At 62.7% G+C, this 57,346-nt stretch carries 53 protein-coding genes and 1 riboswitch (2 of these 54 cut by a window edge); of the genes, 13 read left to right on the top strand and 40 right to left on the bottom strand.

Annotated features, from left to right (window positions below; genetic code table 11):
• The 4 genes in view from mutL to PST29_RS02810 are tightly spaced (at most 3 nt apart) and all read right to left on the bottom strand, a layout consistent with a single transcriptional unit that may run on beyond the window.
• A protein-coding gene (mutL, locus tag PST29_RS02825) for a DNA mismatch repair endonuclease MutL (RefSeq protein WP_060842325.1) crosses the window boundary here: on the bottom strand, nt 1–448 show its 5' portion. It extends 1,463 nt beyond the left edge of the window; only the first 448 of its 1,911 coding nucleotides appear in the window; its start codon is at nt 446–448; its stop codon lies beyond the left edge, outside the window.
• On the bottom strand, nt 445–1,872 hold the full coding sequence (locus PST29_RS02820) for an N-acetylmuramoyl-L-alanine amidase (RefSeq protein WP_197662855.1): 1,428 nt from the start codon (nt 1,870–1,872) through the stop codon (nt 445–447). The genes mutL and PST29_RS02820 overlap by 4 nt, the downstream gene beginning before the upstream one ends.
• Before the next feature lie 3 nt (nt 1,873–1,875).
• Complete coding sequence (gene tsaE / locus PST29_RS02815; RefSeq protein ID WP_060837261.1) at nt 1,876–2,346, bottom strand: tRNA (adenosine(37)-N6)-threonylcarbamoyltransferase complex ATPase subunit type 1 TsaE; 471 nt, start codon at nt 2,344–2,346, stop codon at nt 1,876–1,878.
• Nucleotides 2,334–3,194 carry an NAD(P)H-hydrate dehydratase gene (locus PST29_RS02810; RefSeq protein ID WP_060842324.1) on the bottom strand — a complete coding sequence of 287 codons (861 nt, stop codon included), beginning with the start codon at nt 3,192–3,194 and terminating at the stop codon, nt 2,334–2,336. The genes tsaE and PST29_RS02810 overlap by 13 nt, the downstream gene beginning before the upstream one ends.
• Nucleotides 3,195–3,257: 63 nt before the next feature.
• On the opposite strand from PST29_RS02810, the gene queG reads away from it, so the two are divergent.
• Entirely contained in the window at nt 3,258–4,337 is a 1,080-nt protein-coding gene (queG, locus tag PST29_RS02805; RefSeq protein ID WP_060837259.1) for a tRNA epoxyqueuosine(34) reductase QueG, read from the top strand.
• Here the strand turns inward: queG and PST29_RS02800 are convergent.
• Together PST29_RS02800 and orn are read right to left on the bottom strand one after the other, a co-directional pair.
• Nucleotides 4,319–4,933, bottom strand: coding sequence for a trimeric intracellular cation channel family protein (locus PST29_RS02800; RefSeq protein WP_173655924.1), 615 nt, complete (start codon nt 4,931–4,933; stop codon nt 4,319–4,321). The genes queG and PST29_RS02800 overlap by 19 nt on opposite strands.
• 117 nt (nt 4,934–5,050) lie before the next feature.
• Entirely contained in the window at nt 5,051–5,593 is a 543-nt protein-coding gene (orn, locus tag PST29_RS02795; RefSeq protein ID WP_011058931.1) for an oligoribonuclease, read from the bottom strand.
• 108 nt (nt 5,594–5,701) lie between these two features.
• Between orn and rsgA the strand changes: the two genes are divergently transcribed.
• Nucleotides 5,702–6,733 (top strand): small ribosomal subunit biogenesis GTPase RsgA, encoded by a 1,032-nt coding sequence (gene rsgA / locus PST29_RS02790; protein ID WP_016965247.1) that lies wholly within the window; start codon nt 5,702–5,704, stop codon nt 6,731–6,733.
• A 52-nt stretch (nt 6,734–6,785) separates the two neighbouring features.
• Here the strand turns inward: rsgA and motB are convergent, their stop codons facing one another.
• Nucleotides 6,786–7,883 (bottom strand): flagellar motor protein MotB, encoded by a 1,098-nt coding sequence (motB, locus tag PST29_RS02785; RefSeq protein WP_060837258.1) that lies wholly within the window; start codon nt 7,881–7,883, stop codon nt 6,786–6,788.
• Between the two features lie 3 nt (nt 7,884–7,886).
• The gene (gene motA, locus PST29_RS02780) at nt 7,887–8,738 is read right to left on the bottom strand and encodes a flagellar motor stator protein MotA (RefSeq protein WP_060837257.1); all 852 of its coding nucleotides are present in this window, start codon (nt 8,736–8,738) and stop codon (nt 7,887–7,889) included.
• A 166-nt stretch (nt 8,739–8,904) separates the two neighbouring features.
• Between motA and PST29_RS02775 the strand changes: the two genes are divergently transcribed.
• The 3 genes from PST29_RS02775 to asd are packed head-to-tail and all read left to right on the top strand — an operon-like array spanning nt 8,905 to nt 12,181.
• Complete coding sequence (locus PST29_RS02775; protein WP_060842323.1) at nt 8,905–10,443, top strand: HDOD domain-containing protein; 1,539 nt, start codon at nt 8,905–8,907, stop codon at nt 10,441–10,443.
• A 43-nt stretch (nt 10,444–10,486) separates the two neighbouring features.
• Nucleotides 10,487–11,302 carry a thiosulfate sulfurtransferase gene (gene rhdA / locus PST29_RS02770; protein ID WP_060842322.1) on the top strand — a complete coding sequence of 272 codons (816 nt, stop codon included), beginning with the start codon at nt 10,487–10,489 and terminating at the stop codon, nt 11,300–11,302.
• A gap of 18 nt (nt 11,303–11,320) precedes the next feature.
• The gene (gene asd, locus PST29_RS02765) at nt 11,321–12,181 is read left to right on the top strand and encodes an archaetidylserine decarboxylase (protein ID WP_060837254.1); all 861 of its coding nucleotides are present in this window, start codon (nt 11,321–11,323) and stop codon (nt 12,179–12,181) included.
• Between the two features lie 72 nt (nt 12,182–12,253).
• On the opposite strand, the gene serB is transcribed toward asd, so the two are convergent.
• A complete protein-coding gene (gene serB / locus PST29_RS02760; RefSeq protein ID WP_016964907.1) occupies nt 12,254–13,468 on the bottom strand; it encodes a phosphoserine phosphatase SerB in 1,215 nt (404 codons plus the stop codon).
• Between the two features lie 133 nt (nt 13,469–13,601).
• Between serB and PST29_RS02755 the strand changes: the two genes are divergently transcribed.
• Complete coding sequence (locus tag PST29_RS02755; RefSeq protein ID WP_060842321.1) at nt 13,602–15,128, top strand: AhpA/YtjB family protein; 1,527 nt, start codon at nt 13,602–13,604, stop codon at nt 15,126–15,128.
• Between the two features lie 220 nt (nt 15,129–15,348).
• Here PST29_RS02755 and PST29_RS02750 read toward each other — a convergent pair whose 3' ends face one another.
• The 9 genes from PST29_RS02750 to PST29_RS02710 form a co-directional block, all read right to left on the bottom strand.
• Nucleotides 15,349–16,059 (bottom strand): PqiC family protein, encoded by a 711-nt coding sequence (locus PST29_RS02750; protein ID WP_060837252.1) that lies wholly within the window; start codon nt 16,057–16,059, stop codon nt 15,349–15,351.
• A gap of 178 nt (nt 16,060–16,237) precedes the next feature.
• A complete protein-coding gene (parC, locus tag PST29_RS02745) occupies nt 16,238–18,496 on the bottom strand; it encodes a DNA topoisomerase IV subunit A (RefSeq protein ID WP_060842320.1) in 2,259 nt (752 codons plus the stop codon).
• A 7-nt stretch (nt 18,497–18,503) separates the two neighbouring features.
• Nucleotides 18,504–19,025: a retropepsin-like aspartic protease family protein gene (locus tag PST29_RS02740; protein WP_060842319.1), complete on the bottom strand. Its 522-nt coding sequence runs from the start codon at nt 19,023–19,025 to the stop codon at nt 18,504–18,506.
• On the bottom strand, nt 19,022–20,005 hold the full coding sequence (locus PST29_RS02735; RefSeq protein WP_060842318.1) for an esterase-like activity of phytase family protein: 984 nt from the start codon (nt 20,003–20,005) through the stop codon (nt 19,022–19,024). Before PST29_RS02735 ends, PST29_RS02740 begins: the two co-directional genes overlap by 4 nt.
• Nucleotides 20,005–21,909: a DNA topoisomerase IV subunit B gene (parE, locus tag PST29_RS02730; RefSeq protein ID WP_060842317.1), complete on the bottom strand. Its 1,905-nt coding sequence runs from the start codon at nt 21,907–21,909 to the stop codon at nt 20,005–20,007. Before parE ends, PST29_RS02735 begins: the two co-directional genes overlap by 1 nt.
• A gap of 42 nt (nt 21,910–21,951) precedes the next feature.
• A complete protein-coding gene (locus PST29_RS02725; protein ID WP_060842316.1) occupies nt 21,952–22,560 on the bottom strand; it encodes a YqiA/YcfP family alpha/beta fold hydrolase in 609 nt (202 codons plus the stop codon).
• Between the two features lie 67 nt (nt 22,561–22,627).
• Complete coding sequence (gene cpdA / locus PST29_RS02720) at nt 22,628–23,443, bottom strand: 3',5'-cyclic-AMP phosphodiesterase (RefSeq protein WP_060842315.1); 816 nt, start codon at nt 23,441–23,443, stop codon at nt 22,628–22,630.
• Between the two features lie 99 nt (nt 23,444–23,542).
• Entirely contained in the window at nt 23,543–23,995 is a 453-nt protein-coding gene (locus PST29_RS02715; protein ID WP_060837245.1) for a DUF1249 domain-containing protein, read from the bottom strand.
• Nucleotides 23,986–24,603, bottom strand: coding sequence for an NUDIX domain-containing protein (locus PST29_RS02710; RefSeq protein ID WP_060842314.1), 618 nt, complete (start codon nt 24,601–24,603; stop codon nt 23,986–23,988). The genes PST29_RS02715 and PST29_RS02710 overlap by 10 nt, the downstream gene beginning before the upstream one ends.
• 224 nt (nt 24,604–24,827) lie before the next feature.
• Between PST29_RS02710 and PST29_RS02705 the strand changes: the two genes are divergently transcribed.
• Nucleotides 24,828–25,571: an RsiV family protein gene (locus tag PST29_RS02705; protein WP_060837243.1), complete on the top strand. Its 744-nt coding sequence runs from the start codon at nt 24,828–24,830 to the stop codon at nt 25,569–25,571.
• On the opposite strand, the gene cytX is transcribed toward PST29_RS02705, so the two are convergent.
• Entirely contained in the window at nt 25,543–26,829 is a 1,287-nt protein-coding gene (gene cytX, locus PST29_RS02700) for a putative hydroxymethylpyrimidine transporter CytX (protein ID WP_060842313.1), read from the bottom strand. The two genes, PST29_RS02705 and cytX, sit on opposite strands and share 29 nt — an antisense overlap.
• A gap of 100 nt (nt 26,830–26,929) precedes the next feature.
• Nucleotides 26,930–28,819 (bottom strand): phosphomethylpyrimidine synthase ThiC, encoded by a 1,890-nt coding sequence (gene thiC / locus PST29_RS02695; protein ID WP_060842312.1) that lies wholly within the window; start codon nt 28,817–28,819, stop codon nt 26,930–26,932.
• Between the two features lie 163 nt (nt 28,820–28,982).
• Nucleotides 28,983–29,087: riboswitch (TPP riboswitch) on the bottom strand.
• A gap of 196 nt (nt 29,088–29,283) precedes the next feature.
• Between thiC and PST29_RS02690 the strand changes: the two genes are divergently transcribed.
• Entirely contained in the window at nt 29,284–30,714 is a 1,431-nt protein-coding gene (locus PST29_RS02690; protein ID WP_060842311.1) for a TolC family outer membrane protein, read from the top strand.
• 98 nt (nt 30,715–30,812) lie between these two features.
• Here PST29_RS02690 and waaA read toward each other — a convergent pair whose 3' ends face one another.
• Nucleotides 30,813–32,093, bottom strand: a complete 1,281-nt coding sequence (gene waaA / locus PST29_RS02685; protein WP_060842310.1) for a lipid IV(A) 3-deoxy-D-manno-octulosonic acid transferase — start codon at nt 32,091–32,093, stop codon at nt 30,813–30,815.
• A gap of 22 nt (nt 32,094–32,115) precedes the next feature.
• A complete protein-coding gene (locus PST29_RS02680) occupies nt 32,116–33,000 on the bottom strand; it encodes a LysR family transcriptional regulator (RefSeq protein ID WP_162492853.1) in 885 nt (294 codons plus the stop codon).
• A gap of 110 nt (nt 33,001–33,110) precedes the next feature.
• Here PST29_RS02680 and PST29_RS02675 point away from each other — a divergent pair, with 110 nt between their 5' ends.
• The 4 genes from PST29_RS02675 to PST29_RS02660 all read left to right on the top strand — a co-directional run bounded on the left by PST29_RS02675 (nt 33,111) and on the right by PST29_RS02660 (nt 36,581).
• A complete protein-coding gene (locus PST29_RS02675) occupies nt 33,111–33,443 on the top strand; it encodes a DMT family transporter (RefSeq protein WP_011058907.1) in 333 nt (110 codons plus the stop codon).
• Nucleotides 33,444–33,553: 110 nt separating this feature from the next.
• Complete coding sequence (locus PST29_RS02670; protein WP_060842309.1) at nt 33,554–34,729, top strand: NAD(P)/FAD-dependent oxidoreductase; 1,176 nt, start codon at nt 33,554–33,556, stop codon at nt 34,727–34,729.
• On the top strand, nt 34,726–35,547 hold the full coding sequence (locus PST29_RS02665) for an aldo/keto reductase (RefSeq protein ID WP_060842308.1): 822 nt from the start codon (nt 34,726–34,728) through the stop codon (nt 35,545–35,547). Before PST29_RS02670 ends, PST29_RS02665 begins: the two co-directional genes overlap by 4 nt.
• Nucleotides 35,548–35,609: 62 nt before the next feature.
• Complete coding sequence (locus PST29_RS02660) at nt 35,610–36,581, top strand: hypothetical protein (RefSeq protein WP_060842307.1); 972 nt, start codon at nt 35,610–35,612, stop codon at nt 36,579–36,581.
• 46 nt (nt 36,582–36,627) lie between these two features.
• Here the strand turns inward: PST29_RS02660 and hldE are convergent, their stop codons facing one another.
• The 5 genes from hldE to PST29_RS02635 form a co-directional block, all read right to left on the bottom strand.
• Nucleotides 36,628–38,061, bottom strand: coding sequence for a bifunctional D-glycero-beta-D-manno-heptose-7-phosphate kinase/D-glycero-beta-D-manno-heptose 1-phosphate adenylyltransferase HldE (gene hldE, locus PST29_RS02655; protein ID WP_016968290.1), 1,434 nt, complete (start codon nt 38,059–38,061; stop codon nt 36,628–36,630).
• A gap of 103 nt (nt 38,062–38,164) precedes the next feature.
• Nucleotides 38,165–38,785, bottom strand: a complete 621-nt coding sequence (cysC, locus tag PST29_RS02650) for an adenylyl-sulfate kinase (RefSeq protein WP_060842306.1) — start codon at nt 38,783–38,785, stop codon at nt 38,165–38,167.
• Complete coding sequence (locus PST29_RS02645; protein ID WP_060842305.1) at nt 38,778–39,482, bottom strand: sulfotransferase family 2 domain-containing protein; 705 nt, start codon at nt 39,480–39,482, stop codon at nt 38,778–38,780. Before PST29_RS02645 ends, cysC begins: the two co-directional genes overlap by 8 nt.
• Nucleotides 39,483–39,634: 152 nt before the next feature.
• A complete protein-coding gene (gene msbA / locus PST29_RS02640; protein ID WP_060845061.1) occupies nt 39,635–41,443 on the bottom strand; it encodes a lipid A export permease/ATP-binding protein MsbA in 1,809 nt (602 codons plus the stop codon).
• Nucleotides 41,444–41,458: 15 nt separating this feature from the next.
• On the bottom strand, nt 41,459–42,631 hold the full coding sequence (locus PST29_RS02635) for an O-antigen ligase family protein (protein ID WP_060842304.1): 1,173 nt from the start codon (nt 42,629–42,631) through the stop codon (nt 41,459–41,461).
• Nucleotides 42,632–42,777: 146 nt separating this feature from the next.
• Here PST29_RS02635 and PST29_RS02630 point away from each other — a divergent pair, with 146 nt between their 5' ends.
• On the top strand, nt 42,778–43,344 hold the full coding sequence (locus PST29_RS02630; RefSeq protein WP_173664399.1) for a lipopolysaccharide kinase InaA family protein: 567 nt from the start codon (nt 42,778–42,780) through the stop codon (nt 43,342–43,344).
• Here PST29_RS02630 and PST29_RS02625 read toward each other — a convergent pair.
• From PST29_RS02625 to waaF, 13 genes are all read right to left on the bottom strand, one after another.
• Entirely contained in the window at nt 43,333–44,427 is a 1,095-nt protein-coding gene (locus PST29_RS02625) for a glycosyltransferase (protein ID WP_060842302.1), read from the bottom strand. The genes PST29_RS02630 and PST29_RS02625 overlap by 12 nt on opposite strands.
• Nucleotides 44,428–44,564: 137 nt before the next feature.
• Nucleotides 44,565–45,521 carry a glycosyltransferase family protein gene (locus PST29_RS02620; protein WP_060842301.1) on the bottom strand — a complete coding sequence of 319 codons (957 nt, stop codon included), beginning with the start codon at nt 45,519–45,521 and terminating at the stop codon, nt 44,565–44,567.
• Nucleotides 45,522–45,606: 85 nt separating this feature from the next.
• Nucleotides 45,607–47,010, bottom strand: a complete 1,404-nt coding sequence (locus PST29_RS02615; RefSeq protein WP_060842300.1) for a PIG-L deacetylase family protein — start codon at nt 47,008–47,010, stop codon at nt 45,607–45,609.
• 8 nt (nt 47,011–47,018) lie between these two features.
• Nucleotides 47,019–47,915 (bottom strand): antimicrobial resistance protein Mig-14, encoded by an 897-nt coding sequence (locus PST29_RS02610; RefSeq protein ID WP_060837225.1) that lies wholly within the window; start codon nt 47,913–47,915, stop codon nt 47,019–47,021.
• The gene (locus PST29_RS02605; protein WP_060842299.1) at nt 47,915–49,045 is read right to left on the bottom strand and encodes a glycosyltransferase; all 1,131 of its coding nucleotides are present in this window, start codon (nt 49,043–49,045) and stop codon (nt 47,915–47,917) included. The genes PST29_RS02610 and PST29_RS02605 overlap by 1 nt, the downstream gene beginning before the upstream one ends.
• Nucleotides 49,029–50,786, bottom strand: coding sequence for a carbamoyltransferase family protein (locus PST29_RS02600; RefSeq protein WP_016968301.1), 1,758 nt, complete (start codon nt 50,784–50,786; stop codon nt 49,029–49,031). Before PST29_RS02600 ends, PST29_RS02605 begins: the two co-directional genes overlap by 17 nt.
• Nucleotides 50,787–50,987: 201 nt before the next feature.
• Entirely contained in the window at nt 50,988–52,442 is a 1,455-nt protein-coding gene (locus PST29_RS02595) for a lipopolysaccharide kinase InaA family protein (RefSeq protein WP_060842298.1), read from the bottom strand.
• Entirely contained in the window at nt 52,442–53,194 is a 753-nt protein-coding gene (locus tag PST29_RS02590) for a lipopolysaccharide kinase InaA family protein (RefSeq protein WP_060837222.1), read from the bottom strand. The genes PST29_RS02595 and PST29_RS02590 overlap by 1 nt, the downstream gene beginning before the upstream one ends.
• A complete protein-coding gene (locus tag PST29_RS02585) occupies nt 53,191–53,925 on the bottom strand; it encodes a lipopolysaccharide kinase InaA family protein (RefSeq protein WP_060837221.1) in 735 nt (244 codons plus the stop codon). The genes PST29_RS02590 and PST29_RS02585 overlap by 4 nt, the downstream gene beginning before the upstream one ends.
• Entirely contained in the window at nt 53,925–54,731 is an 807-nt protein-coding gene (gene rfaP, locus PST29_RS02580) for a lipopolysaccharide core heptose(I) kinase RfaP (RefSeq protein ID WP_060837220.1), read from the bottom strand. The genes PST29_RS02585 and rfaP overlap by 1 nt, the downstream gene beginning before the upstream one ends.
• Entirely contained in the window at nt 54,728–55,852 is a 1,125-nt protein-coding gene (locus PST29_RS02575; protein WP_060837219.1) for a glycosyltransferase family 4 protein, read from the bottom strand. Before PST29_RS02575 ends, rfaP begins: the two co-directional genes overlap by 4 nt.
• Nucleotides 55,852–56,913, bottom strand: a complete 1,062-nt coding sequence (gene waaC / locus PST29_RS02570; RefSeq protein ID WP_016968307.1) for a lipopolysaccharide heptosyltransferase I — start codon at nt 56,911–56,913, stop codon at nt 55,852–55,854. Before waaC ends, PST29_RS02575 begins: the two co-directional genes overlap by 1 nt.
• 1 nt (nt 56,914) lies before the next feature.
• A protein-coding gene (gene waaF, locus PST29_RS02565) for a lipopolysaccharide heptosyltransferase II (protein WP_060837218.1) crosses the window boundary here: on the bottom strand, nt 56,915–57,346 show its end. 603 nt of this gene lie beyond the right edge of the window; 432 of the gene's 1,035 nt are visible here — the last part of the coding sequence; its start codon lies beyond the right edge, outside the window; its stop codon occupies nt 56,915–56,917.

Below are 57,346 nucleotides of genomic sequence, written 5' to 3'. Positions count from 1 at the left end.
CCACCGGATGGGCCGCCGGTTGAACCCGCGGCGCCATGTCCCGACCTTCGGTTTCCACTTGCCAGGCCTGCTCGGCATCCCGGGTCCGCGACGTCAGGGTCAGGCGCGCCACGGAACTGATGGAGGCCAGGGCCTCGCCCCGGAACCCCAGGCTCATTACCCGCTCCAGGTCTTCCAGGTCACGGATCTTGCTGGTGGCGTGCCGTGCCAGAGCCAACGGCAGGTCGTCGGAGGAGATACCGCCACCGTCATCGCGGACCCGCAACAGCTTGACCCCAGCCTGTTCGACATCCACATCGATGCGCTTGGCGCCGGAGTCCAGGCTGTTTTCCAACAGCTCCTTGATCACCGAGGCAGGGCGCTCGACAACCTCGCCTGCTGCAATCTGGTTGGCCAGCCGCGGACTGAGCAGCTCGATGCGCGCGCCGCTGATTACCGAATCACTCATTCCTTGGCCGCCAATTCTGTACCGGGGATGGTCAGGACCTGGCCCACTTTCAACTCATCGCTTTTCAGATTGTTGGCACTGCGCAGGGTGGCCGCCGACACCTGATAGCGCACGGCGATCATGGCCAGGGTTTCTCCGGGGTTGACCCGGTGATCGCGAGGTCCCTGGGCAATCTTGCCGGAGTCCCGCAGCCAGGCAATGTAAGTGCCGGGTGGCGGATTCTGCTGGAAGAACTGCCGCACGCCGCTGCTGATGGAGCGCGCCAGGGCCTGCTGATGACTGGCGGTGGCCAGCTTCGAGGCTTCATTGGAATTGGAGATGAAGCCGGTTTCCACCAGGATCGATGGAATATCCGGCGACTTGAGCACCATGAACCCGGCCTGCTCCACCCGCTGCTTGTGCAAGGGCGTGACCCGGCCAATGTTGTTCAGGACTTTCTGCCCCACATTCAGGCTCGAAGTCAGCGACGCGGTCATCGACAGGTCCAGCAGCACCCCGGCCAGCATCCGGTCCTTGTCATCGAGGCTGACGTTACCGGCCCCGCCAATCAGGTCGGAGCGGTTTTCACTGTCCGCCAGCCAGCGGGCGGTTTCCGAGGTGGCGCCGCGTTCGGACAGGGCGAACACTGAAGCACCAAAGGCGGCAGCCGAAGGCGCGGCGTCGGCGTGAATCGAGACGAACAGGTCTGCACCCTTCTTCCGCGCAATCTCGGTACGTCCACGCAACGGGATGAAGTAGTCGCCAGTCCGAGTCAGCTCGGCGCGGAAGCCCTTGAGGCCATTGACCTGGCGCTGCAACTCGCGGGCGATGGCCAGCACCACATCCTTCTCGTGCTGACCACGAGAGCCGGATGCGCCCGGATCTTCACCGCCGTGACCGGCATCGATCACCACGATGATGTCGCGCTTGCCGGCCGGCGCCGGAGGCAGCTTGATCGCCGGTTCAGCAGGCGTGACCGGCACGGCGGGCACGGTGGTCACTGTCGGTGGCGGGGCAGCAGGCGGCGCCGCGTCGGATGGATTGTCGAACAGATCGACCACCAGGCGATTGCCGTACTGCGCGTTGGGCGCCAGGGTGAAGCTTTTCGGTGTAACGGCCTTTTTCAGGTCGATGACCACCCGCAAATCGCTGGGGGTACGCTGCGCCGAGCGCATGGCCGTAATGGGGGTGTTGGCCGTGGCGACATTCAGCGGGCCACCGAGGGTTGCACCATTGATATCGATGACCAGACGATCCGGGGCCGTCAGGGTGAAGACGCTGTGCTGAACCGGGCCGGACAGGTCGAAGACCAGTCGCGTGTTATCCGGTGCCCGCCACAGGCGGACGCTGCGAACCTGTGTAGCGGCCACAGCATCGACGGCCAATGCCGTAAGCAACAGTCCTACGACAGCAACCAACGCGCGAATGCGCATACCTAACCCCATCAATTATTTGAATTCCAACGCCAAAGCGGCACACCAAGACTCGCCTCGCGAGCCTTGAGACAACAGATGCACAGAACGCCCATTGTTATGCGGGGTAATGGTAATGGTCAGGTCAGGCTTTGGCAAAAAGCCTGCACCCTTCTGGGGCCACTCCAAAAGGCACAGCGCATCGCCTTCGAAGTAGTCGCGGATGCCCAGAAATTCCAGCTCCTCCGGGTCCACCAAACGGTACAGATCGAAGTGAAAGGCCCTCACCGCGCCTATCTCGTAGGGCTCCACCAGGGTGAAGGTCGGGCTCTTCACCGCCCCTGCATGCCCCAGCCCGCGGATGATCCCTCGGGACAAGGTGGTTTTACCCGCCCCCAGGTCGCCCTCGAGAAAAATCACCCCCACCCCCTGGGTGACCTGAGCAATGCGTGCACCAAATTCCACCATGGCCTGCTCGTCGGCCAGAAAAAGGGTTAACTCAGACACGGTGATTGCTCCTCCAACAACTGACGAATGGCTGGAATCAGATCACTGGCCGCCAGCCCACGGCCCAATTTTCCTTGTCGCTCGCCGGCGCTGGCATGCAGCCAGACACCCAGGCAAGCCGCATCGAACGCCGACAGCCCCTGCGCCAGCAACGCACCAATCAGCCCCGCGAGTACATCCCCCAGCCCCGCGGTCGCCATCGCCGGGTGCCCGGCATCACAGCGCGCCAGCTGCCCATCGGGACCGGCGATCAAGCTGCCGGCGCCCTTGAGCACCGCAACCGCCGCATATTTTGCGCTCAAGGCCCGGGCCGCCGCCGGCCGATCGGCCTGAACCTCCGCGTTGGTCAGGCCCAGCAGACGAGCCGCCTCACCAGGATGGGGCGTGATCACACTGCCAACTGGCAGTTGCAGCTCGCCTTGCGCCAGCAGGTTCAAGGCATCGGCATCCCAGACTTGAGGCAAGGGTGCATTGGCCGCCGCGGACAACAGACTGCGTCCCCACGCCCCCTGCCCCAGCCCTGGGCCGACCACCAACACCGACGCCTTGGCCAGCAGCCCCATCAACTGGTTGGCCGAATGAGTGCCCTGGGTCATGACTTCCGGCAGGCGCGCCAGCGCAGCCGCCACGTGCTCGCTGCGGGTCGCCAGGGAAACCATTCCCGCGCCACTGCGCAAGGCACTTTCCGCGCTCAACAACGCGGCGCCGGCCAAGCCGCGGTCGCCGCCGATCAGCAACAGATGGCCGAACTGGCCCTTATGGGCATCCACAGGCCGGCCGTTCAAGCGCGGCAAATGACCGCCAGTCAGCAACTGAACGTCAGGTAATGGGTGTTTTGTCTGCGGCATGCGTCTCAGGGCTCCGATGTCTGGCAGAATTATACGCACCTCAGCCCCGGTTTCTCTCGCCTCATGCCCGCTATTACCCAGGATCTTCCCGCTCTCGCCCAATCGATCAAGGACTGGGGCCGCGAACTGGGCTTTCAGCAAGTCGGCATCAGCGGCCTGGACCTGGCCGAGCACGAACAGCACCTGGAGCGCTGGCTCGCCGCCGGCTACCACGGCGAGATGGATTACATGGGCGCCCACGGCAGCAAGCGCTCCCATCCCGAACAACTGGTGCCCGGCACCCTGCGCGTGGTTTCGCTGCGCATGGACTACCTGCCCGGCGACACCCAGATGGCCCAGCGCCTGGCCCAGCCTTCCAAGGCCTATGTCTCGCGCTACGCCCTGGGCCGCGACTACCACAAGCTGATTCGCAAGCGCGTACAGCAGTTGGCCGAGCGCATCCAGCAAGCCATAGGTCCGTTCGGCTATCGCGCCTTCGTCGACAGCGCGCCGGTCCTGGAAAAAGCCATCGCCGAACAGGCCGGGCTTGGCTGGATCGGCAAGAACACCCTGGTACTCAATCGCAAGGCCGGCAGCTACTTCTTCCTCAGCGAACTGTTCGTCGACCTGCCGCTACCGGTGGACGAGCCCCACGCCAGCGAGCATTGCGGGCGCTGCACCGCCTGCCTGGACATCTGTCCGACCAACGCCTTCGTCGGCCCCTACGTGCTGGACGCGCGACGCTGCATTTCCTACCTGACCATCGAACTGAAAAACGCCATTCCCGAAGAGCTGCGCCCGCTCATCGGCAATCGGGTATTTGGCTGTGACGACTGCCAGATCGTCTGTCCCTGGAACCGCTTCGCCCGGACCTCGGCAGAAGGCGACTTCAAGCCCCGGCATAACCTGGACAACGCCGAACTGGCAGAGCTGTTCATGTGGGACGAGGACAAGTTCCTCAGCAGCACCGAGGGCTCGCCCCTGCGCCGCGCCGGTTACGAGCGCTGGCTACGCAACCTGGCCGTGGGCCTGGGCAACGCACCATCGAGCATTCCCGTGCTGGAAGCGCTCAAGGCCCGGCAGGACCACCCCTCGGAACTGGTACGCGAACACGTGGAATGGGCCCTGGCGCAGCACGCCAACCGTCAGTGTTCGTCGTTGTAGACGAACTTGGGCATTTCCCAGTGGAAACGGATCGCCAGCAGCCGCAATAGAAAGCCGCCGAACAGGGTGATCAGGATCGACTGCTCGCTCGGCAACTGCAGATAAATGCACAGCATGTAGCACCAGGCCGCGGCGAACGACACGCTGGCATACAGCTCACGGCGGAAAATCAGCGGGATGTCGTTGCAGAAGATATCCCGGAGGATGCCGCCAAAGACCCCGGTGATCACCCCACTGACCGACGCCACCAGCATGCCGTGGCCCATTTCCAGGGCGGTCATGCAGCCGATCAGGGTAAAGGCCACCAGGCCCACGGCGTCGAGCACCAGAAACAGCGAACGCAGGTGACGCATCAAGGGCGCGATAAAGATCGTCACCAAGGCCGCCACCGAGGTCAGAACCAGGTACTCCGGGTGCTTGACCCAGGTCAGCGGGTAATGGCCGAGCAACACGTCGCGCACCGAACCACCACCCAGCGCGGTGACACAGGCGATCAGCACCACGCCGAACCAGTCCATGCCGCGGCGGCCGGCAGACAGGGCGCCGGTCATGGCTTCGGCGGTAATGGCGATCAGATAAAGCATCAACAGCATGATGGCGGTCCTTACAAGAAGGCGCGCAGTCTACTCAGTTGAGGCGAGCACCAAAAGAGGGCGGGTACGGGCGCCGAATGGCATCGCACGCCCGTTCGCCGGCAAGCCGGCTCCTGAAGGTCAGAACTTGATGAAGTGCTTGCGGTAGTGCTGAAGCTCGGCAATGGACTCGCGGATGTCGTCCAGGGCCAGGTGAGTGCTGCCTTTCTTGAAGCTGTCGCGCACGTCCGGAGCCCAGCGCGCGGCCAGCTCCTTGAGGGTCGAGACATCCAGGTTGCGGTAGTGGAAGTAGCTTTCCAGGGCCTTCATGTGGCGATAGAGGAAGCGCCGATCCTGGCAGATGCTGTTGCCACAGATCGGCGACTTGCCCTTGGGCACCCATTGTTCGAGGAAGGCAATGGTCTGGGCTTCGGCTTCGGCCATGCTGATACGGCTTTCGCGTACGCGCTGGGTCAGGCCGGAACCACCGTGCTGGCGGGTGTTCCATTCATCCATGCCGGCGAGAATCTCGTCGCTCTGGTGAATGGCGATGACTGGTCCTTCAGCCAAGGTGTTGAGGTTGCTGTCGGTGACAATGGTCGCCATCTCGATGATGACGTCGGTGTCGGGGTTCAGACCGGTCATTTCCAGATCGATCCAAATCAGGTTCTGCGGGTTTTGCATGGGAGGGCTCCTCGGCGTAGTTGCGCAGTTTAGCCTAGAGGACCCGCCCGGCGTGCTAAACTCGCCGCCGCTTTACCCAACCGCCGTAATTATCGACACGGAACACCAATGGCCAAACGCCAGCTCAATCGTCGCCAAAACTGGCGCATCGAAAAGATTCAGGGTGAGCGCGCTGCCCGCGCCGCCAAACGCGAGTCCTCTGCCGTTGAGGCGCTCGAAGGTGGCGACCTGGGCCCGGAACAGACCGGCCTGGTCATCGCCCACTTCGGCGTACAGGTCGAGGTCGAGGCGCGCGAAGGCGAGCTGGCCGGCCAGGTGTTCCGCTGCTATCTGCGGGCCAACCTGCCGGCACTGGTGACCGGCGATCAGGTGGTCTGGCGTGCCGGCAATCAAGGGATCGGCGTGATCGTCGCGCAACTGCCGCGCAGCACCGAGCTGTGCCGCCCGGACAGCCGCGGCCAGCTCAAGCCGGTCGCCGCCAACGTCGACATGATCGTGATCGTGTTCGCGCCCATGCCCGAGCCCCACGCCAACCTCATCGACCGCTACCTGGTGGCTGCCGAACACGCCGGCATCCGCCCCTTGCTGCTACTGAACAAGGCCGACCTGATCGACGAGCAGAACGCCCCGGCGCTCAACGCCTTGCTCGCGGTCTATCGCCAGCTGGGCTATCCGCTGCTGGAAGTCTCGGCGCACCACGGCGACGGCATGGAGCAACTGCAGGCCTTGCTGGACGGCCGCATCAGCGTGTTCGTGGGCCAGTCGGGGGTGGGCAAGTCCTCCCTGGTCAACAGCCTGCTGCCGGAAGTCGAAACCCGGGTCGGGCCGTTGTCGGAGTTTTCCGGGCAGGGCACCCATACCACCACCACCGCGCGCCTGTTCCACTTCCCCGGCGGCGGCGAACTGATCGACTCGCCCGGTATCCGCGAATTTGGCCTGGGGCATGTCAGCCGCGCCGACGTCGAGGCCGGCTTCATCGAGTTCAACGACCTGCTGGGCACCTGCCGCTTCCGCGACTGCAAGCACGATCGCGAGCCGGGCTGCGCTTTGCTCAAGGCCCTGGAAGACGGGCGCATCCAGCAACAACGGATGAACAGCTACCGCTCGATTCTCGCCAGCCTGCCCGACAGCAGCTACTGATCCCTGCGCTCCAGACACGAAAAGGCCGCGAAGATCGCGGCCTTTTCGTTGCTTACCTGGCGCTTCCCGGCGTCGCCGGGGGTGCCGCTGGCTGAGGTGCCGGCGCCGCCGGTTTGCCAGCGGGGGCCTGACCCGCAGCCCCCTGTTCATCCATCTTCAGCACACCGTCCTCAAAGATGTTCAGACGCTGGCGCACCTCGTGAGCCGGCAGCGGTTCGCTGCCCGGCGGCAAGGCATGGGGATCGGCCGGTACTTCTCCGGGAGCCCCGCTGCCCTGAGTCGGTGCCGGCGCCTGAGGATCCACCTGTTCGCCCTCGATGGCACGCTGGGCCTTCTTGGTCAGCACCACAATGTCAATCCGCCGGTTGACCGGGTTGAGCGGGTTCTTGCGATCGAACAGCGCCGAGGAGGCAAAACCCACCACCCGAGCCACTTGCGGATCAGGGTAACCACCGGCCACCAATGCCCGACGCGCAGCGTTGGCACGGTTGGCGGACAGCTCCCAGTTGCCGAACTCGCCACTGCCGGCATAAGGCGTGGCATCGGTGTGACCGCTGATGCTGATCTTGTTCGGCACCGCCTTGATGGTGTCGGCCATGGCCAGCAGGATGTCCTCGAAATACGGCTTCAGGCGGGCGCTGCCGGAGTCGAACATCGGCCGGTTCTCGGCGTCCATGATCTGGATCCGCAAGCCGTCCGGCGTGATCTCGAAGAGAATCTGGTCCTTGAACTTCTGCAACTGGGGATTCTCTTCGACCTTGTTCTGCAGCTCTTGCAGCAACAGTTCGAGACGCTCGCGCTCCACCTGCTCGGCCATGCCTTCCACTTGCTCGGCATCCACCGTGACCTTGTCCGGCTGCGGCTGGGACTTGACCTCGGGGTTGAGGGTGTTTTCCGGAGCCAGCTGCGGAGAGCCGCCCAGGTCGATGATGTAGGGCGTGCCGCTTTCCGAGAAGCCGATCGGGTCCTTGAAGTAACCGGCGATGGCGATCTTCTGTTCCGGGGTCGCGGTGGACAGCAGCCACAACACCAGGAAGAACGCCATCATCGCCGTGGCGAAGTCGGCGAAGGCGATTTTCCAGGCGCCTCCGTGATGCCCGCCAGCAAAGCGCTTGACGCGCTTGATGATAATCGGCTGATTATTTTCCATGACTTAGCGACCGCGAACCGCTTGTTCCAGCTCGGCGAAGCTAGGACGGTGGGCCGGATACAGGACCTTGCGCCCGAATTCCACCGCCAGCGAAGGCGGAACGCCGGAAGCGGAAGCTACCAGGGACGCCTTGATGGCTTCGTAGACATTGAGTTCTTCCTTGGCGTCGTGGGACAGCGAAGTCGCCAGGGGACCGAAGAAACCATAGGCCGCCAGAATACCGAAGAAGGTACCGACCAGCGCCGCACCTACGTGCAGACCAATGGACTTCTGGTCGCCCTCGCCCAGGGACGCCATGGTCACCACGATCCCCAGTACCGCCGCCACGATACCGAAGCCGGGCATGGCATCGGCGATCCCGGTGACCGCGTGGGATGGATGCTCGAGGTCTTCCTTGAGACTGAACAGCTCCATGTCGAACAAGCCTTCGAGCTCGTGGGGCGCCATGTTGCCGGAGGACATGATCCGCAGGTAGTCACAGATGAACGCCGTCATGCGTTCATCTTTCAGCACTGCCGGATACTTGGCGAAGATCGGACTGGCCGCGGCGTCTTCGATATCACCCTCGATCGCCATCATGCCTTCGCGGCGGCTCTTGTTGAGGATCTCGTAGATCAGGCCCAGCACTTCCAGATAGAAAGTGTGGGTGAAACGCGAACTGAACATGCCCAGGGATTTTTTCACGACGTGCATCGTCATGTAGCCCGGGTTGGCCTGCAGGAACGCGCCAAAGGCCGCGCCACCGATGATCATGACCTCGAAGGGCTGGATCAGGGCAGCGATTTTGCCGTGAGAGAGCACGTATCCGCCGAGCACGCTCGCGAATACGACGATGATGCCGATAATTTTAGCCATAGGTAGGAGAGTACTTATTGAGTCGGGTTCAAGGTCATATTCGGAAGTTCTTAAAACTCTTCTTCTACTTATCGGCAAAACTGCGCCAGACTATAGCCAGTTAAGGCGAAAAGCCAGTTTGGCCCGCTCTGGGCGTGTTCAAAGCAGACGATGATTGCGCCCAACCATGTCTAATGAAACCAACGTCCCACATTCCCCGCCTACCTCTCTCGACGCCTGGCTAAAGCTGCTCAGTGGCGTGCGCCTGCCCGTGCCGCAAGCCAGCCATGATCGGGTGTGCAAAGCCATCGCCAACAACCGCAGTTCACTGCGGGATATCGCCGACCTGATGCAGAACAGCCCGGCGCTGGCCCTGAGCGTGATCCGCGAAGCCAATCGGCATTCTCACGGCAGCATGAGCGAACCGGCGGAAAACCTGGAAGTCGCGGTCAACCGCCTGGGCCTCAAGCGCACCGAAGAACTGCTGGAGCAGTTGCCGACCCTGCCCGAGGAAAAGATCCCCAAGGAGCTGCGGCAACTGCAACTGATCAGCCAGCACGCCACCCAGCAAGCCAACGGCTTTTTTGCCGGGCGCCTGGCGCGGCTGTGGCAGGACATTCACTGGGGTAGCCTGCTGTTCCTCTCGCCACTGTGGGCCATGGCGCTGGTCTATCCCAAGCTCATGGAAGAGTGGGAGCTGCGGGTCATCTATAAGCATGAGTCGGCACGCAAGGTGGAGATGCAGCTGTTCGGCGTGCGACTGATGGAGCTGTGCCAGGCGCTGGTGCAGGTCTGGCACTTGCCGATCTGGGTGCAGCAGGGTTACCGCCTGCTGACCCGTGAGCGACGTCAACTGGCCAAGGCCATGCTGATCGCCCGGGACAACGAGCATCCCCTGCGCCAGCAGCAGCGCCTGGACGCCGATCCGGAACTGCAGCGCTGGCTGAACCAGCCGGCCAACTGCGTCTTGCTGGCCAACGGCCTGGCCCTGGCGGCACAACACTCCTGGAACAACCCCCACGGCCGACGCTGGCAGAACCTCACCGGCCTCTACCTGCAGATGCCGATCGCCCAGGTCCAGCAACAGCTGCACCAGCAGGCCGCAACCAGCGCCCGCAATGACAGCCAGCCCGACCTCTGGCATCCGGCCCAGGCCCTGCTCTGGCCATGGGACGCGCGCCGCCTGCACAGCGGCGAACAGCCCGCGCCGGCACCCACGGCCGAAGAACTGGCCAAGTGGCGCAAGGCCTGCAGCGAACTGCTGCTCGAACAAAGCCCCTTTACCAATGCCGTGCATCTGACCAGCTTTGCCAGGGACGCGCTGGTGGCATGCGGCATGCGTCGGGTGCTGCTGCTCATGGTCGACCGCAGCCTCAGTCATCTGCGGGTACAACAGTTGTACGGTCTGCCCAAGGAGGCTGCGGGCCTGACGCTGCACACCCAACAGAGTTCACTGCTACAGCGCTTGCTGGAAAAATCCGCCCAGGTGCGCCTGACACCGGCCAACAATGCACAGTACTCCTCCCATCTGCCGGGACAATTGCGCCAGCTGTTCCGCGGCGACCACCTGCTGCTGCGCTCGCTGTCCTGCAACGGTCGGGTACTGATGCTGGTAATCGCCGACCAAGGCGGCGTGCCGTTCTCGGAAATCAGTGTCCAGGCATTCGGCAAGACCGCTCAGTGCATCGAAAAAGCCTTGCACAGCTTTACCAACCGCAGCCAATGACGCTTGCGCTACAATCCCACCCTTTGTGCCCTGGGGACCTCACATGTCTGACTTCTCTGGCTTGCCGCTGGTCATCGAGCCGAGCGACTTGCTCGCCCGCCTCGACGCCCGCCAACTGATCCTGGTCGACCTGACCAGCGCCGCCCGCTATGCCACCGGGCATATCCCCGGGGCACGCTTCGTCGACCCCAAGCGCACCCAGCTCGGCCAGCCCCCCGCTCCCGGACTGCTACCGCCACAACACGCCCTGGAAGCGCTGTTCGGCGAGCTCGGGCACAACCCGGACGCGGTCTACGTGGTCTATGACGACGAAGGCGGCGGCTGGGCCGGGCGCTTCATCTGGCTTCTGGATGTGATCGGCCACGGCCGCTACCACTACCTGGATGGCGGCCTGCCGGCCTGGCTGGCGGAAACCCTGCCCGTGAGCACCGAAGTGCCACCTGTGGCAGGCGGTCCGGTGCCGCTGACCCTGCACGACGAACCCACCGCCACCCGCGAATACCTGCAAAGCCGTCTTGGCGCCGCTGACCTGGCAATCTGGGACGCTCGTGGCCCGCTGGAATACTCCGGCGAGAAGGTCCTGGCCGCCAAGGGCGGACACATCCCTGGCGCGGTGAACTTCGAGTGGACCGCCGGCATGGATCAGGCACGCCACCTGCGCATCCGCCGCGACATGCCGCAGATCCTCATGGACCTGGGCATCAGCAAAGACAAAGAAATCATCACCCACTGCCAGACCCACCACCGCTCCGGCTTCACCTACCTGGTGGCCAAGGCGCTGGGCTACCCACGGGTCAAGGGCTACGCCGGCTCCTGGGGCGAATGGGGCAATCATCCCGATACGCCCGTAGAGATTTAAGGTTTTTAAGGACACCCAATGAAAAAGCGCTTGTTCATCCTCAGCCAGTACCTGCTGCCTCACCACCTGCTGTCGCGCCTGGCCGGCTGCATTGCCGAGTGCCGCGTGCGCTGGTTCAAGAATGCCTTCACCCGCTGGTTCGCCAAGCAGTATCAAGTGAACATGTCCGAAGCCCAGGTCGAGGACGTGACCGCCTACGAACACTTCAACGCCTTCTTCACCCGCGCCCTGAAAGACGGCGCACGACCGCTGGATCCGACACCAGGCGCAGTGCTCAGCCCTGCCGACGGCGCTGTCAGCCAACTGGGGCCGATCGAACATGGCCGGGTATTCCAGGCCAAGGGCCACAGCTACAGCGTGCTGGAATTGCTGGGGGGCGATCCGGCCCTGGCCGCTCCCTTCATGGGCGGCGACTTTGCCACCATCTACCTGTCGCCCAAGGACTATCACCGGGTGCACATGCCGCTGGCCGGCACCCTGCGGGAAATGGTCTATGTTCCCGGCCGCATCTTCTCGGTGAACCAGACCACCGCCGAGAACGTGCCTGAACTGTTCGCCCGCAACGAGCGCGTGGTGTGCATTTTCGACACCGAACGCGGGCCGATGGCGCTGGTACTGGTGGGCGCCATGATCGTGGCTTCGATCGAAACCGTCTGGGCCGGCCTGGTAACCCCGCCCAAGCGTGAACTCAAGACCGTGCGCTACGACGAAGCGGCCCGGGCACCGATCCATCTGGAAAAAGGTGCCGAAATGGGGCGCTTCAAGCTGGGTTCCACGGCCATCGTGCTGTTTGGCCCGGACCAGGTGCAATGGGCGCAAGAGCTGGCCGCCGGCTCGCCAGTGCGCATGGGCCAGGGCTTGGGCCTGCCCAAGGCCTGAGGCCCGGATACCTTACAAAAAAAACGCCGCTGATCAGCGGCGTTTTTTATGCACGGGGCTTTTCCCCACTGCTCAGAGCTGACCGTCGCGATCCCGGAAGCCCAGCAGATACAACACCCCATCCAGGCCCAGGGTGGAGATCGCCTGCTTGGCCGACTGCTTGACCAGCGGCTTGGCTCGGAATGCCACGCCCAGGCCGGCAATGCCCAGCATCGGCAGGTCGTTGGCGCCATCACCGACAGCGATGGTCTGCTCCAGACGCAGGCCTTCCTTGTGCGCCAGCTCGCGCAGCAGATCAGCCTTGCGCTGGGCGTCGACAATCGGCTCCACCGCCACGCCGGTCACTTTGCCGTCCACCACTTCCAGCTCGTTGGCGAACACGTAGTCGATGCCCAACTTGGCCTGCAACTGCTTGGCGAAGTAGGTGAAGCCGCCTGAGAGAATTGCAGTCTTGTAGCCCAGACGCTTGAGTTCGGCGAACAGGGTTTCGGCACCCTCGGTCAGGCGCAACGAGGCGCCGATGGAGTCCAGCACGCTGACGTCCAGCCCCTTGAGCAAGGCCAGGCGCTCCTTGAAGCTGGCACGGAAATCCAGCTCGCCCGCCATGGCCCGCTCAGTGATTTCTGCCACCCGGTCACCCACGCCTGCCGCCTTGGCCAGTTCGTCGATCACCTCGGCTTCAATCAACGTCGAGTCCATGTCGAACACCGCCAGGCGGCGGTTGCGGCGAAACAGCGAATCTTCCTGGAAGGCGATGTCGACGTTCAGCTCCTGGGCCACGCTGAGGAACTCGGCCCGCAGCGCTTGCGGGTCAGCGGCCTCGCCACGCACCGAGAACTCGATGCAGCCCTTGCCCTGATCGGCCGGCATGTCCAGGGGCATGCGCCCGGACAGGCGATCGATGTGATCGATGTTCAGACCGTACTTGGCGGTGATCGAACTCACCCGCTGCAACTGCTCGGCGGTGACCTTGCGGGTCAGCAGGGTGACGATGTGGCGTTGCTTGCCCTGCCCGTCGACCCACTGCTGGTAATCGTCTTCGGACACCGGCGTGAAACGCACCTGCTGGTCGAGCTTGTAGGCGGTGAACAGAATGTCCTTGAGCACCGAAGAGCTCTGTTCGTTGCTCGGAATTTCAACCAGGATGCCGAACGACAAGGTGTCGTGGATCACCGCCTGACCGATGTCGAGAATGTTCACACCGCCCTGGGCCAGAACGCCGGTAATGGCCGCAGTCAGACCGGGACGATCTTCGCCGGTGATGTTGATCAGGACAATTTCGCGCAAGGCGCACCCCCGAGGTGGAAAAAAAGCGCATTCTACCCACTTTCGGTGACCATCGGGCACAGCCAGCGCTTTGCCGGTCTAGGGCCTGTCGCTATACTGCGCGTCAAATTCACGGACAAAAGAGCCGAGCTCAGTGAACCGGCCCACGCCAGTCAAAACCGACAACTTCTTCCTGCTGATCTTCCGTGCACTGCGCCATCGTCGTGTGCCGATTGCATTGCGCATTGCCAGCCATAACGTGATCCTGGTCGCCCTGGCCCTGGTGATCTATGCCGGCGTGATGGGCCTGCAGTTCAAGCAAGCCATGCACGAACAGGCTGACGCCCTGGGTCAGAGCCTGACCACCCAGACCGCCACCTCGGCCACCGAGCTGCTGGTGTCCAACGACATCCTCAGCCTCAACGTCCTGCTCAACAACCTGACCAAGAACCCGCTGGTGGCCCACGCGGCGATCTACAGCGTCGACAACCGCATCCTCGCCGAGGCCGGACAGCGCCCCAAGAGCAGCCTGCTGGGCGAAACCGAGGGCGTGTACCAGACCAAGATCACCTTTCAGGACGTGACCGCCGGCAATCTGCGGATCAGCCTGGACATGGCACAGTTCCAGCAGCCAATGACCATCAGCCTGCAGAGCATGGGCATCCTCAGCGCCATCCTGCTGGCCCTGGCGCTGGCGTTGAGCCTGCGCCTGGGTCGCCACATCTCCACCCCGTTGCTGCAACTGCGGGTCTGGCTGCGGGACCTGGATGAACACACACCGGCCACTCAGCGCCAGGACGAGATCGGCGATCTGGCGCGCCAGCTGCACGCCCGCCTGGTGCCGGAAAAACCCGAGCCAGTGCCTCAACCCGAACTGGAAACAGAGGCCGACGAGGAACCCGAGTCCGGGTTCGAAGTGCGCAACCTGCGCGATCCGAGCTTTGACCAAAGCGCGCCCGTGGCAGGCCTGAAGCCTGCGCCACGGCACCTGGTCAGCGCCGAGGAGGACGAACTGGACGAGGAAGATCCGTTCGCCGACCTGCGTGATCACTCGTCGACACCCGCGCCCAAACCGGCGCTGCAACCGCAAACGCCCGCCCAGCCTCAGCACAGCGCGGTACTCGCAGTACAACTGGGAGCCCAGGAGCAACTGCGCCGCCTGCCACGGGCCCGCCTGATGGAACTGCTGGAACGCTATCGGGACTGCCTGGATCAGGCCGCCTCGCTCTACCAGAGCGAGCTGCACACCCTGAACGACGGCAGCACGCTGATGCTGTTCCACAGCGAAGACAGCGGCGACGATTACCTGACCAACGCCATCTGCTGCGGCGAACTGCTGCGCGCCCTGGGCCATGCCCTGCAGATCGAAGTGGCGGACAGCGGCATCACCCTGCAATTACAACTGGGCCTGACGCTGGGCGAAGGGCTGTTCGGCCTGAGCCAGATCGACCTGCTGCTGACCGAGAGCGCCCAGGATGCCCTGGCACTGTCCCAGCACAGCCGCAACCTGCTGCTGGTGGAACGCCAGGTCAATGACGACGCCTTGATCCGTCAGCGCGCACGCATCCGCCCTATCGCCAGCCCGGAAGGGGCTTGCTGTGTCGAACGGCTGATGGAGCCCTACCCCTCGATGCTGGAGCGGCAACTGGCGCGCATGCATGAGACGCGGGCCAAGCTGTAAGGCTGCCCTGCGGCCAAGAAAAAGCCCGCCAAGAGCGGGCTTTTTTATGCCTGGCGGGTGGGCAACGTGGAGCCCTTCGACGGCAAACCAGCGCCTACAACAGTCCCGCGACTCGGTAGAAACTGGCTTGCCAGCACAAAAAACGACCCGACCTCCCCCACCCCACTGCAGAAACGACAAGGCCCGCCAATGGGCGGGCCTCGTCTTGCAGCCACTCCGTTCAGAACCTGAACACTTCCATATCCGTGCGGATCGGCGTGGCCATCGGAATCTTCGGCTGCTTCTCCTGCTCTACCGGCTTGGCCACCGGTGCCGGCGGCGCCTTGCGCGGTACCTCGGCCACGGCCGGCTGGTTGGCCAGGGGCTTGAGGGCGACCGACAATTGCTCGGCCAGGCGCTGCAACAGCACGCCCTGAGCCTGGACCTGGGAAGCGGTGGTGCCCGCATGCTGCTCCTGCAGATGCACGATGCGGTTATCCCGCACCTGACCACGCCGATCGATCAGACGCCACTGCGCATCCAGTACCGCCGGTTGCGACTTGCCGGAATCCAGGCGAGTGATCGACAGCAGCACCTGTACATCCGGGGTGAAACCGCTGGTCGCCGGCGCCAGCACTACGCGCTGACTGTCCAGATGACCGGCCACCTGGCGCAACAGCAACTGGTCGATGTCCGAAGACAGGCTGCCCGCCCAACGACCGTCGGTGGAGGCTTGCAGGCTGCCATCATCCTGGCGTTGCAGGAGGGTTTCGCGTTGCAGGTAATCGGCGATCAGCACCGGTCCCAACAATACCGACATGCCGGCACTGGCCGGCTGAGCTGGACTTCCGCTGTCCAGCTGATACAGCGACACCGGCTGGTGCACGCTGCAACCCGCCAGGCCAAGAACGCCCGCGAGCAGAAAAACAAGAGGAAGGCGCAGAGCAGTCATCATCCCATCCAGGTGGCGGCCACAAGGCTGGCCACAGTGTAAATACTCAAAAAAATTGAATAACGCCGGCAAGGCCGGCGTTTGAAACGCGCATATCATCCGTGAATATGCGCCTTGACTCCAGTGTTCCAGCATCGATCCGCCGCTTAAATCCAGGATCAAGCGCTCTGGCCGGCACTCAACTGAGAGGCTCTACCAACAACGCATCGACCCGCTGGAATCCGCGCGGCAGTTTGTTGCCCCGGCGTCCGCGCTCGCCCTTGTAGTGCTCTAGGTCGTCGGCCTTCAGCGACAAGGTCCGCTTGCCCGCCTGCAATACCAGGGTCGCGCCATCCGGCAACACCGCGATGTCGGTGACGTACTCTTCGCGGCTGGCCACCCGCTCACCGGGAATGCCGATGATCTTGTTGCCCTTGCCTTTGCCCAACTGCGGCAGATCGCTGATCTTGAACACCAGCAAACGCCCTTCGGTGGTCACCGAAGCCAGCCAGTTCTGCTCGCGATCGGCCACCGGCCGCGGCGCCAGAACCTTGGCGTTGTTCGGCAGGCTCAGCAGCGCCTTGCCCGCCTTGTTCTTGGCCTGCAAGTCCTCGCCCTTGACCACGAAACCGTAGCCCGCGTCGGATGCGATCACATACAGAGCCTCGTCATCCGGCAGCAGCACGCATTCGAAGGTCGCACCCGGCGGCGGCGTCAGGCGACCGGTCAGCGGCTCGCCCTGGCCACGGGCCGATGGCAGCGTGTGGGCCGCCACCGAGTAACTGCGGCCGGTGGAATCGATAAACACCGCAAACTGGTTGGACCGCCCGGCAGCGGCGGTCTTGTAGCCGTCACCGGCCTTGTAGGACAGACCCGTGGCGTCAATATCATGCCCCTTGGCGCAACGGACCCAGCCTTTTTCCGACAGAACGATGGTCACCGGCTCGGTGGGCATCAGCTCGTTTTCCGACAGGGCCTTGGCTTCCGCGCGGGCGACGATCGGCGAACGACGATCGTCGCCGTAGGTTTCTGCGTCTTGCAGCAATTCGGTGCGCACCAGCTTCTTGAGCTTGGTTTCGCTGTTGAGCAGGGCTTGCAGCTTGGCCTGCTCCTTGAGCAACTCGTCCTGCTCGGCCCGCAGCTTCATCTCTTCCAGACGCGCCAGTTGCCGCAGACGGGTGTCGAGGATGTAGTCGGCCTGGATTTCGCTGAGGGCAAAACGCTCGATCAGCTTGGCCCGTGGATGCTCCTCGGTGCGGATGATGTGGATCACTTCATCCAGGTTGAGGTAGGCGATCAGCAAGCCGTCCAACAGGTGCAGGCGACGCTCGACCTTGTCCAGGCGGAACTGCAGGCGCCGGCGCACGGTGGCCACCCGGAACTCCAGCCATTCCACCAGCAACGCCCGCAGGTTCTTCAACTGCGGCTTGCCGTCCAGACCGATGATGTTGATGTTGACCCGGTAGGTCGACTCCAGCTCGGTGGTGGCGAACAGATGCTGCATCAGCTCATCGGGATCGACCCGGTTGGAGCGCGGGATGATCACGATGCGGCAGGGGTTCTCGTGGTCCGACTCGTCCCGCAGGTCGGCCACCATCGGCAGCTTCTTGGCCTGCATCTGCGCGGCGATCTGCTCCAGCACCTTGGCCCCGGAGACCTGGTGCGGCAGCGCGGTGACAATAATGTCGCCATCCTCGATCCGATACACGGCGCGCATGCGCACCGAGCCACGGCCGGTTTCATAGATCTTCAGCAGGTCGGCGCGCGGGGTGATGATTTCCGCTTCGGTGGGGTAATCCGGCCCCTGGATATGCTCGCAGAGCTGCTCCACCGTGGCCTTGGGTTCGTCCAGCAGACGCACGCAGGCCGAAGCCACTTCCCGCAGGTTGTGCGGCGGCACGTCGGTGGCCATGCCCACGGCGATACCGGTGGTGCCGTTGAGCAGGATATTCGGCAGACGCGCCGGCAACACCAGAGGTTCCTGCAAGGTGCCGTCGAAGTTCGGCCCCCAGTCCGCCGTGCCCTGGCCCAGCTCGCTGAGCAGCACTTCGGAATAGCGCGACAGACGCGCCTCGGTGTAACGCATGGCCGCGAAGGACTTGGGATCGTCCGGCGCACCCCAGTTGCCCTGGCCATCCACCAGTGTGTAGCGGTAGCTGAAGGGCTGGGCCATCAGCACCATGGCTTCGTAGCAGGCGGAATCCCCGTGAGGGTGGAACTTACCGAGCACATCACCCACGGTACGCGCGGATTTCTTGTGCTTGGAATCGGCATCCAGCCCCAGCTCACTCATGGCGTAGACGATACGCCGCTGTACCGGTTTCAGGCCGTCGCCGATATGCGGCAAAGCACGGTCCATGATCACGTACATGGAGTAGTTGAGGTAGGCACTTTCGGTGAAGTCAGCCAGTGACCGGCGTTCTACGCCATCCAGGCTGAGATCAAGGGAGTCGCTCATGCGGGCCTCATTGGTTCGTGGTCTGGCGCAGCAGCATGGTGCCGCCGCGCTGAGTAAATTCAAGTTTCTTCAAAGCGCTCATGCCCAGCAAAACCTGGTCGCCGTCGAGCCCCGGGGCCACCAGGGCCCTGACGTCCTGGAGAACGATATCCCCCAGTTGCAGACGCTCGATGCGGGTCCGATAACCCTCGCTGCGCCCGTTGGCGGTACTCAGGGTCACCGGCACCCCGCGCTCCAGGCCCAGGCGCTCGGCGAGCCCGGAAGGAATCGAGACTTCGGTAGCCCCGGTATCGAGCATGAATTGCACCGGCTGCCCGTTGATATGGCCGCTGGCAACGAAATGCCCCTGGCCGTTACCGACCAGCTTCACTTCGATGTAACCCTCATGTTGTTGCGAACTGACGACAGTGTTGGGGTTCTCCTGGCGGGCCTCCCAGTCGGCGAAGAACCGCGTGGCCAGGAACAGCGCCGCGGCCCAGGCCAGGATCAGCATCACCCGCCCGGCGCTCTTGCCCGGTTGCTGGCTCATGGCTTGGCACTCCAGCCGCCTTCAGGGGCGGCAAAGCGCCAGACGATGGGGCGGGCCTCGCCATCGGCGCGGGCGCCGTTGTTGTTGTCCAGCCCGATCCAGGCACCCTTGGCATCCACCACCAGAGCCTCCGCCAAGCCGTAAGGCTGTGGATAACGCCGGTGTTCCAGCAGCGCCTCGGCCGCAAAGGACCAGCACAGCTCGACCTTGGCGCTCTGCGCATCCCGGCGGCAGATCTGGTAGGCATTGCGCTCCAGGGTGAACAGCTTGCCGTCGAACAGCGACAGGTCGGCAAAGTCCCGGGACACCGCCTTGGCGTTGGGCACCTGCGGTGGCTGCATTTCCGAGCCGGCCTCACTGAGCAGCACGCAACCGCCATCACAATCCCAGGTGGTCTGCCCCCGCTTGATCAACAACAGCCCGCGCCGCTCTCGCTCTGCCGCCAGCCAGATCCGGTCACCGGCGGGGTTCACCGCCAGGCCTTCGAACAAGGCGTTGAAATGCAGGAGCATGCCGCTGGCCCGCGCTTCACGGACCATGATCGGCGAAATCTTCAACCAGGCCGGAGCGCCTTGCGCCGGGACTTTGAGCACCGTGGCGTGAGCTTCGCTGACCACATATTTGTTGCCCGCGGTGTCGCAGGAGATGCCTTCGAAATCCAGGTCGCCGCCACGCACGAAGGACGCGGCCCAGGTCCGCGACTTCAAGCCCCAGGGCAAGCCCGTGTCCGGCACCGCCGGCACTTCCAGCTGGAGGGCCTCGGCCTGCCAGACGCTGTCGCGGGTATCGAGCTTGTAGATCTGATCGTCGTCGCGGTCGGAAACCGTCCACAACTCCTGGCCGCACAGCGCCAGCCCAGACAGATTGCCGCCGCGCATGCCTTCCACAGGATGCTCGGACAGCAAGGTCAGTTCGGGCGCAGGCGCGGCCACCACCGAGGTTGCCAATAGCGCTAGGGCCAGGGCAAAACCTCTGTGCATCAGGCCAGCACCTCGGCCAGGTTGCCCTTGGACTCCAGCCAGGATTTGCGATCACCGGCGCGTTTCTTCGCCAGCAGCATGTCCATGATTTCCGCGGTGGCCTCGACGTCGTCCAGGGTCAACTGCACCAGGCGCCGAGTGTTCGGGTCCATGGTGGTCTCGCGCAGCTGCGGCGGGTTCATTTCACCCAGCCCCTTGAATCGGGTGACCTGGGGCTTACCGCGTTTCTTCTCGGCCACCAGGCGGTCGAGAATGCCGTCGCGCTCGGCCTCGTCCAGGGCGTAGTAGATTTCCTTGCCCAGGTCGATGCGGTACAGCGGCGGCATGGCCACATAGACGTGGCCGGCATCCACCAGCGGACGGAAATGCTGGACGAACAGGGCACAGAGCAAGGTGGCGATGTGCAGACCGTCGGAGTCGGCGTCGGCGAGGATGCAGATCTTGCCGTAGCGCAGCTGGCTCATGTCCTCGGCGCCCGGATCGACACCGATGGCTACCGCAATGTTGTGCACTTCCTGGCTGGCCAGAACTTCGCTGCCGTCCACTTCCCAGGTGTTGAGGATCTTGCCGCGCAGCGGCAGGATCGCCTGGAATTCCTTGTCCCGTGCCTGCTTGGCCGAACCACCCGCGGAATCACCCTCCACCAGGAACAGCTCGGAACGCATCGGGTCCTGGCCAGCGCAGTCCGCCAGCTTGCCGGGCAGTGCCGGGCCCTGGGTAATGCGCTTGCGCTCGACCTTCTTGCTGGCCTTCAGGCGGCGGCCGGCGTTGCTGATGGCCAGCTCCGCCAGTTGCATGCCCAACTCGGGGTTGGCATTGAGCCACAGGCTGAAGGCGTCCTTGACCACTCCGGACACGAACGCCGCCGCCTCACGGGACGACAGCCGCTCCTTGGTCTGGCCGGAGAATTGCGCGTCCTGCATCTTCATCGACAGGACGAAGGCGATGCGCTCCCAGACGTCTTCCGGGGCCAGCTTCAGGCCGCGGGGCAGCAGGTTGCGGAATTCGCAGAACTCGCGCATGGCATCCAGCAGGCCCTGGCGCAGGCCGTTGACGTGGGTACCGCCCTGGGCCGTGGGGATCAGGTTGACGTAGCTTTCCTGAACGCTGTCGCCGCCTTCAGGCAGCCACAGCAGGGCCCAGTCCACCGCTTCCTTGTTGCCTGCCAGGCTGCCGCAGAACGGCTCGTTGGGCAGGCGATCGAATTCACTGACCGCGTCCACCAGGTAGGAACGCAGGCCATCTTCGTAATGCCACTCGACCTTCTCACCGCTGGACTTGTCCTCGAAGCTCACCAGCAGCCCCGGGCACAGCACGGCCTTGGCCTTGAGCACGTGCTTGAGGCGGCTGACGGAGAATTTCGGCGAATCGAAGTATTTCGGGTCCGGGGCAAAGTACACGCTAGTGCCGGTGTTGCGCTTGCCGACGGTGCCGACCACTTCCAGCTCGCTGGCCTTGTAGCCGTCGGCGAAGGTCATCTGGTATTCGTTGCCGTCGCGCTTGACCCGTACCCGCACCTGGTTCGACAGGGCGTTGACCACGGAAATACCCACCCCGTGCAGACCGCCGGAGAACTGGTAGTTCTTGTTGGAGAACTTGCCGCCGGCGTGGAGCTTGGTGAGGATCAGCTCGATCCCGGAAACGCCCTCTTCCGGGTGGATGTCCACGGGCATGCCGCGGCCGTCGTCGGAGACTTCCAGGGAGTGATCGGCGTGCAGGATGACCTGTATCGACTTCGCATGGCCGGCCAGGGCTTCGTCGACACTGTTGTCGATGACTTCCTGGGCCAGGTGGTTGGGCCGCGTGGTGTCGGTGTACATGCCCGGGCGTTTGCGCACCGGGTCGAGTCCCGAGAGGACTTCGATGGCGTCTGCGTTATAAGAGCTAGCGCTGGGAGTGGCCATGGGTTCTCGTCGTTAGTCGTTCAATGAATATGGGGCGAGGCTTCACAGTGCCGTGAAGTCGATCGCCTGGTACTGATCGGCAGTGATGCCGGCAAAATTCAACATTGCCGGCAATTGTCCGGTAAATCCTTGGAAACTATGATCGCCGCCGGCCTGGATGCGCAAGGCACAGGCGCGGTAGTAGCGCTCGGCGCTGCGATAGTCCAGCGTCTCGTCCCCGGTCTGCAACCACACCTGATAACGCTGCGGGTCCTGGGGTGGCGCGACTTCCAGCGCCGCCAGCGCCGCCACGTGATCGTGGGTCAGTTCCCAGGTTTCGTCGGTGTACAGGTTCTTCTGCGTGCCCAGATAACCGTCGAACATCCGGTGCGGGCTGACAGCAGGGTTGATCAGCAGGGCTTTCAGACCATAGCGCTCGGCAAGGTGAGTCGCATAGTAGCCGCCGAGCGAGCTGCCGACCAGCAATGGACGACCGAGTTCGGCAATCGCCTGTTCCAGCTGGCCAATGGCCTGGCGCGGATGGTGATGCAGGGCCGGTACGCGCAATTGCTCGCCCAGCCCCAACTGCTCCATGACGCGCCGCAACTGGGAGGCCTTGGTCGACGCGGGCGCACTGTTGAAGCCGTGGATATAAAGGATCGAACCGGACATGCGAACTCCCTGTGCACCTGGGCAAAAGCCGCAGTTTACAGGGATGACGGCAGCTAACGAAGCCGCTTCAGTAGCCGTTGCTGCCGTAATCGATGCTGAATGCGTAGCCGTGGACCCGTTGTACACCGGTTTCCAACCGTCCATCGGGCAGCAGGCGCAGCCAGCGATAGCCGGGCACCTGTTCTTCGACCTTGAAATCGTCGCTGCCGGGCTCGAACTGGATGCAGGTGGAGGGTGAGGCCAACAGCCGCACGTCGCCACGCAAGCGGTCGATCTCCTGATGCACATGCCCCCAGAGCAAGGCGCGAACCTGGGGGAAGCGGTCGAGCACGGCAAACAGCGCCTCGGCATTGCGCAGGCCGATGGGCTCCATCCAGGCGCAGTCGATGGACACCGGATGGTGGTGCAGGCAAATCAGGTGATGACGCTCGGGCGCCTCGCCCAGGGAGCGGGCCAGCAATTGCAACTGGTCGTCCTGCAGATAGCCCGGCACTGAACCGGGCACCGAAGAATCCAGCAGGGTTATGCGCCAGTTGCCGATATCGACGACCGGTTCCAGCAGATCGCTGTCCCGCGTCGCCAGTTGCATGACCTGTGGCTCGTCGTGATTACCGGGCAACCAGCGGCCTGGCGCCGGAATCTGCCGGGTCAATTGACGAAAGCGCTGATAGGACTCCAGAGTGCCGTCCTGGGACAGATCGCCGGTGGCCAGCATCAGGTCGATACGCGGCTGCTGCGCCAGCACCAGGTCGATGACCCGTTGCAGGCTGTCGGCGGTGTTCATGCCCAGCAGCGCACCGTCGGTGTCGGCAAACAGATGGCTATCGGACAGTTGCACCAGCAGCACCGAGTCGTCGGCAGTCAGTGCGGATACGCTTGGCACGGCGTTCTCCCGGTGCAAGGGCACAAAGCATGATGAAGGCGGTAATTATGCTGGGGGAAGCAAAAAAGAGGAAACCCAGGAAGCGGACCCAGTTCACATCTAGCGCACGGCTTCGAACTCGTGCCCACAGGCCAGGCAATGGCTCAGCCACTCACCCAGGAAAACATTCAGCTGGGCCTTCTCGTCGGGCTGGTGCATGAAGGCATTCGGATAGGGATAGATGCTGCGAAACCGCCGGGCATGCTCGGCGCTAATGACTTCCGCCATGCGCGCATCGTGATAGACCTGCACCTCCAGTTGCGGCACCGGCAGCCAGGGCAGACTGTGTTCCTGGCGCACCTGCAAGGTGGTGGTGTAAGGGCAGGTCAGCACCACTTCCAGGGCCAGGACGCCGAGCATCTGCTCGCCCTGGGTCACGGCGATGCGCCGAGCCACAGGCTGGTTGCGCATGTCAGGCAGCAGGCGCATCAGTCGGGCATAGTTGGCCTCGCAGGAAGCTTGCAGCCCCGCCAGATCCACCCGATAGCGGTCGCGTACCTTGTTTACGACCATAACCCCCTCACTTCAGCGCGATTGAGCGCCAGCCACTGCAAGGCAATGATGCTGGCGGCATTGCAGATCCGCCCATCGCGCATGGCCTGCTGCGCATCTTCATAGGCCATCACCGAAACCCGGATGTCTTCCGCCTCTTCCTCCAGCCCGTGCAACCCGCCGGCGGCACTGCTGTCGCATCGTCCCAGGAACAGATGAACGAATTCGGTGCTGCCCCCTGGCGACGGGAAATACTCGATCATCGGCCACAGCGCCGAGATATCCAGGCCAGCTTCCTCCTGCGCCTCACGACGCACCACTTCTTCCGGCTGCTCGTCCTTGTCGATCAACCCGGCCACCAGTTCCACCAGCCAGGGCGTGGCGGCCTTGCCCATGGCACCGATGCGAAACTGTTCGATCAGCACCACCTCATCGCGCTGCGGATCGTACGGCAGTACGCATACCGCATCGTGGCGCAGCAGAACCTCACGATTGATTTCCCGCCCCATGCCACCGGCGAACAATTCATGACGCAGTTGCAGGCGGTCGAGCCGATAGAAACCCTGGAAGCAGTTCTCGCGCCGGATGATCTCGACGGCACTCGGCGTGGAGTTGGCAAAGTCAGTCATAGCAATCCTCGTGTACAGCCTGTTCGTCCCGAGGATCCCCCTCGACTTCGCGCCATCCTAACGCGCCCGCCGCTGCCGATGCAGCCCCTTTAGCCTCAGCGGGATAGACGGCGAGGGGCTAAACCTAATCTAATTGCCTCTATTGAGCTTAGTGGCGAACCGACTGCCTCGCAGGCAGTCGAAGCCGGTAACCCATGCCTCCCCCTGGTTTATGAAGGACGCCCATGTCGCTTGTCAAAATCGCCTCCGTGGCCTGTATCGCCCTGACCCTGGGCGCCTGCCAAAGCCTGTTTCAGCCAAGCTACAACACGCCGCTGGAAACCAAGCGCGAGAAGTCCGAGCAGCTCAAGCCCGGCTGCAGCGGCGCCGACTGTCCGCTGGTCAACCTCGACACCGTGCACTTTCCCGCCGAGCCGCAACTGGATGCCATCGTCGAAAAACGCCTGCTGCAAATGACCCGCACCAGCCCCGACGCAGCGCTGCCGGCCAGCCTGGAAGCCTACCGCGAGCAGTTCCTGCGCAGCGCAGCGGACCGCCACGGCATGTACCTGCAATCCAAGGTACGCGAGCAGCATGACGGCCTGGTGATCATCGAGCTGGCCAGCTACCTGGACACCGGTGCCGCCAACGGCACCCCGGGCCGGGGCTTCGTCAACTATTCGCGCCAGCAGCATCGGGCGCTGAGCCTGGCGGACATGCTGCTGCCCGGCCAGGAGGAGATGTTCTGGAAGGCCGCGCGGGTCGCCCACAACAACTGGTTGATCAGCACCCACCTGGATCGCGAAGCCGAATTCATCAAGACCTGGCCGTTCCAGAAAACCGCCAACGTGGCGCTGACCCAGAAAGCCGTGACCCTCAAGTACGACGTCAGCACCATCGCGCCCTCGGTGCTGGGCCATATCGAATTGCAGATTCCCTACGACCGCCTCAAGGGCGTGCTCAAGCCCGAGCTGTTTCCCGGGAACTGACCCCCCGGCCCAGCAGCCACTGCAACAGCCCTGCCAGCAGCAGCGACGGCAGGGTAGCCCCGACATCCGGATACAGGTTGGCCAGCAGGTGGTAGGTGCTCACCCCACCCAGCCAGGCCAACAGCGCGGTCCAGCGCCAGGCTGACAGCGAATCATCCCCGCAGCGTCGGCGCAGGATGAAGTGATCCACCAGCACCACGCCAAACAGCGGCGCGAACACCGAGCCGATCAGCAGCAGGAAGTTCTGGTACTGGGCCAGCGGTGCCAGGCAGGCGATCAGGGTGCAGAGCACACCGATGGCCAGGGCCAGGTGCTCGACCTTCAGGCGCAGCAGAATGCCACTGGAAACCGCCGCCGAATGAATGTCGGCAAAGGCGTTCTCCGACTCGTCCAGCAGGATCAGCAGCAGCGGAATCCCCAACCCGGCACCGGCCAGCGCCAACAGCAAGGCATTCACCTCACCGCTCGGGGCGAAGGCCAGGGTGTAGGCAACGCCCAGGCTCATCAGCCAGAAATTGCCGATGAAAAAACCCAGGGCCGTGCCGCCGAACACGCTCTTGGCGCGCTTGCCGAAGCGCGAGTAGTCGGCGATCAGCGGCAACCACGACAAGGGCATGGCAATGGCGATGTCGAAGCCTGCGGCAAACGGCATCGAGCCATCCCCGGCCTGAGCCCGGAGCGCCGCCAGGTCGGCCCGGGCGAACAGGTTCCAGGTCAGCCACAGGCACGCCGTGAGCAATAGCCAGATGCCCCACTTGCGCAGGATCCGGCGGACAAAGGTCAAGGGGCCACTGACCGCCAGCAAGGTCGCCAGGGCACCGAAAAACAGGGTCCAGAGCAGCGGATTGGCCAGCAGGCTGCCTTCACTGAAGGCCCGGGTGCCCAGGAGGCTGGCGGCATCGCGCATGACGATGATTTCAAACGCGCCCCAGCCCACCAACTGCAGCAGGTTGAGCAACGCCGGCAGACTGGCGCCGCGGCGGCCCAGGCTGAGCTTGAGCGCAGCCATGGACGACAGGCCGGTGTCGCTGCCGATCATCCCCACCGCCGCCAGCAGCAGAACGCCCACAGCGGTGCCAAGAAAGATCGCCAGCAACGCATGAGACAGCCCCAGGCCCGGCGCCAACAGCGCACCGGTCTGCAGTACCATCAAACCGATGCCGAGGGAGAACCACAGGGAAAACAGATCCCGGGCGCCAAACACACGCTTGTCGGCGGGCACCGCAAGATTGGGGGAATAGGTACTTGGACTGTTCAAGGGATATATCTCAAAAGGGACAGGAGCAAGCTGCAAGCCTCAAGCGTCAAGAAAAAGCACGTCGCCCTTTGCTTTCCACTTGAAGCTTGCAGCTCGTGGCTTAGACCTTCTTGTACAGCTGGCTGCCTTCCTGCTTGAAGCGCTCGGCCTGCTCCGCCAGGCCCTTGGCGACGTCCACGTCCACCGCGTCGATACGCTGGTTGGCCGCGTACTCGCGAACTTCCTGGGTGATTTTCATTGAGCAGAACTTCGGCCCGCACATGGAGCAGAAATGCGCCACCTTGGCCGAGTCCTTGGGCAGGGTTTCGTCGTGGTACGAACGGGCGGTATCCGGGTCCAGGCCCAGGTTGAACTGGTCTTCCCAGCGGAATTCGAAACGCGCCTTGGACAAGGCGTTGTCGCGGATCTGCGCGCCGGGGTGACCTTTGGCCAGGTCGGCGGCGTGGGCGGCGATCTTGTAGGTGATGATCCCGGTCTTCACGTCATCCTTGTTCGGCAGGCCCAGGTGCTCCTTGGGCGTGACGTAGCAGAGCATGGCGCAACCGAACCAGCCGATCATCGCCGCACCGATGCCACTGGTGATGTGGTCGTAACCTGGAGCGATGTCGGTGGTCAGCGGGCCGAGGGTGTAGAACGGCGCCTCGTCGCAGCACTCCAGCTGCTTGTCCATGTTTTCCTTGATCAACTGCATCGGGACGTGGCCCGGGCCTTCGATCATGCACTGCACGTCATGCTTCCAGGCGATCTTGGTCAGCTCGCCGAGGGTTTCCAGCTCGCCGAACTGAGCTTCGTCGTTGGCATCGGCAATCGACCCCGGACGCAGGCCATCTCCCAGGGAGAAGCTGACGTCGTAGGCCTTCATGATTTCGCAGATTTCGTCGAAGTGGGTGTAGAGGAAGTTCTCCTTGTGGTGCGCCAGGCACCACTTGGCCATGATCGAACCGCCACGGGACACGATGCCGGTGACCCGCTTGGCGGTCAGCGGCACATAGCGCAGCAGCACCCCGGCGTGGATGGTGAAGTAGTCCACGCCCTGTTCGGCCTGTTCGATCAGGGTGTCGCGGAACAGCTCCCAGGTCAGGTCCTCGGCCACGCCGTTGACCTTTTCCAGGGCCTGGTAGATCGGCACGGTGCCGATCGGCACCGGCGAGTTGCGGATGATCCACTCGCGGGTTTCATGGATGTGCTTGCCGGTGGACAGGTCCATCACCGTGTCCGAACCCCAGCGGATGCCCCAGGTCAGTTTCGCCACTTCTTCCTCGATGGAGGAACCCAGGGCGCTGTTGCCGATGTTGCCGTTGATCTTCACCAGGAAGTTGCGGCCGATGATCATCGGCTCCAGCTCAACGTGGTTGATGTTGGCCGGGATGATGGCGCGGCCGCGGGCGATTTCCTCGCGCACGAACTCGGGGGTGATTTCCTTGGGGATGCTGGCGCCGAAGCTGTGGCCGGCGTGTTGCTGCTGCAGCAGGCCGGCGGCGCGGGCCTCTTGCAGCTTCATGTTTTCGCGGATGGCGACGTATTCCATCTCGGCGGTGATGATGCCTTTGCGCGCGTAGTGCATCTGGCTGACGTTGGCCCCGGCCTTGGCCCGGCGCGGGTTGTTGACGTGGGCGAAGCGCAGCTGGGTCAGTTCCGGGTCCGCCAGGCGCTGCTGGCCGAAGTTGGAGCTCAGGCCGGGCAGGCGCTCGGTGTCGCCACGGTCTTCGATCCACGCCGAACGCACATCGCCCAGGCCCTTGCGCACATCGATCACCACGTTCGGATCGGTGTAGGGGCCGGAGGTGTCGTACACGGTCACCGGGGCGTTGATCTCGCCACCGAAATCGGTGGGGGTCACGTCCAGGGTAATTTCGCGCATGGGCACGCGGATGTCCGGGCGCGAACCCTGGACATAGATTTTTTGCGAGCGGGTAAAGGGCTGAACCGATTGTTGGTCGACTTGGGCCGACTCACTGAGGTTGCTAGCGTTTTTTAGTTTTGTCGTCATCACGGGCTCTCCAGACAGCATCCAGGCAGTGGATTGTTGTCGGAGCGAACCTGTAACGGACGGACGCACCCTGTCTAAGCAACTAGTGAGTGCAGTGCTTGGTACTCGAGGGGTGTTCGATTGTCGAACAACATCCCGGACGAAGCACAAGAGGACTCGCCGGGTGACGAGAAATCTTGTTCCCTACGCAGGCGCTAACCTGATCAGGTTCAACGGGATCCGGATTATCCGATCTCAGCCTCATAGCAAGGCACCCCGACAAGAACCGCGCCAGTCTAGACAAAGCCGGGACAGAACGCCAACACCGGTGCAATAAGCAGGATGAATGGCGTAATTGCAGGATTGTTGCCATAGGTCAGCAGCTCTACACTCCCTGCCCTATGTCGAACCTTGACGCTCCATGGACCGCGCCTTAGCCTTGGCGCCTGGATTATCTCCGTAATATCAACTCTAGGGATCGCCGAATGCTGCGCAAACTCTCACTGGCTGTTGCCGTGTCTTGTGCGTCCAATGGAATGGCATGGGCAGCAGAAGCGCCTTTGACCACCAAGACCGATCTGGTCAGCGTCTACCAGGAAGCGATGGACAACAACGCCGATCTGGCCGCTGCCCGCGCCCAGTACGGCGCCCAGAAGGAAGTGGTGCCCCAGGCCCGCGCCGGGCTGCTGCCCAACCTCTCGGCGGGGGCGGACATCAACAACACCCGCACCAAGTTCGATGAGCCATCCATGGCCTCGACCCGCAGCGGCAACGTCTACCAGGCGACCCTGGCCCAGCCGCTGTTCCGCGCCGACCGCTGGTTCCAGCTGCAGGCCGCCAAGGACATCAACGAGCAGGCTTCGCTGCAGCTCTCGGCCACCGAACAGAACCTGATCCTGCAAAGCGCGGAAAACTACTTCGCGGTGTTGCGCGCCCAGGACAACCTGGCCTCGACCAAGGCCGAGGAAGCCGCCTTCAAGCGTCAACTGGACCAGTCCAACGAACGCTTCGACGTGGGCCTGTCGGACAAGACCGACGTCCTGCAGGCCCAGGCCAGCTACGACACCGCCCGGGCCAACCGGATCCTCGCCCAGCGTCAGGTGGATGACGCTTTCGAAGCGCTGATCACCCTGACCAACCGCGAGTACAACTCGATCCAGGGCATTGTCCACACCCTGCCGGTGCTGGCACCGACGCCCAACGACGCCAAGGCCTGGGTCGACACCGCCGCCCGGCAGAACCTCAACCTGCTGGCCAGCAACTACGCGGTCAGCGCCGCCGAGGAAACCCTCAAGCAGCGCAAGGCCGGGCACGCCCCGACCCTGGACGCCGTGGCGCAGTACAAGAAAGGCGATAACGACGCCCTGGGCTTCAGCAACCCCAACCCGTTGACGCGCTACGGCAGCGATGTCGAGCAGCGCTCCATCGGCCTGCAACTGAACATCCCGATCTACAGCGGCGGCCTGACCAGCTCCCAGGTCCGCGAGTCCTACTCGCGCCTGAGCCAGACCGAGCAGCAGCGCGAATCCCTGCGTCGCCAGGTGGTGGAGAACACCCGCAACCTGCATCGCGCGGTGAACACCGATGTCGAACAGGTCCAGGCCCGACGCCAGTCGATCATCTCCAACCAGAGCGCCGTGGAAGCCACGGAAATCGGCTACCAGGTGGGCACGCGCAACATCGTCGACGTGCTGGATGCCCAACGTCAGCTGTACACCTCGGTGCGCAACTACAACAACAGCCGCTACGACTACATCCTCGACAACCTGCGCCTGAAACAGGCCGCCGGCACCCTCAACCCCGGCGACCTGCAGGACCTGTCGCGCTACCTCAAGGCCGACTACAACCCGGACCGCGACTTCCTGCCGCCGGACCTGGCCAAGGCCGCACAGGAGCAGCTCAAGGCTCGTCCCTGAAGCCTGGAGCCATGAAAAAGGCCACCTTTGCGGGTGGCCTTTTTTTGTGGCCGCTACGCAGCCGAACGCAGCCTGCGGCAGCGGCTACAGACGGACGATCAGTGCCTGCTCAAGAGACGATCAAGGCCATCCAATAACCGCTGCAAGGCCCCCTGGTTGGCCTTGAGCACCTTGAGCCCGGCCTCGGCCATCTTCTGCGCATCCCGGGGCAACTCGAACAGGCGCTGCACCGCCACCGCCAGCCCTTCGGCGTCATCCACCTCCTGCAGGGCTCCGGCCTCGCGCAGCATCGCGGCGATTTCCAGGAAGTTGAACAGGTGCGGCCCGCTGATCACCGGCTTGGCCAGCGCCGCCGGCTCCAGCAGATTGTGCCCGCCGTTGGCCACCAGGCTGCCACCGACAAAGGCGCTGTCGGCCAGGGCATAGAGGAACAGCAACTCGCCCATGGTGTCCCCCAGCAACACCGAGGTGCTGGCGTCCACCGGCTCCCCGGCGGAGCGGCGAATGGTCGTGAAACCCTGTTGCCGACACAGCTCGTACACCGAGTTGAAGCGTTCCGGGTGCCGTGGCACCAGAATCAGCAAGGCATTCGGGTAACTGGCCAGCAGTTGTCGATGGGCGTCGAGCACCACGGCGTCTTCACCTTCGTGGGTACTGGCGGCGATCCATACCGGGCGGTCCATGGCCTGCCACTGCTGGCGCAGCTCACGGGCACGCACCAGCAGTTGCGGATCGATGCTCAGGTCGAACTTGATCGAGCCTGTCACTTCCACCGTCTCGGGACGCGCGCCCAGCTCCCGGAAACGCTGGGCCTCGGTCTCGGTCTGCACCGCGAACAGGCTCATCTGCGCCAGCATCGGCGCCGTCAGAGCGGCAAAGCGCCCATAACCCTTGGCCGAGCGCGCGGACAATCGGGCATTGGCCAGGGCCACCGGAATCCCGCGCCGAGCGCACTGGTCGATGTGGTTGGGCCACAGTTCGGTTTCCATGATCACCGCCAGCTTGGGTTGCACCCGATCGAGAAAGCGCGCAGCAGCGCAAGGCAGATCGTAAGGCAGGTAGCAATGCTGGATGCGCGGCTCATGGGCGAACAGCGCCTGAATGCGTTCGGAGCCGGTGGGGGTCATGCAGGTCACGGTAATCGGCAGTTGCGGATGACGGGCCAACAGGGCCCGGATCATTGGCGCCGCGGCAATGCTCTCGCCCACGGACACCGCATGCACCCAGATACCGCCGGTCTGCATCACCGGCAAGCCCAGAGAGAAGCGTTCGCCAATGCGCTTGGCATAAGCCGGGGCCTTGCGCGAACGCAGCCACAGGCGAATCGCTACCAATGGCAGCCCCAGGTAAAACAGTGCGGTATAGAGAGTTCTATTCATGGCGGCGGAGTTTATCGGTTTTTTAGCCGATCGCCTTCAGGTGCACGGCAAAACGTTCCGCCAGCCAGCGCGCGGCCGGCCCCAGGGGCTCGTCGCGGCGCCAGGCCAGCTCCACCACCAGCGCCGGCGGCGTCCATTCGCTGACCAGCTCCACCATCTGATGCTGATAGGTCGGGTACTGCACCACATGCCGCGGCAACCAGGCCCAGCCAAGGCCACGCATCAGCCATTCGGCCATCACGTAGAAACTGTCCGCCCGCCAGACCTGGGGGCTGACTTGCTCACCACCGGGATAACCACTGAGTTGCGGGGCGATCAGCAACTGCCGGTGCCGGGCCAGTAGCTGGCGATTGACCCGTTTTTCATGGGCCAGGGGATGCCCCACGGCACACACCGTGACCATTTCAACGCTGCCCAGGGCCTGACGCTCCAGGGTTTCGGGCATCTGCTCATGGTGGAACAGCAAGCCCAGGTCGGCCCGGCGCTCCACCAGCTTGCGCGCCACATCGCCCTGGGCGCCGCTGGCCAGTTGCACCTCCAGGCTGGGAAAGCGCTCGGCCAGGGCTTCCAGGCTGTCGAGCACCGGCTGATAAGGCATCGCCTCATCCTGGGCCAGGCGCAATCGCGCCTCCTGGCCCCGCATCAAGGCCAGGGCCCGGCCATTGAGGCGATCGCACTGGCGCAGAATCTCCCGCGCCTCCTGCAACAAGGCACTGCCGGCTTCGCTGAGCTTGGGCTGGCGCCCGCTGCTGCGCTCGAACAGGCTGACCCCCAGGTCCTCCTCCAGCAGAGCGATGGCGCTGCTGATGGCCGATTGCGCCTTGCGTTGCTGGCGGGCCACCGCGGAAAACGAACGCAGCTCGGCGACACTGACGAACAGCCGCAACTGCTCCAGGTTCCATTGCATGTTCATAGCGCAACCTATCTCCATAACAGATAGGTAATGACTTTACCCCATCTGGGCAGTCTCTAGAATGCCGACCTCAGAAAGCAGTCCCAAACACGAGGAACCCTCCCATGAACGCTTACTACTACCTGGCCATCGCCATCTGCGCGGAAGTGATTGCCACTGTTTCAATGAAAGCGGTCAAGGGCCTGAGCACACCGTTGCCCCTGGCGCTGATCATCGTCGGCTACGGCGTGGCCTTCTGGATGCTGACCCTGGTGGTGCGCACCGTCCCGGTGGGCGTGGCCTATGCGGTATGGGCCGGCATGGGCATCGTCATGGTCAGCATTGCCGCGCTGTTCCTGTACGGCCAGAAGCTGGATATCCCGGCGATGCTGGGCATGGCGCTGATCGTCCTCGGCGTGGTGGTGATCCAGTTGTTCTCGAAAACCGCCGGGCATTAAAAAGCAGCCTCAAGCGACAAGCTTCAAGCGGCAAGAGTGAGTGCCATGCTTGCAGCTTGAGGCTTGAGGCTTGAAACTTGCGCCTTCGTTTTGTTTACCGAGGTCGCTGCATGCCATCCGCTATTTCCACCGATGTGCTGATTGTCGGCGCAGGCGTCGCCGGTCTCTGGCTCAACGCCCGCCTGCGGCGCCAGGGCTTTTCCACTGTACTGGTGGAAAGCGCCAGCCTCGGTGGCGGACAGAGCGTGAAGTCCCAGGGGATCATTCACGGCGGCGCCAAGTACGCCCTGCACGGTGCCCTCACTGGCGCCTCGGAAGCCATCGCCGACATGCCCCGGCGCTGGCGCGAGGCCCTGGCCGGTACCGGCGAGCTGGACCTGTCCGGCGTGCGCCTGCTCTCCGAATCCCACTATCTCTGGTCCCCCGGCACCCTGGCCGGCAACCTCACCAGCTTCTTTGCCAGCAAGGCCGTGCGCGGCCGGGTCGACCAGGTCAAGGGCGAGCAACTGCCTCCAGCGCTGCAGGACAAGCGCTTCAAGGGCAAGGTCTATCGGCTGGCCGAGCTGGTGGTGGACGTGCCCAGCGTCATCCAGCGTCTGGCGGACCTGGGCGGCGACAGCCTGCTGGCCGGCCAGAAGATCGAGCCACTGCGCGAGAGCGGTCAACTGGTAGGCCTGCGGATCGACGAACGGGAAATTCGCGCGCAGCGCATCGTCCTCAGCGCCGGTGCCGGCAATGCCGAGCTGCTCCAGGCGCTCGGCCTGAGCCAGCCGGCCATGCAGCGACGCCCGCTGCACATGGTGCTGGTCAAGGGACCCAGCCTGAAACCGCTGTACGCCCATTGCCTGGGCGGCGGCCCCAAGCCGCGGATCACCGTCACCACCCATCCGGCCGCCGACGGCCAGTGGGTCTGGTACCTGGGGGGCGATCTCGCCGAAGCCGACGGCGTGGCCCGGGAGCCGGCGGCGCAGATCGCTGCGGCCCAAAAGGAACTGGGACAGCTGCTGCCCTGGGTCGACCTGAGCCAGGCGCAATGGGCCACCTTGCGAGTGGAACGGGCAGAACCGGCACAATCAGGCCTGACCCGCCCGGACAACGCCTTCCTCGCCGGACAAGACCGCCTGCTGGTGGGCTGGCCGACCAAACTGGCCCTGGCGCCGGACTTTGCTGACCGAGTCCTGGCGGCCCTGGAGCGCGATGGCATTCGCCCTGGCCCTAGCCCGGCCCTCCCCGACCTGCCCAAGCCGCCCCTGGCGCAAACGGCCTGGGAGCAACTGCTGCCATGAGCCAGCCAACCCTGCACGACCTGCATCGCCCCTTCGGCAGCACCGGGCTGATGGTTTCCCCCCTGGGCCTGGGCACGGTCAAGCTGGGCCGTGACCAGGGCGTGAAATACCCCAACGGCTTCCAGATCCCGGACGACCAGGAAGCGCGCATGCTGCTCAAGCTGACCCGCGACCTGGGCATCAACCTGATCGACACCGCTCCGGCCTACGGCCGCAGTGAGGAACGCCTGGGCCCGCTGCTGCGGGGCCAGCGTCAGGAATGGGTGATCGTCAGCAAGGTCGGCGAAGAGTTTGCCGACGGCGTGTCCCGCCACGACTTCAGCGCCGCCCACACTCGACTGTCCGTGGAACGCAGCCTGCAACGCCTGGAAACCGACTTCATCGACCTGGTGCTGGTGCATTCCGACGGCAACGACCTGGCGATCCTCGAGCAGTGCGAGGTCTACCAGACCCTGGCGCAGCTCAAGCAGGAGGGCAAGATCCGCGGCTTCGGCTTCTCCGGCAAGACCGTGGACGGCGGTTTGAAGGCCTTGGAGCAAGGCGATTGCGCCATGGTTACCTACAATCTGAACGAACAGGCCGAGCGGGCGGTCATTGATTATGCCGCCGCCCAGCACAAGGGCATCCTGGTGAAAAAGGCCCTGGCCAGCGGCCACGTGTGCCTGAGCCCGGGCACCGAGCCGGTGCGGGCCAGCTTCGAATTGCTGTTTGACCGGCCCGGTGTGGCCAGTGCTATTGTCGGGACCATCAATCCGCTGCACCTGGCCCATAACGTGACGACTGTGGCACAGGTTCTAGGGGCTGTTCCCGCTGGGTGATAGGCCCTGGGCCAAAACTGATGCCGCCGACGCGGCCGACCCCGACGCAAGAAGGAGCCGAGATGTCGCGACCGCTGATTAGAAAGAACCCCAGCAACTTCAAGACCCTGCCCCTGTTCGTCGAAGCGACTCCCGAAGGCCTGTGCTACCAGAGCGTGGGCATGCCGCTGAACTTCGCCCAGACCCTGCAGCGCCGACGCCCGGTGACCGTGGCCGATAACCAGCGTTTCGCTCTGGAGCTGGCCAACCTCGGGGTCTCGGTGCGCCTGACCCTGCATTGGCAGAACCGCGATTACTGGGTACTGGTGCGCCAGCACCGCCAGGATCGCGGCGACGTGGTGCTCAAGCTGATCTCCGGCTATGTGCCGGCCCATGAGCTGAACCTGCCGCTGCTCACCGCCATTCAGGAAATTGCTGAGGAATGCCTGCTGGAAACCCCGGAAGGCTGGCTCGGCGGACGCTTCAATGACACCTGGCTCCCCGCCCCCTATGCCGGGGCCCTGCACTACCGCGAAGCCTTGCCCTTTCGCCTGACGCCGCTGTCCGGCGCGGCGCGGCCGGTGCGTTGCGCCAACCTGCAATTGCTCGAGCGTCCCCAGGCCTATGTGCACCTGCCCACGGCATCGCTGCAGTTGATCTACGACCTGCGCCTGGAGGTGCCCCGGGAAGCCAAGTCCCTGAGCCTGTTCCACGTCGATGAACGCCTGGAAGGTGATCAACTGGTGGCCCGCCTGGACCGCAAGCGCCCGGACCTGTACCTGATGCCCCTGGAGAACGGCGAACCTTGCGCCGAGCTCTACACCCTGAGGAAGGACCAGTTGCACCCGGCGAGCACCCGTGGCCTGTACCTGGCAGAAAGCTTCGCCCTGCAGGAAGGCTGGGTGGTGCGCGACGAGCGGATTCGCTGGAAGGACTGGCTCAGGCAACGAGGCCTGAGTGAACCGGAGAAGGACTCGAAACTCTCACGCCTGACCGGCAAGGCCCGGCAGATCCTGCGCAAGATGGTTCCGGCCAAGGCCAGGCGCCAGGGCTGAGGCAAAAAAAGGCGCCTGGAGCAGGCGCCTTTTTTCACTGCGGCCGTTACTCGGCCTTGTCGGTCTTGCGGATCTTCTCGACGATGGCGGTGGTCGAGCTGTTCTCGACCAGCCCCAGCACCTTCACCGTGCCGCCATAAGCGGTGACGATATCTGCGCCCACCACCTGATCGATGCCATAGTCGCCGCCCTTGACCAGCACATCCGGCCGTACCTGGGTCAACAGGTTTTCCGGAGTGCCTTCAGGGAAACTGATCACCCAGTCCACGGCGCCCAATCCCGCCAGCACCGCCATGCGTCGGTCGACACTGTTGATCGGCCGGCCGGGCCCCTTGAGGCGACTGACCGAGGCATCGTCGTTGATCGCCACGATCAGCCGGTCACCCTGGGCCCGAGCCTGTTCCAGGTAGGTCACGTGGCCGGCATGGAGAATGTCGAAGCAGCCATTGGTGAACACAATCTTCTCGTTGTGTGCCCGGGCGTCGTCAATCGCCAGCAGCAGCTGGTCGAGGCTCAGGACCCCACGCTCGGAACCTTCCTCGCGCTGGATCGCCCGGCGCAATTCCGGCGCGCTGATGGCGGCAGTCCCCAGCTTGCCGACCACGATGCCCGCCGCCAGATTGGCCAGGCCCACGGCATGGGGCAGCTCTTCACCGGCAGCAATGGCAGCGGCCAGGGTGGAGATCACCGTATCCCCGGCACCGGTGACATCGAACACTTCACGGGCACGGGCCGGCAGGTGCAGGGGCGGGTGCTCCGGACGCAACAGGGTCATGCCATGCTCACCACGGGTCACCAGCAGCGCTCCCAGCTCCAGATCGTGCATCAGCTTGGCGCCCTTGCTCACCAGCTCGTGCTCATCGGCACAGCCGCCGACGATGGTTTCGAACTCGCTGAGATTCGGCGTGATCAGGCTGGCGCCGCGATAGATGGAAAAATCCTTGCCCTTGGGATCGGCCAGCACCGGAATGCCCCGCGCCCGCGCCGCCGCGATCAGTACCTGATGATTACGCAGCGCGCCCTTGCCGTAGTCGGACAGCACCAGCACCTTGATTCCGTCGAGCAGGGCGTCGACCTCGGCCGCCAGGGCCAGAGCGTCAGTGGCGAACGGCTCTTCGAAATCGATACGCAGCAACTGCTGGTGACGGCTCATGACCCGCAGCTTGACGATGGTCGGCTGGTGAGCAATGCGCTGGAACAGCGCCCGTACGCCCGCGCCTTTCAAGCTGTTGGCCAGACTGTCGGCAGCCTCATCGTCACCGGTCACCCCCACCAGAGACGCCGGAGCGCCGAGAGCGGCGATGTTCAGGGCAACGTTAGCGGCACCACCCGGGCGGTCCTCGATTTGCTCGACCTTGACCACCGGCACCGGTGCCTCAGGGGAAATCCGTGAGGTACCACCATGCCAGTAACGGTCGAGCATGACATCGCCGACCACCAAGACAGGGGCTTGATCGAATCGCGGCATGGACAACTTCATGGAGCATCCCACATACAAAATGAACAGGGGCGCGATATTAACACAGGGTTGGCGCCGTCTCGTTTGAGAGCTTTACGCGGGATGTATCACACACATTATCTGCTCACTTTTTGAACACCCGACTCAAAATAAACTGCACCGCATCGGACAATTCGATTTCATCGGTATTGACCTCGCAATCTGCGCGCTCTGGCGCTTCGTAAGGACTGTCCAGACCGGTGAAATCCTTGATTGCTCCTTGCAGAGCAGCTTGATACAGGCCCTTGGGATCACGTCGGGCGCACACATCAAACGGCGTGCTGACATAGACCTCGAAAAACTGCCCAGGACCAAACAACGACCTGGCAATCGCCCGACCAGCACTGAAAGGCGAAATAGCCGAGACGATCACAATCAATCCGGCGTCGACCATCAAGCGCGCCACCTCGCCAATACGACGAACATTCTCTTTGCGCGCCTCGATTCCCATACCCAGATCGCTGCATAAACCGGTGCGCAGGTTGTCACCGTCCAGCACAAATGTATGGCGACCCAGCTCATTGAGCTTGATCTCCAACGCGTTGGCCAACGTGGACTTTCCAGCGCCCGACAGCCCCGTCAGCCACAGACAACAAGGCTGCTGTTGCTTTAACGCAGAGCGGGCATCCACTGACAACGATAGGGAAAAGGGACGGATAGCGGGAGCAACCCCAGTAGAGGCCGGAAAGACTGAAGAGTCACTCATAACCCAGGACCTCATAATCACGCTGATAAGCACGCCTGACCAAGCGCCGCGTACGCAAGGAGCAAAACTCCCTGACCGGCTCATTTCGACGGTCAAGGGAAACATTCAGATGTGGCAATAATGTGTCCACTCCGAGTCGCTTACACAGATGGCGAAAATCTCGCTCAATATGCTCGTGCCGGCCTAGAAAATCCATGGACATCCGCCCCATCTGATCAACAAGAAAGTCTGTCTGAGGCGCAAAGTGGAGCTGACGACGCAGGTTGTCCGGGTGCAACCACTGCGCAACGAAATCGTCGAAGTCTCGGTAGCTGGTCACCAAGGCCTGAGCCTCCCGGTCACGCCGCCCCATGTTATTGCCCCGCAAGTAAGCGTACGCCGAGTAAGCCCGCTCCAAGGGATCGCGGACAAAAGCGAACTTGAAACTACCCGCGCAGTGTTCGGGGAACTGCTGCTGATACCAGTAATACGGTAAATGCCCTGGCCACCGACCATCTAAAAACGCAGAGCACAGGCTACTGCCACCACATTTGGGTACATGAATGAACACACACTTATGCGTCACAAAACTTTTTGGAAGCGCAATGTTCGCAGACAGAGACTTGTTCACAGCCTGCCGGTCAACCACTGACAATCGCCCCAGCAAAAAAGCCCTTTGATTCTTAGGAAGCAGTTTCCACAACAGACGTTGCAACATCCGATTATCCACGCAAGAAGGTTAGCCCTCTCGTTCATCATTCGAATCGAGAGGGTCAACATAACAAACGCTGGAGAAGGAATTATTTAGCTTTGGTCAACCCTGTAAGGGTATTGATACAAATGCCCGGGCGCATTGCGCGCCCGGGAATATCAGACGATATCGGCCTCAGACGGCGCGTCCAGCCCCATGGCGTGCAGCCGCGAGTAGTAGCCACCCATGGCCAGCAACTCGAGGTGAGTACCACGCTCGACAATTTCGCCGTGGTCCATCACCAGAATCAGGTCAGCCTTCTCGATAGTGGACAACCGGTGAGCGATAACCAGGGTGGTACGCCCTTTCATGACCTTGTCCAACGCTGCCTGAATATGCCGCTCCGACTCGGTATCCAGTGCTGATGTCGCCTCATCCAGAATCAGCAACGGTGCATTCTTCAGCAACGCCCGGGCGATAGCCAAGCGTTGACGCTGGCCACCCGAAAGGAGCACGCCGTTCTCTCCGACTTCGGTATCCAGGCCATGGGGCAGTTCAGCAATGAAGTCCATCGCATAGGCATCTTGGGCAGCCTTCTCGATATCCGCACGCGGCGCACCGGCCAGGTCACCGTATGCAATGTTGTTGGCAACGGTATCGTTGAACAACGTCACATGCTGCGTGACCTGAGCCACGTGTCGGCGCAAGTTACGCAGCCGGTAGTCTTCGACCTCCACGTCGTCGAGCAGTATTTCTCCGGTTTCATGATGGTAAAAACGCGGAATCAGGCTGGCCAATGTCGACTTACCACTACCAGAGCGCCCAACCAAGGCAATCATCTGCCCTGGCTCGGCACTGAAGGTAATGTTCTTGAGAACCTCACGCCCGGTCTCCGGATACGTGAAGCTCAAGTTGCGTACTTCAAGGCGACCACTGATACGATCTCGTTCGATCGTACCGCTATCGACTTCAGGCTCAACATCCAGTTGCTCGAAGATACTTTCGGCACCAGCAACGCCCTTTTGAATCGTTGAGCTGACTTCCGACAACTGCCGAATCGGTTTAGGCAGCAAACCCGCGGCAGTGATATAGGCCACCAGATCACCGGCTGTTGCATCGCCCCGCAAGAACAACACCAGGAACATCAATGCAGCCATGGCGGAGTAAATCACCAGTTGCAACATGGGGGTGTATACAGCGCCAGTCTTGGTCATGCGCAGCTGTTTTTCGGTGTTGCTCTGGCTAGCCGCGGCAAAGCGCCGCTGCTCATAGCCTTCACCACCGAAACTGCGCACCACTCGATACCCCTGGATCGCTTCCGAAGCAACATGGGTCACATCTCCCATGGCGACCTGGATCTTTTTGCTCTGCTTGCGAAATTTCTTGCTGGTACTGCCGACCATCAGGGCAATCACTGGCAGGATCGCCAGCATCACCAGCGTCAGCTTCCAGTTCATCCACAACAGATAAACAAATAGAAAGACCACTGTCAGGCCTTCGCGAATGACCACTTTGATCGCGTCGGTGGCCGCCCCCGTAACCATAGTCACATTGAAAGTGATACGGGAAATCAGGTGCCCAGAACTATGAGTATCAAAATAGCGATTGGGCAGGACTAAAAGCTTGTTGAACAGTTCGACACGCAGGTCGTGGACCAACCCCAAGGAAACCTTGGCCAGGTAGTAGTTGCCCAGAAACGACCCCAAACCTTGCCACGCGGCGATCAGGACGATCAGCAGCGGAACAGCCATCAGCAACTTCAGATCTCTCAGATACGGCACATTGGGGAAGAACACCACATCGGGATTGCTCAAGCCATCAACGAAGTATTTGAGGATTCCCGCGAGCATCGGCTGGGTAGACGCAAAGATCACGAAGCCCACGATACTCAACAGAAACATGCCAAGGTACGGCCGTACATAGCCCAGCAGCCGGAAATAGATTTTCAGGCTGGAATCCTGTTCCGCTTTGGGCGGTGCGTCACTCATCATCGGGCTCACTGGTTAGGTAGAACGGCGAATTTTATCACAAGCCTCGGGCTTGGCCCGAGCCCAGACCAAAACGCTGGCCAAGGCAATTGGAAACCAGGAGATGAACCACTCGGCGCGAGGTGTGCCTGTCAGGCTTGCAGCATCGAACTGCATCGCCAGAAATGAGAACCCCCATATCCCGATGATGCCCTTGCCATATTGGGTATCACGCGCCTTCCACGCTTGCCATAGCACTCCGAACCACAGCCCACACCAAAGCAGCAGGCCCGGCAGACCGAGTTCGATGGTCACATGGGTGAACAGATTGTGAGAGTGATCGAAATAGAGGTTATCGGCAAAGACCTTGTAATCGCCGCCCAATCCCAAGCCGCCCCAAGGCCGCTCAGCAATCATGTGCAAGGCCGCCATGAAAATCTGAGGACGATAGGAAACGCCACGAGACAAGACCAGAGACTCCATTGCCCAGAACACCGCCAACGCAGCGACAACCGCCGCTGCCGCGATCAACGTACTGCGCCGGTCACGACACCAGATAGGCATAGCCACGATGCTCAGAAGCAGTGCCAGAGCGGCGCCTCTGCTTTGGCTCAGCACCACAAAGAGTGCGAGCAGCCCCATTGCCAGCAACCAAGCCACCTGCATCCAACGGCCGCGAGGCACCCAGTGCAGCATCCACACCGCAGCCAAACCAATGACGTAAGCACCAAGAATCGGATGAGACAGCTGGCCTAACCCCTCAAGACGGGCATACCAGGCATTTCCTTCAATGCCATAGAATTTGATCACTGCAATCAGCGACGACAATGCCAGTCCGAAACCTCCCCACTGCATGACTCGAATGACCCGCTCGGGTCGAGCATTGGCAAACACCGGGAAGAACAGCAGGAAGACGCCGATGTAAAGCAGGCGCTTGGCCTCACGGGAAGGATCTTCTACGTTGGTCCAGAGCAAACTGATCCCGCCCCACACCGCCAACAACAGGATCATCAGGCAGATCCAAGTTTGCGAACGCCAGACTTCCTTGAGCCGATCACGGGCAGGCCATGCAAAAACCAGGGCCGGCAACCAGAGAAAGAGCACCAGGCCCTGCTGATAGATCTTGTTGGTCGGCGCAAATGCAATAGCCAGTAAAAACCATAACAGTCCACAGACCATCCATCCCTGCGCCCAACGATTTGCTTGCATTCCTTCCCCCTCATCACGGCCAACCACCCTGACCGGCATGGTTAAAACCCAAAACTTTCGGCATCATTACCGACCACTGTGCCCGCGACTCCGAGAAGGCTCCGACGATGCAATGTTCAAGGCTTTCCCAAGCCGCTCTAACTTCAATGACTGAAGGCGCCAGAATATTGGAAGCCGACAGCTATGGTCCTAAAGTCTACCTGCTGGCAGACGGAGACATCCTCAAACTGTTTCGCCGCAAACGCCTTTTTTCTTCAGCGTTGTTTCACCCCTACTCCAAACGCTTCATCGACAACGCGGCGGAGTTGCGCAAGCGTGGAATCCCCACCTTGACCGTACTCAAGTTCTTCGAACTAAGTGCCCCCGGCATGACCGCGGTGCTTTATCGACCATTACCTGGGCAGACACTGCGTCAAATGGCCAGCCAGAAAGACTTTGACTGGCAACAGAACCTCGAGCCGCTGGTGGCCCTGATTCGTCGATTGCACACGGCCGGCATCTACTTCCGCTCATTACACTTGGGCAATATCGTGATTACGCCCGACAATGAAATGGGGCTGATCGATGTAGCCGATATGCGTTTCTTGCGGGCGCCGCTGCCTCCCAGGCTGATCAAGCGCAACTTGCAGCACTTTGCACGCTATATTGCGCGCGAAGAGCTGAACGAACGCTTTCCAATGCAGGCACTGGAACAAGCGCTGTTACCGGCATGAAAACAGCCGCCGCGAGGTTTCAGTGAAATCTGTCCAGGCCCGCTCCGGCGCCAGCGCTCGCGACTGACCATCAAGGATCACCTCGGCAGACGCTGAAAATGCGCGCTCCATGAGGTTGCTCCAGGCACCGGCATCGTCCGGCGGCGCATACCAGCCGGCCTCAGCCAACTGCTCCCGGAATACCGCAAGCTCACTGGTGAGCACCGGAACTCCCGAGATCACCGCCTCTTGCAAGATCAAGCCCAGCCCCTCGTCCAGCGATGGAATGGCTACCCAGTCAAACGCTCGATAAAGCGTTGCGGCCTCTGGCAGATGACCTGGGAGGAAAACTTTGCCACTCAAGCCCAAACGCTCGATGCCGGCCTCAAGGGCGAGCCGCTCGGGGCCCTCGCCGACAATGACCAAGCGCGCATCGGGTCGATGCACCGACGCGGCAGCAAAGGCCTCAAGCAGACAGGCAAAGCCCTTGCCACTCACCAAGCGGCCTACCGCACCCAGCACTGGCGAGGCTTCCAATGGCACTCCCAAGCGAGCTCGAGCCTGCTCACGAGACAGCGACCCGGCACGAAAAGCGACCGGGTCGTAGGCGCTGCGCAAGACTGCAACAGGCCGGCGCGTGTCACATTCAAGGGATTGGGCGAGAGTGTTCGACACAGCAACCAGCGTCAGCTCAGAGTCCGAGAACCTCTCAAACAGTTTGAGATCGCTCCCGCGCAGGCGAGTGGTGCCATGAAAAATGACCACAGCACGCACCCCTGGCACAGTCCTGAGTACTGGCAGTAAGGCTCGCGCAACACCGATACCATCCAGAAGCACCACTTCCACGTCTTTCGGCAGGGCCTTTTTAAAACGCATGCGCATCCAGGGAGCCAACAACTTCCAGATGCGCCGCTCCTTGAGCTGGTCAGAAGACAGATTCCACTCGACAACGTGGTTGCCCAGATCGCCAACGCCCGCACTTCCTTGAAGCAGCCAAGTGTTGATCGATGCACAGCCCTCAACGCGAGAAAGTATCTGTTGATGTACCTTCTGCACCGAAGCAAAGGCAGAGCCGCCGGCCCACATGATGTTAAGAATGCTCATTGAAAAAATGACCTTGATACGTGGTTTCGCAAGCCCGCCATGTGCAATTCAGTGATGCCTGGTCGACCTTTGATCAAATAACTGAACCCGACGCGGACGATATCAAAAAGCCACTAAACATTCCCGACAAGTCGATATCAAACACCCAGTCGCAACCGCAATCTTTCCACCAGACTCAAGGGAGCACGCGCTCTCAAGGGCGGTTGGAGCGCATCTACGATACGCCGGCCAATCTGGGCAAAACTGAACTGTTTGACCGCAAGTTCCTGTCCATTACGAGCAATATCCGCCGCCAGTAACGGATTCATGCGCAAGTGGACCAACTTCTCCTGCAACTGAGGGATGTCCTTGTAAAACACGACGTTGACCATGTCTTTGAAACCCAAGGCCTCATTCTCGGCAGCCCCTTGATCGAAGGCCAGCAAAACACAGCCACAAGCCATCGCTTCAAAGTTCTTGATCATGTACTCGCCCATACCCACGTCGGCACTGACGAAAAAACGAATCCGATTGAGGGTCGCGCAGTACTCTTCGCCTGACTTGGTTCGCGTGACCACCAAAGGTTCAACCCGCGCCAGTTCATCCAGCAATGCCTTGCGGCCGCTATAGGCAACACTGTTGGTACTGCCGACAAAGGCCAGTTCGATATCACGCTCACGCCCTTGCTCCTGCAAAAGCGCCTGATCGTAACCCTTGGGTACGAACACCGCGTCGAAACCTTCCTCGCGCAAGCGCTCGGTCACCATATGCCCTGAACTGATCACCCGCGCCCAAGGCAAGCGGCGGTAATGGGCACTGAACTTGCCCGTGTACTTGCAGGGAATGTAATTCTGATAAGCATCGTGCTCGAGAATCACCAAGTTGGGCACGGTGCGAATGAACCCGACCTGGCGTATCTCCTGCTTGAAGCGCAGGAAGAAGATGATGCGGTCATAACGGGAAACATCGACCTCCCGCCGGAAGTAACGACGCAAGTTGCGTTGCTCGTCGCTGCTCAGCCAGCGCACATCGCATTCACAATTCTCGGCGACGCCTTCGTACAAACGATCCAGGATGGCTCGCTGTTCTTTCTGCACCAGAAATAAAACCTTCATCATCTTCCTTTCGACGCTGAGCAGTCCGAGAAAAAAATCGACATTGCCCTGTTGTCTTGGCACAAGGCAGTTTTAAAGCAACAACTCACAAACGCCAGAACAACTCATGCCTGCGAACCGCCTTGCGGAAAAACTCGTTTTCACCGTAAGTCGACCCTGAACGGCCGGCCAACCAACGCTGCAGGTATCGTCGGACACGTCGCTTGAAGGGCGCTGATGGCTGCAAATCATGCATCATCCCCAGCGCCATCGCCTTGTCAAACTGCTCGGCCTGGGTCAGCGACAGGCACCACGGACGCAGGGCGGCCGGAGCATCGAAGAGCGGTGGCAAGGCGACGCCGGCTCCAGAATCGCCCATGGGCCAGCGGTCATTGTCATGCAGGTGGTTGGCGTACCCGAGCACGGTGTGCGGTTGCCAGTCCAACCCTTGCAAGGCCTGCATCACCGCCGCCTGGGCGCAGATATGGTCGGGATGCGGGTCCAATGACGGGTGCGGCAGCACTATCACTTCAGGCCGGGCCTTGAGCAACAGCGCCCGCAGATCCGCCAGCAGGTTGTCCCAGGTCGGCAGGCCGTCCCGGTCGGCAGGCAAGGGGAACGGATTGAACTGACGGAACAGGCGGATATCGTTCAACTGCGCCTCACGCGAGGCTACCGGCTGCTGCGGATCGGCCTGCATGGCCGGCAGTTGCAGGCAGAAATACCCCAATTGCACGCAGTGAGCCTCGGGCACTCCAGCCCAGCGAGGCACGGCGATACTGTCCCAGGCCCGCAGGCGGCCCTTGATACGCGCCGCCTCGACCGGGCTCATGCCCATGGCCTGATAATGTTCGGCCTCGATTTCACCCGCCGTCAGGGTCACGATCCAGGCTTCGTCAGCCTGACTGTACAAGCCGAAGGCTGCCAGTTCGGCATCATCGGCATGGGGTGCGATCACCATCACCCGCTGACGCCGGTAGTCGGGGTCGCGCCAAGCCAGCAACCGAGGCTGGACCTGAATCCGGCAGAAGCGCCCGCGCAGTTGCAGCTCGCCGCGAACCAGGGGACCGGCCAGGCCACTGAGGTTGAGATAGCGCAGGCCATTGACCCCGCGCTCGAACGCCTGGCGATCAGCGCTCGGACCACCCAGCACCTCAATGGCCGGGTCGAGAAATCGTCCGATCCAGGAGCTCTTGACCTGCACTCCGAGAATCAGGGTTTCATCCGCGCCCAACTCTGGCGCCGGATCCAGCAACAAACGCCCCGCCTCCAGACGCACCGCGACCTGCCGGGCTTCATGACCGAAGTCGTAGCAGTAGTCATCCTTGGGCGAGTAGAACAGGTGATCGGCAAACCAGGCCTCATGAGCCAGCCAGCCAAGCACCGCCAACAGCAGCGGCAACCACCAGGCCACCAGCACCCCCACCAGCAGCAACAGGACCAGACCCGCCAACAGGACGATTCGTTTGTTGCGCCGGTGGCGCTTGAGCAATTGCTGCTTGCGACTCATGGACGGACTCACACCTGGAAAACCGGCACAGGATTGCACCAACGATCCTTGTATTCACGATCGGCGCGACCGAAGGAAAAACGCAGCGGTTTGTTCAAGGCCCGGGCCTGCTCCCAGGCGCTCTGGGTATTGAGGAAACTCAGCACACTGCCGGGGCTGAACTCCCGCGTCTCGGGATCGACCCCCCCATTGACGTACTCGACGCTGATCCACTGCGGGGCTTCGACCCGGTAGATCAACTGCACGGCAATCGGCGCATCGTTGAGAAAGATCACCGAGCCAATCAGCAGCTCGCGCAGGCGCTCCAATACCTCGGCCATGCGCTCGGCCCCCGTCGCGGCAAAACCCCAGCGACGCTGGAACAGATCACAGTAGATCGCCGCCAGCTCAGCACTGCTGAAATCAGTGACTGCACGCACCACGCCGCCGGCCTCCTCCAGCAGGCGCAGTTCGCGGCGCTGGTTGTAGCGAAACTTCTTCGACAACTCTTCCGGAGTGCGGGCCATGGCCAATTGTTCGGCTTGGGGCCTGAGGGCGGTGAAGCGCCCCTGGTTGAGCGCGGAAAGATAACGTCCGCGATGGCGCAGTACGGCCTGGGCCTCCGCGGCGGCCGGCAGGATCAGCTCGGCATTGCCGATATCGAACAATCCCTTCTTGCCGGCACGCTTGAGCACGTCCTTGGACAGCGCCAGATCACGCCCCCACGTGGCGATGGCCGCCTGCAACTGGCCGTTGTGTTCCCAGGCCAGATAACGCACAGGAATCTGCGCCAGGTCCGCCAGTTGCTCGACCACCAGCGGGTGAGTCGCCACGCTGCCACCAAAGCGCTGCCAGGCATCGGCATAGGTCGATGCGTCAATGACTGACCAGCCGCGTTCGCGCCAGCCTTGAAATCGATTGAGCATCAGCCCCTCGCGGTCAGATCGGTGACTTGCGGCAAACGCCAGAATACGTCGCGTACGGCACGGTCGGAGAAACGCTCACGCAGGCGATCAAGCATCAATTCGGCGCAGACCCGCCGCTGATGATCATCCATCGCGGCCAGGTGCTGCAGCCCTTGCGCCATGTGCTCGACGTCACCCAACGGAAACAGGATGCCCACGCCCTCGACCACCTCCTTCGCACCACCACAGGCGGTGGCCAAAAGGGGCACGCCGGCGGCCATGGCTTCCAGCAGGACCATGCCAAAGGGCTCGTGGTCGGAACTCAGGGCAAACACATCGAACGCGCGGAAGTAGCGCCGGGCCTGCGGCACCTGCCCAAGGAACAGCACGCGATCGGCGATTCCCAGTTCCCGGGCCAGGGATTTCAGCTCCTTCTCCAGGCGGCCGGTACCCAGGATCGCCAGCTGGCTGTGTGGCGGCAGTTGCGGCACGGCGGCAGCAAAACCCCGCAGCAGAGTGGCCTGGTCCTTGTCCGGGTGCAGGCGCCCGACATTGCCGACAATCCAGGCCTCAGCGGACAGGCCCAGCTCGCTGCGGGCCTGGGCCGCGCTCAGTTGTTCGGCTTGCAGCGCCTCAAGGTCGATACGGTTGTACAGGGTCTGAATGCGCTGCGCCGGCCATTTCGGCAGGCAGGCGCGCATATCGTCACGCACCGCATCCGACACCCCGAGCAGGCTCAAGCGTTTGCGGAACAGCTGGGCAAACAGCTTGCGGCTGCCACGCTTGTAATCGGAAAACGCATGATGGACGCCAATCACCGGCAAGCCCGTGCCCAGCAGGGCAATGTAGATCGGCTTGAAGCGATGGGCGATGCAGAAGCTGAAATCGCGCGAGGCCGCAATCTTGCGCAAGTCACGGATCGCGCCCAGCTTCAGGCCACGAATGGCCTTGGAGCTGTATTCCATGAACAACACTTCATCTGACGCACAGCCCGCCGCCACATCGGCATCGGCGGCCCCGGTCAGAAACACCGTGGTCACCCGATAGCCGCTGCCGGCGAACAGATTGGCGTATTGCCGGGCGCAGTCCAGGAACGGCCCGTCATAGCCGTGACAGAACTGCAGCACATGGCGTTCAGCCGAGCGTGTCATAAGGGTCCACGCCGTCTTTGACCACCAGAATGTCTTCCATGATCAGGTACTGCAGATCGGACCCATAGAACATGTTCAAGGCGTCGGTAGGCGAACAGATCATCGGCTCGCCGCGGCGGTTGAGCGAGGTGTTCAGCGACACGCCGTTGCCGGTCAGGACTTCCAGGGCCTTCATCATGTCGTAGTAGCGCGGGTTGTATTCACGCTTGAGCACCTGGGCCCGGGACGTGCCGTCCTCGTGGACCACTTCCGGCACGCGGGTCTTCCACTCTTCAGCCACTTCGAAGGTGAAGGTCATGAACGGCGCCGGATGGTCGACCTTGATCATTTGCGGACCAACGGTGTCGAGCATCGACGGGCAGAAAGGCCTCCAGCGCTCGCGGAACTTGATCTGCTCGTTGATCCGGTCGGCCACGCCCGTGGCGCTCGGGCAACCAATGATCGAGCGACCGCCCAGGGCCCGCGGACCGAACTCCATGCGCCCCTGGAACCAGGCCACCGGATTGCCGTCCACCATGATCTTGGCGATGCGTTCCGGGGTGTTGTCGATCTGTCGCCAGGCCGGTTTGTTCGGGTGGCGGGCACAGGCGGCGATCACGTCTTCGTTGCTGTAGGACGGGCCGAGATAGACGTGTTCCATCTTCTCCACCGGCACCCCACGGGCATGGGAAACGTAGGCCGCGGCACCGACGGCGGTACCGGCGTCGCCGGACGCCGGCTGCACGAACAGTTCCTTGACCTCGGGACGGGCAATGATCTTCTGGTTCAGCTTGACGTTCAGAGCGCAGCCACCGGCGAAGGCCAGCTTGCCGGTTTCCTTGAGGATGTCGCCCAGGTAGTGGTCGATCATCTGCAGGGCCAGCTTCTCGAACAGCGCCTGCATGCTCGCCGCGTAGTGGATGTACGGCTCGTCGGCGATGTCGCCTTCGCGCTTGGGACCCAGCCACTCGATGAGTTTTGGCGAGAAGTAGAACCCCTTGCCCTTTTCTTTGTAGCGGCGCAGGCCGATGACGTTGGCGTAGTCGGTGTTGATCACCAGCTCGCCGTTTTCAAAGCTGGCCAGGCGCGAGAAGTCATACTTGCTGGCATCGCCATAAGGCGCCATGCCCATGACCTTGAACTCGCCGTCGAGCATCTCGAAGCCGAGGAACTCGGTGATCGCGCCATAGAGGCCGCCCAGGGAGTCCGGATCGAAGAATTCCTTGATCTTGTGGATCTTGCCGTTTTCGCCGTAGCCGAAGAAGGTGGTGGCGTATTCGCCCTTGCCGTCGATCCCGAGGATCGCGGTCTTCTCCTTGAAGCCCGAGCAGTGGTAGGCACTGGAGGCGTGGGCCAGGTGGTGCTCCACCGGCTCGATCTTGACCTTTTTCGGGTCAAAGCCCAGTTGCTCCAGGCACCAGACGATCTTCTTGCGGTAGCGCTTGTAGCGACGGTTGCCCATCAGGATCGCGTCCAGGGCGCGGTCCGGGGCGTACCAGTAACGCTTGGCGTAATGCCAGCGAGCCTTGCCGAACAGGCTGATCGGAGCAAAGGGAATCGCTACCACGTCAACGTCGGAAGGCTTGATACCGGCCTGTTCCAGGCAGAACTTCGCCGACTCGTAGGGCATGCGGTTCTTTGCATGCTTGTCGCGCACGAAACGCTCTTCTTCAGCAGCCGCGATCAGCTTGCCGTCGATATACAGGGCTGCTGAAGGATCATGGCTAAGGGCGCCGGACAGGCCAAGAATCGTCAATGCCACAGGGGTCTAGCCTCGTTTAGTCTGCATGCGGGCGCGATGCGCCTTGAAAATAAAGTGTGCTCGCAAGGGGCGAGAAACAACGAAAGGGCGCGATTATAACTGAAAAGCAGGGGCAAGCCTCTAGCCGCAAGCGGCAAGCCAGGGCGCCGCGGCCACCAGGGCCCGCAGCCGCTGCCAGCAACAGCGGCCATGGGTCGCAGGTCAGGCTTGGGTGGAATGGGCAGTCTTGGGCAAGCGCTGATCAATCACTTGATACAAATTGCTGCTTTCGGGCCAGTTGCGCATGAAGCGCGCGCGATCCCGGGCATAAGCCGGGGCGAAACTGCTCAGGCTGGCGTGCTGGCACATGGAGTCAAGATCGATCAACGCCCAGCGATCCTGGTGCCAGAACAGATTGTGGCCCTTGAAGTCGCCATGACTGATGCGTTCCTTGATCAGCTCGGCAAACAGCCGGTCCAATGCCAGCAACTCCGATTCCGGCGCTGCGCCGCTGTCCACGAACGGCGCAAAACGCTCGATGATGTCCGGCCCCGGCAGGTATTCGGTGACCAGGTAGGCGCGCCGGCGCAACCAGAAACAGCGCTGTTCCAGCAGAGCCAGGGGCTTGGGGGTGGCAATGCCGAGAAACGCCAGGCGATTGCCTTCGCGCCAGGAGTGCCAGGCCCGGCTCGGGCGCCAGAAACGCTTGAGCCAATGAGCGAAGCCCTTGATGTTGTAGCGCTTGACCACCAGGGTCCGACCCGCCACCACGACCCGGCCGACACTGGCCGCTCCGCCGGTCTTGTACAGATGGCCCTGGTCGAGCAAGGCATCGGCCTGTTCCAGCACCGGCCGCATCGCCGCCTCTTCTTCGCGACGGATCGCCCGCAGGGCGAACGGCCCGCGCTGCACGCTGAACAGGGTGCAATCACGGCCGACCTTGTTGAGAAAATCCCGCAGCCGCCAGCCACGCACCTTGTTCACCTGTTTTTCCAGGGCTTCCAGGGGCAAGGCATGCTCGGCATTGCCGAGCAGGTAGTGCACCAGCAGCTCTTCGGTGAAGGGCTCCAGGCTCTTGGGCAACTGGGCGAAGAACACCCCAAGGTTCTCCAGCACCCGGGACCGGGACAGCGGTTTGCCAGCCTCTTCGACGCAAATCCCTGCGCCATCGATCAAATACAACTGGCCGGCATGGCGCAGCAGATTGTCCAGATGCAGGTCTTCCTGCCACAGGCCCTTGGCGTGCAACTGGGCAATCGCCCCGAGCGCCTCGGCCAGCACCGCCGTCTGCTCATCGGCCAGCACCGGCAGGTTCTCCACCTGCTGCCAGGCCTCGCCCAGGCTCTGCGCCCCTTGCAGAAACTCAAAGAGCAGCCAGCCGCCCTCGCCTTCCTGCAAGCCGTCGGCCAGCAGCAGAGGCGTGGTCAGGCCTTGCTGCGCCAGCAGGCGCACGCCGTTCAACTCTCGCTGAAAATGCCGCGCGGCCTTGGGCCCCACCAGCAACTTGGCCAGCACCGGGCGGCCTCGCCAGACCCCGGCGCCCACATAGCGCTGCCCCGGCAACACCCGCAGCAAACTCAGCAATTGCAGTTGCGCCGGGCCGGCGGCATCCGCCAGTTCCAGGCTCAGGGGCAGGGCCGGGCTGCGCCCGCTGTTCTTCAGCTCGGACAAACGCATCAGCGAGATTCCTTATGACTGCTGCGAGCACTGAGACGGGACAGCCAGGCCTGCACCAGGGAACTGTCTGGAGACTGATCCAGGTACGCAGCCAGCAGCGCGCGCACTTCGTCGCCGCTCCACACCGAAGCCCGGCGCAGCAAAGGCTCAAGATCCTTGACCCGATCACGCTGCCCGAACAATAGAGGCCGGGTTTTCTCCAGGTCGATCAACTGCGCCTGATAACCATCGCCGTGGCCCCGCAGGAAAATATGCTTGGGATAGAAACAACCATGCACCTGACGCAGGCTGTGCAGCTGCCGGGCCAGTTGCCCGCAAGCCTTGAGCACCGCCTGACGCTGCAGTTCGCTGAGCTCATCCCAACGCAACAGCAGCCCATCCAGGTCGTCCCAACCATCCAGGGCCCGGGTCAGGAGAATCGCCCGGGACTCGCCCGCCACCTTGCGCATGCCAAAGAACACCGCCTGCAAGGCCGGAATGCCCAGCAGCTGATAGCGCCGGATATTGCGGAACTCCCGAGCGAAACTCGGCTCGCCGAAAGGCCGGTGCAAGGTGCGGGTCAGGTAGTTGGTCTGACGCTTGAGATAGAACCCCTGCCCTTCCACATCCAGGCGAAAGACACTGCTGCTGCCGCCGCGGCTGGTATTGGGCTCATCCACCGCAGCCAATTGCACGGCCCACAGCTGGTCAAAAGTGCCGAGGCCGTTGCGCTCCAGCAGCGCACGCTCCTCCGGCGCCAGGAAATCAGTCATTCACGCCCCTCAAAAAATCTCACCACGTGGCGAATGCGCTCCTTGTCCGAGGCGCTCAGCCGGTTGCGCTCGCGGTACTGCAGATAGAAACGCAGGCGCTGAGTGGCCGACAGATGATATTTGGCCACCTTGTCCAGGCAGGCCAGATCCTTGGTGATCCGGTACTTGAGCCAGAATCCACGCCAGAAATCGCCGTTCGGACAGTCGATCAGGTACAAGCGGTCCTGGTCGTCGACCAGCAAGTTGCGCCACTTCAAATCGTTGTGGGTAAAGCGATGGTCGTGCATCACGCGGGTATGAGTGGCCAGCTGCTGGCTGATGCCATCGACCCAGCGCCGGTCCTTGAGCCGTGGATCATTGCGCTCGGCCAGCACCGAAAGGTCCTCGGTACGCGGCAACTCGCGGGTGATCATCGCGCCTCGGGAATAGGCCAGGCAGCGCCGCTCCAGCCCCCAGGCCACCACATCCGCCGTGGGAATGCCCCACTTGGCGAAGCGCTTGAGGTTCTGCCACTCGAACTTGACCCGCGGCTTGCCCAGGTAGCGCCGCAGGTTCTTGCCGGCGCCTGTGTAGCGCTTGACGTAATAGTGAATGCCGCCCCGTTCGACGCGAATCACTTCGGACAGCGGATCACGGGTCAGGTGCTCGCCCTGCAGGGCGAATACCGCTTCCAGACTGCCGAAATCCTGCGTCAACTCCTGATAGGCGGGGTCCAGATTCCAACTCGCCATCAGAGTGCGTCTCCGTAACGTTGCTTGCGGGCGTAGAGTTTTTCCGCCTTGCCCTCGAGCCAGGACAGCAGCGCCGCCTCTTCACCCAGAATCTGCCGCAGCGGCTGCTGGAAATAGCCCTTGAGGAAACGCAGCTTGTCGCGGCGCGTCAGACCGATGTCCAGGGCCGAGAAATACAGGGCCGCCAGGTCCTTGTTGCGCCAGCGCAAGGTGATCTTCGGCCGGGTCTGGGCCCGATGCAGATCGATCACCGAGAGCTTGAGGGTCTCCGGGGTGATGGGCCGGTCTGTGTGCAGCAGGAAATGACAGATGTAGCAGTCGCGATGGTTGACCCCGGCGCGGTGCATCATGCCGGTCATGCGCGCCACCTCGGCGATCAGCGCGCGCTTGAGGGCCGGCGCAGGGGGCTGCTTGACCCAGTCGATGCTGAAATCTTCCAGGCTGACGGTCGGCGCCAGCTCTTCGGTGACGATGAACGAATGCTGATCCGCCGGATTGCTGCCGCGCTCGCCGTAGGCCACCGCGGTCATGGTCGGCACACCGACCTGATGCAGACGCTCCAGGGCCCGCCATTCCTGACCGGCGCCAAGCACCGGCAACTTGGCGGTGAGCAGATTCTTGACGATCTCACCCCAACCGATACCACGATGGATCTTCACAAAATAACCGCGGCCGGCGACCTCCGTACGCAAGGTACGGCGCGCTTCCAGCTCACGGTAGACCTGACCCTTCAGGCCCTCGACAGCATCGAACGCATCGCGTCCGGCCCACAGGCTCTTGAAGGGTTCGGCAAGCATCAACTTCATCGGTGTTGCTCCGCCAGAATCACATCCGCAGCATGCTGCGGCATGCTGTAAAGGTCGGCCGTCTCGGCGAACGCCAGGCCATTACGGCTCCAGGTCGCGCGTGCCGCGTCGTCGGTCAACATGGTGTTGAGGTATTGATTGAGCTGGCTCTGCTCGAACGGCTCGTCCAGCACCAGGCCGCTCTCGGCCTCGGCGATGTAGTGGGCATAGCCGCAGACCGCACTGACCAGCACCGGCAGCCCGGCCACCAGGGCCTCGAGCAGGACGGTGCCGGTGTTTTCGTTGTAGGCCGGATGAATCAGCACATCGGCGCCCAGCAGGAACCGCGGGATATCGCTGCGCCCCTTCATGAACTGCACCTGATCGCTCAAACCCAGCGCCGCACTTTGCACCTGGAATACCTTGGGGTCGTCCTGGCCGATTACAAACAGCCGGGTGCGTTTTTTCAGCGCCGACGGCAACGCCGCCAGCGCCTTCAGGCTGCGGTCCACGCCCTTGGTCTTGAACCCGGAGCCAATCTGCACCAGCAGCAGCTCGTCATCCCGCAAGGCGAACTCGCGACGGAACTCGGCGCGGATCTCGGCGGCGTTGGCCGGGGCCCGGCGGTCCTGGGCGATGCCCGGCGGCAGCAGGTGGAAGCGCTCCAGCGGGGTGTCGTAGTGCTTGATGAACAGCGGCTGCTGGACCTCGGAGATCATCAGGATCTCGGTCTTGGCATCCCGGGCGAATACCGCCCGCTCGTACTCGGCAAAATGCCGGTAGCGGCCCCAGCGCCGGTACAGGGAATGGCGCAGGTTCTGCGCCTTGTCCTCGAAACAGCCGTCGGCGGCGTAGTACACGTCCAGCCCCGGCATCTTGTTGAAACCGATCAGTCGATCCACCGGACGCTTGGCCAGGTCGGCCTCCATCCAGGCGCTGAGCTTTTCATTGCGCCGATGGTTGAACAACGCCTTGACCGGCGCCACCAGCACTTCGAAGCCGGGAGGCACATCGCCCTCCCAGATCAGGGTGTAGACGCGAATCTGGTGCCCGCGCCGCTGGCACTCCAGGGCAATGCGCATGAAGTCGCGTTGCAGGCCGCCAAATGGAAAATACTTATAAAGGACAAAAGCCAATTGCATCAGCGCGGCTCCTCAGCCAGTAACAAGGCGCTCAGTCGGCTGGCGACACGCTCGGGGTTCAGGCGAGTGAAGCACAGTGGCCACTCGCGCTTGATGTCATAGCGCTGCTGGTCCACAGCGGAGGGCTGGTAGGTGCATTTTTTCTGCAGGCACGGCGCGCAGGGAAAGTTGCTGCCCAGGTGGATCTGCACCTTGCCATAGGCGCCGGTGAGGCCCGGATTGGTCGGGCCGAACAACGAAATGGTCGGCACATCCAGAGCCGCGGCAAGGTGACCCAACCCGGTGTCGACGGCCACACAGGCCTGGGCATCGGCCAGCACCTTGGCGACCCCGGCCAGGTTCAGCTTGGGCAGCACCGTGGCATTTTTCAGGCCACTGGCGATGCGCTCGGCCCGGGCTTTCTCGGCGGCGTTGCCCCACGGCAGCTTGACCTCCACCCCGAGCATGCCCATGCGCTCGGTCAACTCGCGCCAATAGGCTTCGGGCCAGTGCTTGGTGTCCCAGGTGGTGCCGTGCAGAAACAGCACGAAGGGATTCTTGCGCGGCAGCTCCACCAGCTTCTCGACATTCAGACCGTAGTCGCCCAGGCCCTGCGGCAGGTCGTAGCCCAGGGCCACGGCGAACAGCTGACGCACCCGCTCCACCGCGTGCTGCCCACGGGCCACCGCCAGACGCCGCGAATAGAAACGCGACGCCAGGGGCTCACGGGCCGAGTTCTTGTCCAGCCCCGCCACCGGGGCACGCACGTAGCGAGTCAGCCAGGCGCTTTTCAGCAGGCCCTGGGCATCGATCACCAGGTCGTACTTGGTCGAGCGCACGCTCTGCTTGAAGCGACGCCACTCGCCGCTCTTGATGGTCTGCCAGATGTTCTTGCGCCAGCGACGGATCGCCACCGGAATCACCTTGCCGACCGCCGGATGCCAGGTGGGGATCTCGGCAAAGCCTTCTTCCACCACCCAGTCGAACTTGATCCCGGGAATGGCTCGCGCGGCATCGGTCAGCGCCGGCAATGCGTGAATCACATCCCCCAGGGACGAGGTCTTGATCAACAGTACCCGCAACTTATTGAACCTCGACCGGGGAGCCCTGCAAGCGCTGCAAGGCTTCATTCACCGGCTGCGGCAACAACTGGCGCAGGCAGTTGTAATGGCCGAAGCGGCAAGTGCGGTCGAAACACGGGCTGCATTCGATGCCCAGGCGCACCACCTCGACCTGATCCGCCAGGGGCGGAGTGAAGCCCGGTGAAGTGGAGCCATACACCGCCACCAAAGGGCGATTCAGCGCCGCCGCCACATGCATCAACCCGGAGTCGTTGGACACCACCGAGTCGGCACAGGACAACAGGTCGATGGCCTCGGCCAGGGAGGTTTCGCCGCTGAGGTTGGTCGATTCCTCGCGCAGCCCGGGAATCAGTCGCCCGCGAATCTCCTCCCCCACGGCATGATCGTTCTTCGAACCGAACAGCCACACCTGCCAGCCCTCGCGGATCTTGGC

This window comes from Pseudomonas sp. St29, from assembly GCF_001547915.1.
GTDB lineage: Bacteria > Pseudomonadota > Gammaproteobacteria > Pseudomonadales > Pseudomonadaceae > Aquipseudomonas.
The sequence above is the reverse complement of the archived record's forward strand: the minus strand, read 5'-3'. Positions and strand labels throughout refer to the sequence as shown.

Bases quoted from the DNA above. Each gene is read 5' to 3' on its own strand.
- PST29_RS02660 (WP_060842307.1), top strand. From the start codon at position 35,610: ATGTCGCGACCGCTGATTAGAAAGAACCCCAGCAACTTCAAGACCCTG.
- PST29_RS02775 (WP_060842323.1), top strand. From the start codon at position 8,905: ATGTCTAATGAAACCAACGTCCCACATTCCCCGCCTACCTCTCTCGAC.
- hldE (WP_016968290.1), bottom strand. From the start codon at position 38,061: ATGAAGTTGTCCATGCCGCGATTCGATCAAGCCCCTGTCTTGGTGGTC.
- PST29_RS02820 (WP_197662855.1), bottom strand. From the start codon at position 1,872: ATGGGGTTAGGTATGCGCATTCGCGCGTTGGTTGCTGTCGTAGGACTG.
- PST29_RS02620 (WP_060842301.1), bottom strand. From the start codon at position 45,521: ATGAAGGTTTTATTTCTGGTGCAGAAAGAACAGCGAGCCATCCTGGAT.
- PST29_RS02715 (WP_060837245.1), bottom strand. From the start codon at position 23,995: ATGGTCGTAAACAAGGTACGCGACCGCTATCGGGTGGATCTGGCGGGG.
- PST29_RS02625 (WP_060842302.1), bottom strand. From the start codon at position 44,427: ATGAGCATTCTTAACATCATGTGGGCCGGCGGCTCTGCCTTTGCTTCG.
- PST29_RS02675 (WP_011058907.1), top strand. From the start codon at position 33,111: ATGAACGCTTACTACTACCTGGCCATCGCCATCTGCGCGGAAGTGATT.
- asd (WP_060837254.1), top strand. From the start codon at position 11,321: ATGAAAAAGCGCTTGTTCATCCTCAGCCAGTACCTGCTGCCTCACCAC.
- PST29_RS02605 (WP_060842299.1), bottom strand. From the start codon at position 49,045: ATGACACGCTCGGCTGAACGCCATGTGCTGCAGTTCTGTCACGGCTAT.
- PST29_RS02705 (WP_060837243.1), top strand. From the start codon at position 24,828: ATGTCGCTTGTCAAAATCGCCTCCGTGGCCTGTATCGCCCTGACCCTG.
- PST29_RS02590 (WP_060837222.1), bottom strand. From the start codon at position 53,194: ATGACTGATTTCCTGGCGCCGGAGGAGCGTGCGCTGCTGGAGCGCAAC.
- PST29_RS02750 (WP_060837252.1), bottom strand. From the start codon at position 16,059: ATGACTGCTCTGCGCCTTCCTCTTGTTTTTCTGCTCGCGGGCGTTCTT.
- rsgA (WP_016965247.1), top strand. From the start codon at position 5,702: ATGGCCAAACGCCAGCTCAATCGTCGCCAAAACTGGCGCATCGAAAAG.
- PST29_RS02725 (WP_060842316.1), bottom strand. From the start codon at position 22,560: ATGTCCGGTTCGATCCTTTATATCCACGGCTTCAACAGTGCGCCCGCG.
- parE (WP_060842317.1), bottom strand. From the start codon at position 21,909: ATGGCCACTCCCAGCGCTAGCTCTTATAACGCAGACGCCATCGAAGTC.
- msbA (WP_060845061.1), bottom strand. From the start codon at position 41,443: ATGAGTGACGCACCGCCCAAAGCGGAACAGGATTCCAGCCTGAAAATC.
- queG (WP_060837259.1), top strand. From the start codon at position 3,258: ATGCCCGCTATTACCCAGGATCTTCCCGCTCTCGCCCAATCGATCAAG.
- PST29_RS02665 (WP_060842308.1), top strand. From the start codon at position 34,726: ATGAGCCAGCCAACCCTGCACGACCTGCATCGCCCCTTCGGCAGCACC.
- PST29_RS02585 (WP_060837221.1), bottom strand. From the start codon at position 53,925: ATGGCGAGTTGGAATCTGGACCCCGCCTATCAGGAGTTGACGCAGGAT.
- cysC (WP_060842306.1), bottom strand. From the start codon at position 38,785: ATGAGTGACTCTTCAGTCTTTCCGGCCTCTACTGGGGTTGCTCCCGCT.
- thiC (WP_060842312.1), bottom strand. From the start codon at position 28,819: ATGACGACAAAACTAAAAAACGCTAGCAACCTCAGTGAGTCGGCCCAA.
- parC (WP_060842320.1), bottom strand. From the start codon at position 18,496: ATGAGCGACTCCCTTGATCTCAGCCTGGATGGCGTAGAACGCCGGTCA.
- PST29_RS02740 (WP_060842319.1), bottom strand. From the start codon at position 19,025: ATGAGCCAGCAACCGGGCAAGAGCGCCGGGCGGGTGATGCTGATCCTG.
- motB (WP_060837258.1), bottom strand. From the start codon at position 7,883: ATGGAAAATAATCAGCCGATTATCATCAAGCGCGTCAAGCGCTTTGCT.
- PST29_RS02680 (WP_162492853.1), bottom strand. From the start codon at position 33,000: ATGCAATGGAACCTGGAGCAGTTGCGGCTGTTCGTCAGTGTCGCCGAG.
- PST29_RS02615 (WP_060842300.1), bottom strand. From the start codon at position 47,010: ATGAGTCGCAAGCAGCAATTGCTCAAGCGCCACCGGCGCAACAAACGA.
- PST29_RS02645 (WP_060842305.1), bottom strand. From the start codon at position 39,482: ATGTTGCAACGTCTGTTGTGGAAACTGCTTCCTAAGAATCAAAGGGCT.
- PST29_RS02710 (WP_060842314.1), bottom strand. From the start codon at position 24,603: ATGACTGACTTTGCCAACTCCACGCCGAGTGCCGTCGAGATCATCCGG.
- PST29_RS02735 (WP_060842318.1), bottom strand. From the start codon at position 20,005: ATGCACAGAGGTTTTGCCCTGGCCCTAGCGCTATTGGCAACCTCGGTG.
- rhdA (WP_060842322.1), top strand. From the start codon at position 10,487: ATGTCTGACTTCTCTGGCTTGCCGCTGGTCATCGAGCCGAGCGACTTG.
- orn (WP_011058931.1), bottom strand. From the start codon at position 5,593: ATGCAAAACCCGCAGAACCTGATTTGGATCGATCTGGAAATGACCGGT.
- PST29_RS02635 (WP_060842304.1), bottom strand. From the start codon at position 42,631: ATGCAAGCAAATCGTTGGGCGCAGGGATGGATGGTCTGTGGACTGTTA.
- motA (WP_060837257.1), bottom strand. From the start codon at position 8,738: ATGGCTAAAATTATCGGCATCATCGTCGTATTCGCGAGCGTGCTCGGC.
- rfaP (WP_060837220.1), bottom strand. From the start codon at position 54,731: ATGAAGTTGATGCTTGCCGAACCCTTCAAGAGCCTGTGGGCCGGACGC.
- waaA (WP_060842310.1), bottom strand. From the start codon at position 32,093: ATGAATAGAACTCTCTATACCGCACTGTTTTACCTGGGGCTGCCATTG.
- PST29_RS02595 (WP_060842298.1), bottom strand. From the start codon at position 52,442: ATGCGTTTGTCCGAGCTGAAGAACAGCGGGCGCAGCCCGGCCCTGCCC.
- PST29_RS02575 (WP_060837219.1), bottom strand. From the start codon at position 55,852: ATGCAATTGGCTTTTGTCCTTTATAAGTATTTTCCATTTGGCGGCCTG.
- PST29_RS02610 (WP_060837225.1), bottom strand. From the start codon at position 47,915: ATGCTCAATCGATTTCAAGGCTGGCGCGAACGCGGCTGGTCAGTCATT.
- PST29_RS02670 (WP_060842309.1), top strand. From the start codon at position 33,554: ATGCCATCCGCTATTTCCACCGATGTGCTGATTGTCGGCGCAGGCGTC.
- PST29_RS02810 (WP_060842324.1), bottom strand. From the start codon at position 3,194: ATGCCGCAGACAAAACACCCATTACCTGACGTTCAGTTGCTGACTGGC.
- PST29_RS02690 (WP_060842311.1), top strand. From the start codon at position 29,284: ATGCTGCGCAAACTCTCACTGGCTGTTGCCGTGTCTTGTGCGTCCAAT.
- PST29_RS02630 (WP_173664399.1), top strand. From the start codon at position 42,778: ATGACTGAAGGCGCCAGAATATTGGAAGCCGACAGCTATGGTCCTAAA.